General features: G+C 73.0%; 56 protein-coding genes and 1 pseudogene (2 of these 57 running past the window's edge). 17 read left to right on the top strand and 40 right to left on the bottom strand.

What is annotated here, in order from left to right; translation table 11 throughout:
• The 4 genes from QP089_RS36215 to QP089_RS36200 form a co-directional block, all read right to left on the bottom strand.
• Positions 1–633 carry the 5' portion of a transglutaminase-like domain-containing protein gene (locus QP089_RS36215; protein WP_285918045.1) on the bottom strand. Its footprint begins 291 nt before the window's first position, so only the first 633 of its 924 coding nucleotides appear in the window; it begins with the start codon at positions 631–633; the stop codon falls past the left edge of the window.
• A gap of 73 nt (positions 634–706) precedes the next feature.
• Positions 707–1,126 (bottom strand): nitroreductase family deazaflavin-dependent oxidoreductase, encoded by a 420-nt coding sequence (locus QP089_RS36210; protein ID WP_285918043.1) that lies wholly within the window; start codon positions 1,124–1,126, stop codon positions 707–709.
• Between the two features lie 97 nt (positions 1,127–1,223).
• Entirely contained in the window at positions 1,224–2,420 is a 1,197-nt protein-coding gene (locus QP089_RS36205; protein WP_285918041.1) for an MFS transporter, read from the bottom strand.
• 163 nt (positions 2,421–2,583) lie between these two features.
• The gene (locus tag QP089_RS36200; RefSeq protein WP_285918039.1) at positions 2,584–3,969 is read right to left on the bottom strand and encodes a coiled-coil domain-containing protein; all 1,386 of its coding nucleotides are present in this window, start codon (positions 3,967–3,969) and stop codon (positions 2,584–2,586) included.
• A 118-nt stretch (positions 3,970–4,087) separates the two neighbouring features.
• Here QP089_RS36200 and QP089_RS36195 point away from each other — a divergent pair, with 118 nt between their 5' ends.
• On the top strand, positions 4,088–4,420 hold the full coding sequence (locus QP089_RS36195) for a zinc-binding dehydrogenase (protein ID WP_285918037.1): 333 nt from the start codon (positions 4,088–4,090) through the stop codon (positions 4,418–4,420).
• On the opposite strand, the gene QP089_RS36190 is transcribed toward QP089_RS36195, so the two are convergent.
• Complete coding sequence (locus QP089_RS36190) at positions 4,407–5,270, bottom strand: LysR family transcriptional regulator (RefSeq protein ID WP_285918036.1); 864 nt, start codon at positions 5,268–5,270, stop codon at positions 4,407–4,409. The two genes, QP089_RS36195 and QP089_RS36190, sit on opposite strands and share 14 nt — an antisense overlap.
• A 113-nt stretch (positions 5,271–5,383) precedes the next feature.
• Here QP089_RS36190 and QP089_RS36185 point away from each other — a divergent pair, with 113 nt between their 5' ends.
• Positions 5,384–6,313 carry an MBL fold metallo-hydrolase gene (locus tag QP089_RS36185; RefSeq protein ID WP_285918035.1) on the top strand — a complete coding sequence of 310 codons (930 nt, stop codon included), beginning with the start codon at positions 5,384–5,386 and terminating at the stop codon, positions 6,311–6,313.
• Here QP089_RS36185 and QP089_RS36180 read toward each other — a convergent pair.
• From QP089_RS36180 to QP089_RS36140, 9 genes are all read right to left on the bottom strand, one after another.
• Complete coding sequence (locus tag QP089_RS36180) at positions 6,280–7,890, bottom strand: AMP-binding protein (protein WP_285918033.1); 1,611 nt, start codon at positions 7,888–7,890, stop codon at positions 6,280–6,282. The two genes, QP089_RS36185 and QP089_RS36180, sit on opposite strands and share 34 nt — an antisense overlap.
• 139 nt (positions 7,891–8,029) lie before the next feature.
• On the bottom strand, positions 8,030–8,260 hold the full coding sequence (locus QP089_RS36175) for a hypothetical protein (protein WP_285918032.1): 231 nt from the start codon (positions 8,258–8,260) through the stop codon (positions 8,030–8,032).
• A complete protein-coding gene (locus QP089_RS36170; protein ID WP_285918030.1) occupies positions 8,257–8,766 on the bottom strand; it encodes an LLM class flavin-dependent oxidoreductase in 510 nt (169 codons plus the stop codon). Before QP089_RS36170 ends, QP089_RS36175 begins: the two co-directional genes overlap by 4 nt.
• 154 nt (positions 8,767–8,920) lie before the next feature.
• Positions 8,921–10,405: an FAD-dependent oxidoreductase gene (locus QP089_RS36165; protein ID WP_285918027.1), complete on the bottom strand. Its 1,485-nt coding sequence runs from the start codon at positions 10,403–10,405 to the stop codon at positions 8,921–8,923.
• A 4-nt stretch (positions 10,406–10,409) separates the two neighbouring features.
• Positions 10,410–11,315 (bottom strand): VOC family protein, encoded by a 906-nt coding sequence (locus QP089_RS36160; RefSeq protein WP_285918026.1) that lies wholly within the window; start codon positions 11,313–11,315, stop codon positions 10,410–10,412.
• A gap of 148 nt (positions 11,316–11,463) precedes the next feature.
• A complete protein-coding gene (locus QP089_RS36155; protein ID WP_285918023.1) occupies positions 11,464–12,648 on the bottom strand; it encodes an acyl-CoA dehydrogenase family protein in 1,185 nt (394 codons plus the stop codon).
• Positions 12,649–12,668: 20 nt separating this feature from the next.
• Entirely contained in the window at positions 12,669–13,694 is a 1,026-nt protein-coding gene (locus QP089_RS36150) for a ferredoxin--NADP reductase (RefSeq protein ID WP_285918021.1), read from the bottom strand.
• Positions 13,691–15,502: an FAD-binding protein gene (locus QP089_RS36145; RefSeq protein ID WP_285918018.1), complete on the bottom strand. Its 1,812-nt coding sequence runs from the start codon at positions 15,500–15,502 to the stop codon at positions 13,691–13,693. The genes QP089_RS36150 and QP089_RS36145 overlap by 4 nt, the downstream gene beginning before the upstream one ends.
• Positions 15,499–16,368, bottom strand: coding sequence for an alpha/beta fold hydrolase (locus QP089_RS36140; RefSeq protein WP_285918016.1), 870 nt, complete (start codon positions 16,366–16,368; stop codon positions 15,499–15,501). The genes QP089_RS36145 and QP089_RS36140 overlap by 4 nt, the downstream gene beginning before the upstream one ends.
• A 236-nt stretch (positions 16,369–16,604) precedes the next feature.
• On the opposite strand from QP089_RS36140, the gene QP089_RS36135 reads away from it, so the two are divergent.
• On the top strand, positions 16,605–17,195 hold the full coding sequence (locus QP089_RS36135; protein ID WP_285918014.1) for a flavin reductase family protein: 591 nt from the start codon (positions 16,605–16,607) through the stop codon (positions 17,193–17,195).
• A 32-nt stretch (positions 17,196–17,227) separates the two neighbouring features.
• Here QP089_RS36135 and QP089_RS36130 read toward each other — a convergent pair whose 3' ends face one another.
• Positions 17,228–18,124, bottom strand: coding sequence for an IclR family transcriptional regulator (locus tag QP089_RS36130; protein WP_285918013.1), 897 nt, complete (start codon positions 18,122–18,124; stop codon positions 17,228–17,230).
• A gap of 176 nt (positions 18,125–18,300) precedes the next feature.
• On the opposite strand from QP089_RS36130, the gene QP089_RS36125 reads away from it, so the two are divergent.
• Both QP089_RS36125 and QP089_RS36120 read left to right on the top strand, forming a co-directional pair.
• Positions 18,301–19,176: a TIGR03619 family F420-dependent LLM class oxidoreductase gene (locus QP089_RS36125; protein WP_285918011.1), complete on the top strand. Its 876-nt coding sequence runs from the start codon at positions 18,301–18,303 to the stop codon at positions 19,174–19,176.
• Positions 19,173–19,667 (top strand): nuclear transport factor 2 family protein, encoded by a 495-nt coding sequence (locus QP089_RS36120; protein WP_285918009.1) that lies wholly within the window; start codon positions 19,173–19,175, stop codon positions 19,665–19,667. The genes QP089_RS36125 and QP089_RS36120 overlap by 4 nt, the downstream gene beginning before the upstream one ends.
• A gap of 51 nt (positions 19,668–19,718) precedes the next feature.
• Here QP089_RS36120 and QP089_RS36115 read toward each other — a convergent pair whose 3' ends face one another.
• The 4 genes from QP089_RS36115 to QP089_RS36100 all read right to left on the bottom strand — a co-directional run bounded on the left by QP089_RS36115 (position 19,719) and on the right by QP089_RS36100 (position 23,713).
• Positions 19,719–20,771: a phosphotransferase gene (locus QP089_RS36115; RefSeq protein ID WP_285918008.1), complete on the bottom strand. Its 1,053-nt coding sequence runs from the start codon at positions 20,769–20,771 to the stop codon at positions 19,719–19,721.
• On the bottom strand, positions 20,768–21,748 hold the full coding sequence (locus tag QP089_RS36110) for a DUF7064 domain-containing protein (RefSeq protein ID WP_285918005.1): 981 nt from the start codon (positions 21,746–21,748) through the stop codon (positions 20,768–20,770). The genes QP089_RS36115 and QP089_RS36110 overlap by 4 nt, the downstream gene beginning before the upstream one ends.
• 170 nt (positions 21,749–21,918) lie before the next feature.
• Complete coding sequence (locus QP089_RS36105) at positions 21,919–22,722, bottom strand: maleylpyruvate isomerase family mycothiol-dependent enzyme (protein ID WP_285918004.1); 804 nt, start codon at positions 22,720–22,722, stop codon at positions 21,919–21,921.
• Between the two features lie 139 nt (positions 22,723–22,861).
• Positions 22,862–23,713 carry an SGNH/GDSL hydrolase family protein gene (locus QP089_RS36100; protein WP_285918002.1) on the bottom strand — a complete coding sequence of 284 codons (852 nt, stop codon included), beginning with the start codon at positions 23,711–23,713 and terminating at the stop codon, positions 22,862–22,864.
• 100 nt (positions 23,714–23,813) lie between these two features.
• On the opposite strand from QP089_RS36100, the gene QP089_RS36095 reads away from it, so the two are divergent.
• The gene (locus QP089_RS36095) at positions 23,814–25,067 is read left to right on the top strand and encodes a PucR family transcriptional regulator (protein ID WP_285918000.1); all 1,254 of its coding nucleotides are present in this window, start codon (positions 23,814–23,816) and stop codon (positions 25,065–25,067) included.
• Positions 25,068–25,107: 40 nt separating this feature from the next.
• Here QP089_RS36095 and fusA read toward each other — a convergent pair whose 3' ends face one another.
• Both fusA and QP089_RS36085 read right to left on the bottom strand, forming a co-directional pair.
• Entirely contained in the window at positions 25,108–27,138 is a 2,031-nt protein-coding gene (gene fusA, locus QP089_RS36090) for an elongation factor G (RefSeq protein ID WP_285917999.1), read from the bottom strand.
• Positions 27,139–27,266: 128 nt separating this feature from the next.
• Positions 27,267–28,090 (bottom strand): annotated as a pseudogene (locus tag QP089_RS36085) (SCO6745 family protein).
• A 185-nt stretch (positions 28,091–28,275) separates the two neighbouring features.
• On the opposite strand from QP089_RS36085, the gene QP089_RS36080 reads away from it, so the two are divergent.
• Positions 28,276–29,559: a phosphodiester glycosidase family protein gene (locus QP089_RS36080; protein WP_285917996.1), complete on the top strand. Its 1,284-nt coding sequence runs from the start codon at positions 28,276–28,278 to the stop codon at positions 29,557–29,559.
• Positions 29,560–29,590: 31 nt separating this feature from the next.
• Here the strand turns inward: QP089_RS36080 and QP089_RS36075 are convergent, their stop codons facing one another.
• The 8 genes from QP089_RS36075 to QP089_RS36040 all read right to left on the bottom strand — a co-directional run bounded on the left by QP089_RS36075 (position 29,591) and on the right by QP089_RS36040 (position 35,309).
• On the bottom strand, positions 29,591–30,673 hold the full coding sequence (locus QP089_RS36075) for an FUSC family protein (RefSeq protein ID WP_285917994.1): 1,083 nt from the start codon (positions 30,671–30,673) through the stop codon (positions 29,591–29,593).
• Between the two features lie 122 nt (positions 30,674–30,795).
• Positions 30,796–31,623: a VOC family protein gene (locus QP089_RS36070; protein WP_285917992.1), complete on the bottom strand. Its 828-nt coding sequence runs from the start codon at positions 31,621–31,623 to the stop codon at positions 30,796–30,798.
• Positions 31,620–32,426 carry a VOC family protein gene (locus QP089_RS36065; RefSeq protein ID WP_285917990.1) on the bottom strand — a complete coding sequence of 269 codons (807 nt, stop codon included), beginning with the start codon at positions 32,424–32,426 and terminating at the stop codon, positions 31,620–31,622. Before QP089_RS36065 ends, QP089_RS36070 begins: the two co-directional genes overlap by 4 nt.
• Before the next feature lie 118 nt (positions 32,427–32,544).
• Positions 32,545–33,099, bottom strand: coding sequence for a hypothetical protein (locus QP089_RS36060; protein ID WP_285917988.1), 555 nt, complete (start codon positions 33,097–33,099; stop codon positions 32,545–32,547).
• A 35-nt stretch (positions 33,100–33,134) separates the two neighbouring features.
• Complete coding sequence (locus QP089_RS36055; RefSeq protein WP_285917986.1) at positions 33,135–34,403, bottom strand: alpha/beta hydrolase; 1,269 nt, start codon at positions 34,401–34,403, stop codon at positions 33,135–33,137.
• Positions 34,404–34,573: 170 nt separating this feature from the next.
• Positions 34,574–34,765 carry a hypothetical protein gene (locus QP089_RS36050; protein WP_285917984.1) on the bottom strand — a complete coding sequence of 64 codons (192 nt, stop codon included), beginning with the start codon at positions 34,763–34,765 and terminating at the stop codon, positions 34,574–34,576.
• Positions 34,762–35,076, bottom strand: a complete 315-nt coding sequence (locus tag QP089_RS36045; RefSeq protein WP_285917982.1) for a hypothetical protein — start codon at positions 35,074–35,076, stop codon at positions 34,762–34,764. The genes QP089_RS36050 and QP089_RS36045 overlap by 4 nt, the downstream gene beginning before the upstream one ends.
• Entirely contained in the window at positions 35,073–35,309 is a 237-nt protein-coding gene (locus tag QP089_RS36040) for a hypothetical protein (protein WP_285917980.1), read from the bottom strand. The genes QP089_RS36045 and QP089_RS36040 overlap by 4 nt, the downstream gene beginning before the upstream one ends.
• A 166-nt stretch (positions 35,310–35,475) precedes the next feature.
• Here QP089_RS36040 and QP089_RS36035 point away from each other — a divergent pair, with 166 nt between their 5' ends.
• From QP089_RS36035 to QP089_RS36025, 3 genes are all read left to right on the top strand, one after another.
• Positions 35,476–36,273 carry a helix-turn-helix domain-containing protein gene (locus tag QP089_RS36035; RefSeq protein ID WP_285917978.1) on the top strand — a complete coding sequence of 266 codons (798 nt, stop codon included), beginning with the start codon at positions 35,476–35,478 and terminating at the stop codon, positions 36,271–36,273.
• Complete coding sequence (locus QP089_RS36030) at positions 36,270–36,533, top strand: DUF397 domain-containing protein (protein WP_285917977.1); 264 nt, start codon at positions 36,270–36,272, stop codon at positions 36,531–36,533. Before QP089_RS36035 ends, QP089_RS36030 begins: the two co-directional genes overlap by 4 nt.
• 118 nt (positions 36,534–36,651) lie before the next feature.
• Positions 36,652–37,554: an NADP-dependent oxidoreductase gene (locus QP089_RS36025; protein WP_353070667.1), complete on the top strand. Its 903-nt coding sequence runs from the start codon at positions 36,652–36,654 to the stop codon at positions 37,552–37,554.
• A gap of 61 nt (positions 37,555–37,615) precedes the next feature.
• On the opposite strand, the gene QP089_RS36020 is transcribed toward QP089_RS36025, so the two are convergent.
• From QP089_RS36020 to QP089_RS36010, 3 genes are all read right to left on the bottom strand, one after another.
• Positions 37,616–38,098 carry a PraA/PraB family alkane oxidation protein activator gene (locus tag QP089_RS36020; RefSeq protein WP_285917972.1) on the bottom strand — a complete coding sequence of 161 codons (483 nt, stop codon included), beginning with the start codon at positions 38,096–38,098 and terminating at the stop codon, positions 37,616–37,618.
• A 468-nt stretch (positions 38,099–38,566) separates the two neighbouring features.
• Positions 38,567–39,535: a TIGR03557 family F420-dependent LLM class oxidoreductase gene (locus QP089_RS36015; RefSeq protein WP_285917970.1), complete on the bottom strand. Its 969-nt coding sequence runs from the start codon at positions 39,533–39,535 to the stop codon at positions 38,567–38,569.
• Between the two features lie 51 nt (positions 39,536–39,586).
• Positions 39,587–40,123 (bottom strand): ferritin-like domain-containing protein, encoded by a 537-nt coding sequence (locus tag QP089_RS36010; RefSeq protein WP_285917969.1) that lies wholly within the window; start codon positions 40,121–40,123, stop codon positions 39,587–39,589.
• A 228-nt stretch (positions 40,124–40,351) separates the two neighbouring features.
• On the opposite strand from QP089_RS36010, the gene QP089_RS36005 reads away from it, so the two are divergent.
• The 4 genes from QP089_RS36005 to QP089_RS35990 all read left to right on the top strand — a co-directional run bounded on the left by QP089_RS36005 (position 40,352) and on the right by QP089_RS35990 (position 43,924).
• Positions 40,352–40,639, top strand: coding sequence for a hypothetical protein (locus tag QP089_RS36005; protein WP_285917967.1), 288 nt, complete (start codon positions 40,352–40,354; stop codon positions 40,637–40,639).
• 102 nt (positions 40,640–40,741) lie between these two features.
• The gene (locus tag QP089_RS36000; RefSeq protein ID WP_285917966.1) at positions 40,742–41,035 is read left to right on the top strand and encodes a hypothetical protein; all 294 of its coding nucleotides are present in this window, start codon (positions 40,742–40,744) and stop codon (positions 41,033–41,035) included.
• Complete coding sequence (locus QP089_RS35995) at positions 41,032–42,546, top strand: hypothetical protein (protein ID WP_285917964.1); 1,515 nt, start codon at positions 41,032–41,034, stop codon at positions 42,544–42,546. The genes QP089_RS36000 and QP089_RS35995 overlap by 4 nt, the downstream gene beginning before the upstream one ends.
• A 376-nt stretch (positions 42,547–42,922) precedes the next feature.
• On the top strand, positions 42,923–43,924 hold the full coding sequence (locus tag QP089_RS35990; protein WP_285917962.1) for an alpha/beta hydrolase: 1,002 nt from the start codon (positions 42,923–42,925) through the stop codon (positions 43,922–43,924).
• Between the two features lie 54 nt (positions 43,925–43,978).
• Here QP089_RS35990 and QP089_RS35985 read toward each other — a convergent pair whose 3' ends face one another.
• Genes QP089_RS35985 through QP089_RS35975 form a run of 3 tightly spaced genes read right to left on the bottom strand, consistent with a single transcriptional unit; the run spans position 43,979 to position 47,621 of the window.
• A complete protein-coding gene (locus QP089_RS35985) occupies positions 43,979–45,238 on the bottom strand; it encodes a PP2C family protein-serine/threonine phosphatase (protein WP_285917960.1) in 1,260 nt (419 codons plus the stop codon).
• A gap of 21 nt (positions 45,239–45,259) precedes the next feature.
• Positions 45,260–45,766 (bottom strand): MSMEG_6728 family protein, encoded by a 507-nt coding sequence (locus tag QP089_RS35980; protein WP_285917959.1) that lies wholly within the window; start codon positions 45,764–45,766, stop codon positions 45,260–45,262.
• Between the two features lie 28 nt (positions 45,767–45,794).
• Positions 45,795–47,621 carry a serine/threonine-protein kinase gene (locus QP089_RS35975; protein ID WP_285917957.1) on the bottom strand — a complete coding sequence of 609 codons (1,827 nt, stop codon included), beginning with the start codon at positions 47,619–47,621 and terminating at the stop codon, positions 45,795–45,797.
• A gap of 263 nt (positions 47,622–47,884) precedes the next feature.
• On the opposite strand from QP089_RS35975, the gene QP089_RS35970 reads away from it, so the two are divergent.
• The 3 genes from QP089_RS35970 to QP089_RS35960 all read left to right on the top strand — a co-directional run bounded on the left by QP089_RS35970 (position 47,885) and on the right by QP089_RS35960 (position 51,533).
• Positions 47,885–48,769 (top strand): HalD/BesD family halogenase, encoded by an 885-nt coding sequence (locus QP089_RS35970; RefSeq protein ID WP_285917956.1) that lies wholly within the window; start codon positions 47,885–47,887, stop codon positions 48,767–48,769.
• A 65-nt stretch (positions 48,770–48,834) separates the two neighbouring features.
• Positions 48,835–49,647, top strand: a complete 813-nt coding sequence (locus tag QP089_RS35965; RefSeq protein WP_285917954.1) for a class I SAM-dependent methyltransferase — start codon at positions 48,835–48,837, stop codon at positions 49,645–49,647.
• Between the two features lie 83 nt (positions 49,648–49,730).
• A complete protein-coding gene (locus QP089_RS35960; RefSeq protein ID WP_285917952.1) occupies positions 49,731–51,533 on the top strand; it encodes a choline/carnitine O-acyltransferase in 1,803 nt (600 codons plus the stop codon).
• Here the strand turns inward: QP089_RS35960 and QP089_RS35955 are convergent, their stop codons facing one another.
• The 5 genes in view from QP089_RS35955 to QP089_RS35935 are tightly spaced (at most 44 nt apart) and all read right to left on the bottom strand, a layout consistent with a single transcriptional unit that may run on beyond the window.
• Positions 51,534–51,935 (bottom strand): hypothetical protein, encoded by a 402-nt coding sequence (locus tag QP089_RS35955; RefSeq protein WP_285917951.1) that lies wholly within the window; start codon positions 51,933–51,935, stop codon positions 51,534–51,536.
• 29 nt (positions 51,936–51,964) lie between these two features.
• Positions 51,965–52,633, bottom strand: coding sequence for a TetR/AcrR family transcriptional regulator (locus QP089_RS35950; RefSeq protein WP_285917949.1), 669 nt, complete (start codon positions 52,631–52,633; stop codon positions 51,965–51,967).
• Positions 52,634–52,677: 44 nt separating this feature from the next.
• A complete protein-coding gene (locus QP089_RS35945; RefSeq protein ID WP_285918229.1) occupies positions 52,678–53,853 on the bottom strand; it encodes an ABC transporter permease in 1,176 nt (391 codons plus the stop codon).
• Between the two features lie 26 nt (positions 53,854–53,879).
• Entirely contained in the window at positions 53,880–54,575 is a 696-nt protein-coding gene (locus tag QP089_RS35940) for an ABC transporter ATP-binding protein (RefSeq protein WP_285917947.1), read from the bottom strand.
• Positions 54,572–55,056, bottom strand: the 3' portion of a protein-coding gene (locus QP089_RS35935; RefSeq protein ID WP_285917945.1) for a peptidoglycan-binding protein. The gene runs 631 nt beyond the window's last position; only the last 485 of its 1,116 coding nucleotides appear in the window; its start codon lies off the right edge, out of view — the gene reads right to left on this strand; it ends in the stop codon at positions 54,572–54,574. Before QP089_RS35935 ends, QP089_RS35940 begins: the two co-directional genes overlap by 4 nt.

Genomic DNA, 55,056 nt, shown 5'->3' with positions numbered 1-55,056 from the left:
CCCCGCCAGCAGCCGGTCCGGAACGGGCACGCCGAACGACGCGGGCGCCGCGTCGCCCGAGCGGATGAGATCCAAGGCGGCGCCGGCGACCAGGAACCGATCGCGCGGCACGTCCATGGGATCGAAGTCGACGCCGTACAGAGACGGGTCGGCCAGTTGCGCGTCCGCGAGCCGCCATCCGTGCCAGTCGTCCCAGTACTCGGTGACCACGTGGTCCATGTGGAAGCCGTCGGTGGTGAAGTAGTCGGCGAAGCCCGTGCGCAGGCGTGCGGGGACGCCGGAGTGGCGCAGCAGCGAGCAGTGCAGCAGCGCGAAGTCGCGGCACACGCCGACGAACCGGTCACCGGGTGCGCGCGGGCTGGTCAGGGGCGCGTCGTCCCGTCCGGCGATCACGGCCAGGATGTCGTCGAGGTATCGGGTCTCGGCGTCGCCGTGGAGCCGGTCCGGCGCGATGCGGTGACGGAACAGGTCGCCTTCGACGCGGTGGATCATCAAGCCGCGGGTGATCTCGGCCAGGCGCGCCGGGTCCGCCGGAAGCTCCGCGTAGAGGCCGGCCATGCGGCCCGGCGAGGAGAAGTCGCTCTGCCGCGTGTAGAAGGCGGCGACTTCGGGGGCGAGGGCTTGCGCTGGCATAGGTCGGCTCCCGAGACGTCGGTGGACGATCGACGCTGCCAAAAAATCGCTGTGCATGTCGAGAGCGGAAGGGTTACGCGTTCTTCGGGGGTTCGGCGAGGAAGACGGGGTGGTTCGTGTTCTCGTCGGCGGCGAAGGCGTCGCGGACGAACGGGACGATGCCGAATTTGCGCCGGTAGGCGCGCAGGACGTCCGCTTTGCGGTCGTCGTCGATCTCGGTGAGGCGCACCGGGCGGAGGCGGCGCCCGCGCCCGAGGCTCGCCCGTCCGTCGGCGCGGGCGTTGCGCACCCAGTGCGTTTCACCGAACGGTGAGACGAGCCATTGCCGGCCGTCGAGCTTCAGCAGGGCGACCGGGGCGGTGCGCGGCAGGCCGCTGCGCCTGCCGCGGGTGCGCAGCAGGACCAGCGGCCCCATCGGCACGCCCCAGGTGAGCAGCCGGTACGGGACGCGGCTCATCCGCGCCAGCCGCGGCGGGAGGTCAACGGAGGCCATGAGCCCTCCTTCACAGTTAAGTGGGGAAACTATCTCCACTTCAGCGTGACACGCGCCCTGCCATCCGGCAACCCTAACCGGCGAAATATCCCCCGCTTCAGCATTCGCCGCCAGTGACGCGGCCGAGAAGGGCGGTCGTGACGACCATGGCGGCCGCGGTCGCGCCACCGAGCAGCATCACCGTCCGCGGGGACGTGTGGTCCAGGACGACGCCTCCGGCCAGGGCGCCGCTCGACAGGGTCGCCTGGAACGACGCCGTGAACAGGACCGAGGCGGCCTCCGGACTCCGCGGGGCCGATCGGGCGAAGCACGCCTGCGAGCAGACCGGGACGGCGCCGTAGCCGATCCCCCAGACGACGAGCAACCCGAGGGCGCCCGGTTCCGCGCGTCCGAGGAACGGCAGCGCCAGGACGGCGAGGGCGATCAGGGCTCCGGCGGCCCCGAACGCGGCGTAGGGGCGGCGGGCGGCGGCCGTGCCCGCCAGGAAGGTGCCCGCGATCCCCGCGGCGCCGTAGACGAGGAGGAAGAGCGAGATCCGTGCCGGCGCCACCTTCGTGACGTCTTCGAGGAACGGTGTCACATACGTGTAAGCGCCGAAGTGCGCTAGGACGATGAGGAAGGTCAGCAGCAGGGCGGACCGGGTGCCGGTGCCGCGGAGCATGCCGCGCAGCACCTCGAGGCGCGCGGCCCGCTCGGCGGGAAGCGGGGGCAGCAGCAACGCCAGCGCGACCAGCACCGCCGCCGACAGCGCGCCCGGCATGAGGAACCCGGCCCGCCACCCCGCGAGGTCACCGATCAGCGTGCCCAGCGGCACGCCGAGGACCGAGCCCAGCGGGACGGCCGAGAACACGACCGCGGTGGCCCGCCGCGCCGACCGCGCGGGGACGAGCCGGCCGGCCAGTCCGGCGCCGATCGACCAGAAGCCGCCGATGACGATCCCGACCAGGACCCGGGACAGCAGCACCGCCCAGTACGCCGGTGCCCCGGCGGCGAGGACGTTCGCGCAGGTCAGCAGGAGCATGAAGGCGCACAGCATCCGTCGGCGGTCGACGCCCGCGGTCGCGACGGTGACGGTGGGGGCGGAGGCGGCCGCGACGTAGCCGGGCAGCGCCATCGTCAGCCCGGCCGTGCCGTCGGAGACGGTGAAATCCGTCCCGATCGAGGTCAGCAGCCCGATCGGCAGGATCTCGGTGGTGGTGATCGCGAAGATGCCCGTCGTCAACGCGAGCACTGCGGGCCAGCCGGACGAGGGAGGGGCGATCCGGCCGGTGGCCGGAGTGATGGCCGTGCGCATCGGTTCCGTCCTGGAGGTTGGGGGGCGGAGGACGCCTCACAGCCAACAGGCGCGGACGGAACCGGGCTGGCGGATTCCCGACGCCGACATGGGTGACGTCGGTTTCCCGCCATGAACCGCGCTCAGGGATGGACGCCGTGCGCTCGTCGGCGGGCGCGCGGGGTCACTCGTCGGCGCCGCCCTGCACAGCGGTGTCCTGCACAGCGGTGTCCTGCACGGCGGTGTCCTGCACGGCGACGTCCTGGACGGCGCGTTGGGTGGCCTGGTGGACGCGGACGGCCAGGACGGCGCGGGCGAACCGGGCGGCGAGCTCGCCGTCCAGGACGTCCGGGACCTGCTCGACGCCGATCAGCCCGCCCGGCCGGGCGATGATCACGCCGGACTCGCCGACGCGGACGCCCTGGCCCTCGTCCAGCTTCTCGACGGCGGGCAGGTCGAGCGCGGCGCGCAGGGTGTCCTGGAGGGAGCGGACGGTGGCGGCGTCGCGGTCGGCGCGCTCGGCGGCGGTCTCGGCGCGCTGCTCGGCGCGCTCGATGCGGGCGTCGGCGCCCTCGGCGCGGGCCGCGGTCTCGTCGGCGAGCCGCTCGGCGCGCTCGGCGCGGGCGGCCTGCTCGTCGGCGCGGGCGACGGCGGACTCGCGCTCGGCGTCGAGCCGGGCGGCCTCGGCCTGCGCGGCGGTCAGTTCGTCGCGCAGCCGCCGCTCGGTCTCGGCGGCGGCGTCGAGCCGTGCGCGGGACTCGTCGAGTTCCGCGCGGGCCTCCTTCAGCTCGGCGTGCGCGGTGGCGAGCGCGGTCTGCTCGCCGGTGAGGCGTCCGGCGAGGGCGTCGCGCTCGTTCTCGGCCTCGGTGCGGGCCTGGTGCTCGGTGCGCCAGGCCGCCTCGGCGTGCTTGCGGAGCCCGTCGGCGTGTGCGGCCTCGTTGGCGGCGGTGGCGCGGGCCTGCTGGGAGGCGCCGGCCTCCTTCCAGGCGTTGGCCTCGCTCTCCTGCGCGGCGGCGACGCTGGTCTTCGCGGCGGCCAGGCCCTCGCGCAGCTCCTCCAGCGCGGCGGCGGCCTCGGCCCGGGCGGCCTCGGCGCGGGCCTCGGCCTCGCGGGTGCGGGCGTCGGCCTCGGCGGCGGCGCGGCGGGCGGCGCGGGCCTCGGCGAGGGCCTGCGTGCCGCCGTCGATGGCGCCGCGGACCTCGCCGTCCAGCCGCTCGCCGAGCGCGGCGGCGGCCTTGACCAGCTGGACGACCAGATCGCCGAGCCGCTCGACGTCGTCGCCGAAGGTCTGCAGGGCGGCGGTCCCGGCGGCGTCGCGGCGGTCGGCCTCCTGCTCGTGGGCGGCGCGGTGCGCGTCGCTGCAGAACCGGTGCGCGCCGGGCGGGAGGGGGCGGGCGCAGTGCTCGCAGTACGCGGGGGCCGGTTCGGGTTCCGCGGCGGCCGGTTCGCCGGCCGGCTCCGGCGCCGGATCGTCGCCGCCCGCGGGGTCGTCGGGCAGCGGCCGCAGCGGCGCGGTCGCCAGTTCGACGGCCTCGGCGCCGGTGGCCCGCTCGTCTTGATCTTCGCGCACGGAAAGCATCCTAGTGAACTGGGAGAAATCCGTACGTGAGGCACAAAAATCGGTTCGCGTTGACCTCGAGTTTGGTCGAGGTTCTACGGTCTTCCTTGAACGGCTCAAGGGAGGGGTCATGCGGGTTGCGGGATTCGACGCGCCGGGCGGCCCGGACGTGCTGCGGGTGATGGAGGTCCCGGCGCCGGAGGCCGGGCCCGGACAGGTGCGGGTCCGCGTGAGGGCGGCCGGGGTGCAGCCGTTCGACCTTGCCCGGGCCGCGGAACTGGGCGTCCGGACGCCGCCGGACAAGCGGTCGGCGGCGCGCGTCGCCGAGGCCGCCCGGTTCCACGCCGAAGGGCGGCTGCGGCTGCACGTCCGCGCGACGTTCCCGCTCGACCGCGCGGCGGACGCGCACCGCCTGGTCGCGACCGGCCACGGCCGCGGCAAGGTCGTCCTCACGCTGGGCTGACGGCCGCCAGTGCGATCCGGGCGAAGGAGCGGACGAGGGGGCCGGGCTCCGTGCCGGTCCAGGCGACGACCAGCCGGCTCGGCGGCATGTCGGTCACGGGCACCGAGGTGAGGCCCTCGGGCAGCGCGTCGGCGAGCGGGCCCAGGCCGATCGTCCCGCTCCAAAGGACGGCCTGGAGGCATTCGTTGACGGTGCGCACCACGGGCCCGTCGGCGGCGGAGCCGGCCGCGGGGCCGGTCCAGTAGGCGGACCACAGCGGGTCGGTCCCGTCCGGGAACCGGAACCAGCGGCGGCCGGCGAGGTCGCCCAGCCGCACGGATGCGCGCCCGGCGAGCGGGTCGTCGGTGCGCAGGACGACCCCGACGGGGTCGGCGCGCAGCTCGTGGACGGTGATCCCGGTGGTGTCGAACGGGGTCCGGGTGAGCGCGACGTCGACCAGCCCGGCGCGCAGCCCGGTGGTCGGGTCGGTGAGGTCGGCCTCCCGGACGCGGACCTCGACGCCGGGGTGGCGGCGGCGGAAGGCCGCCGCCAGCCGGGTGCCCGCCTGCTGCGCGCTGTCGGCGAGCGTGCCGATCGTGAGGGTGGCGGCGCCGGTCGCGGCGGCGACGCGGACGCGCAGCTGCTCGGCCTGCTCCAGCAGCAGCCGCGCCTCGTCGTAGAGGGCCGTCCCGGCGGCGGTCAGCGTGACCCCGGCGGGCGAGCGGTGCAGCAGGACGGCCCCGAGCTCGGTCTCCAGCTGCTTGACGGCCCGGCTCAGCGGCGGCTGGGTCATGTGCAGGCGCGCGGCGGCGCGTCCGAAGTGGCGTTCTTCGGCGACGGCCACGAAGTAGCGCAGGGAGCGTAGGTCCATCACCGGTGACGATACGCGGACGGTATCGGGTGAACGGAACCGGTGTTGGACGCCCGGGACGTCCCGGCGCTGCACTGGGACCGTCACTGACCTGCGATCGAGGAGTCCACGCAATGGCCGAGTACACGGCGCCCGACCCGATCGTCGACGTCGGCGGAGCGCAGGAGGTCGCCGACGATCTCGTGGTGATCCCCAACCGCGGAGTGCAGCTGGTGCCGAACATCGGCGTGATCGGCGGCTCCCATTCGGTGCTGGTCGTGGAGACCGGGATGGGCCGGCGCAACGCCGAGAGCGTGCTGAAGTTCGCGGCCGAGTACGCCGGGGGCCGCAAGTTGTATCTGACCACGACGCATTTCCACCCCGAGCACTCGTTCGGCGCGCAGGTGTTTGCCGACGAGGCGACCTACCTGGTCAACGGCGCGCAGGCCGACGAGCGCGCCGCGAAGGGCGCCGGCTACCTGGCCATGTTCCGGGGCCTCGGCACGCCGGTCGCCCGGGAGCTCGAAGGCGTCGAGCTGGTTGCGCCCGACGCCGTCTACGACCGTTCGCACGACCTCGACCTGGGCGGACGGGTGGTGCGGCTGCGGGCCACCGGCCGGGCGCACAGCCGGGGCGACCAGGTGGTGACGGTCCCGGACGCCGGGGTGATGTTCACCGGCGACCTCGCGGAGACCGGGCAGTTCGCGATCTTCCCGTGGTTCCCGCCGCACGACGCCGACGTCTCCGGGATCCGGTGGATCGAGGTGATGGGGCGGCTGGCGGCCGAGCGTCCCCGCGTGGTGGTCCCGGGCCACGGGGACGTCGGCGGCGCGCGGCTGCTCGGGGACGTCCGCGCCTATCTCGAACTGCTGCGCGACGAGACCTGGGCGCGCCGCGACTCCGCCGTGAGCGAGGAGACGATCGTCGAGGAGGTCCGGGTGCTGATGATCGAGCGGCACCCGGACTGGGCCGGACGGGAGTGGATCGAGCGGGGCGTCGGCTGCCTCTGCGCCGAGCACCCCGACGGCTCTCAGTCCGGAACGTCCGGCGACCGCCTGACATAGGAGCCGCCGCGGCGCTCGTAGACGGGGTCGGTGGTGTGCCACGCCGCGTCCCGCAGCGGACGCTTGATCACCTTGTTGGTCGGGGTGCGCGGGAGTTCCGCGACGATCCGGACATAGCGTGGCGCCCATTTGGTGCCGAGGTCGGGCTGGGCGGCCAGGAAGGCGGCGAAGGCGCCGGGGTCGAACGCGCATCCCGGGGCCATCGCGACCGCCGCCATCACCTGGTCGCCGACGTGCTCGTCCGGCACCGCGTAGACGGCGACGTCCGCGAACGCCTCGAAGCGCGCGAGCAGCCGCTCGACGGGCGCGGCGGCGAAGTTCTCGCCGTCCACCCGCAGCCAGTCGCTGTCGCGTCCGGCGAAGTACCAGTAGCCGTCGGCGTCGCGGTAGGCGAGGTCGCCGGACCACGTCCAGCCGTTGCGGACGCGCTTCGCCGTCGCCTCGGGGTTGTTGTAGTAGCCCTCGAACTTGGCGGCGCCCTTCGTGTCGACGATCTCGCCGATCGCCTCGTCGGCGTTCAGCAGCTCGCCGTGCGCGCCGAACTTCGCGGGCGGGCATTCCCGCAGCGTGGCGGGGTCCATGACCACGGTGCCGTCCTCGGCGACGCCGAGCGAGCCCGGCGGCGTCCCCGGCACGCGGGTGAGGCGGATCTCCCCCTCGCTCGACCCGTAGGAGTCGATGACGGTGCAGCCGAAGCGGCGCGCGAACTCCTCGATGTCGCGCTGGGCCGCCTCGTTGCCGAAGGCGATCCGCAGCGGGTTGTCGGCGTCGTCCTGCTTCTCGGGGACGGCGAGGATGTAGTTCAGCGGCTTGCCGACGTAGTTGAAGAACGTGACGCCGTAGCGGCGGACGTCCGGCAGGAAATTCGACGCCGAGAACTTCCGCCGCAGCACGACGCACCCGCCGGTCGCGACCGCAGGGGCGATCCCGGCCATCAGCGCGTTGGAGTGGAACATCGGCATCACGACGTAGAACACGTCGTCGCGGGTGAGCCCGCGCCGGTCGCGCTGCTGGACGGCGATCCGGCCGAGCCGGCCCTGGGTGCAGATGACCGCCTTCGGCGCCGCCGTCGTCCCCGACGTGAACACCAGCGAGAAGATCGTCTCCGGCGTGACCGGCTCGCCGGCGGCGGGACGGGCCGCGCCGAGCGCCTCGGCGTTCGCGCCGGCGTCCACGGTCAGCATCGGGATCTGCGGGACGAGCCCGTCGACCAGCGGTGCCCGCGAAGTCTCGGTGACCAGCAGCCCGCAGTCGGTGTGCGTGATGTCCCGGGCCAGCTCGGCGCCGCGCCGGGTCGGGTTCAGCTCGACCACCGGGATGCCCGCGAGGGCGGCGCCGAGCAGCCAGAACAGATGCTCGGGGCCGTTCTCCAGGAACAGCCCGAGATGCCCCGGCCCGGGCTGCCGCGCGTCCCGGGCGAGCCCGGCGCGCAGCCGCGCCTCCGCGACGACCTCGCGCCACGTCCACGCGCGGTCCTCGAACCACAGGCCCGTCCGGTCGTCGTCCGCGCGGGCCGCGACCAGCTCCCCGAACGTGATCTCCTCGGCCGGCCGGTCGTCCCCCAGCACCTCTGCCATCCGTCCCTCCCGCCCCCACGGTCGGCCACCGCCCGCCCTGCCCACGCCCCGCGTCCCACTCACCGAGACCCGCCACTTCCACGTTGAGTTGCGGCGAGTCGTTGTTATGGAGCGCTCCATAACAACGACTCGCCGCAACTCAACGAAGGGGGTGGGGGCGGTGGCGGTGGACGGGGCGGGTCTCGATCGCATCGATGCGCTGCTCGCGGCGGGCGATCCGCCACGTCCCGGCGTCGAGCCGGTAGGCGTCGGTGTAGCGGCAGTGCCATACGAGGTCGGACGTGCGGCCGTCGTCGCAGTGGTCGGCGTAGAGCGCGTAGCGGGAGACCAGATCGCTCAGGGCGATCCGGTCGTCGGTTGCGAGCGTCATGACAGGCCGAGGCGCTGGGCGCACGCCGACAGTTCGTCCTTCGCCTCGTCGAGCGACTTCGTCGCGGTTCCGCGCAGGACGAGCCGTCCGGCACCGAGGCCCGCGAGCTTCTCCGCCTTCTCCGTGGTGACCGCCGACAGCGAATGGCCGAGCGTGAGTTCCAGCGCGTCGGGGTCGCGGCCGTTCTTCTCGGCCTCTTCGCGCATGAGCGCGACCAGCCCGCGCAGCTCGTCACCCGCGACGCCGAGCGGCTGGAGGCCGTCACCGTAGCGGCCGGCGCGGCGCGCGGCGGCCTTGGTGTGGCCGCCGACGTGGATCGGCACGCCGCCCTCCTGCACCGGCTTCGGGTAGCTCATCGCGCCCGTGAACCGGAAGAACTCACCGTCGTGCGACGCGCCCTGCGGCCCGGTCTCCGCCCACAGCTTCCGCAGCACCTGGAGCTGCTCGTCACCGCGCCGTCCGCGCGACTCGAAGTCGGTGCCGCACGCCTCGATCTCCTCGCGCATCCACCCCATGCCGACGACCAGCCGCTCGCCACCACCGCGTGCTCGACCGCGCCGACGGACTCGAAACCGCAGTCCTCGGCGTGCCGGACGTAGTCGCCGATCCACGCGGGATCGGCGGTGACGCCCGCCGCGACCGGCAGCAGGACGGCGTACTTCACGCGTTCTCCTTCACCGACGCGGCGGCGGCGCGTCCGGCGCGGCGGCCGAAGAACGTGCCGTCGCCCAGGGACGTCCCGCTGACGTAGCCCTCGCCGTGCATGCCGGACGCGGCGCGGCCCGCCGCGTACAGCCCGGGCATCGGTTCGCCGGAGTTGTTCAGGACCTCGCCGTCGACGGTGGTGTGCAGCCCGCCGAGCGTGAACCCGGACGCGCCGCTCGCCGGGCCGCCGGTGCCGCCGAAGAAGCCCGCGCCGGGGTCGATCGCCGCGAACGGCGGCTTCAGCGGCCGCAGCCACTTCGGATCCTTGTGGAAGTAGGGGTCCTCGCCCCGCTCGGCGTGCCGGTTGTACGTCTCGACCGTGGCCTCCAGCGAGCCGGCCGGCATGCCGAGCGACTCCTCCAGTTCGGCGAGGGTCTCGGCGGCGTACTTGGGCAGGACGCCCCACCGGTCCGCCTCGGGGACGGACTCGTACCCTTCCTCGTCGATGATCGTCCAGTACGGGCCCGGCTGGTTGCGGACGGCGTGCACGCTCCAGTGCCCCGGGTAGACGTCCTCGTTGAGGAAGCGGCGGCCCAGCCCGTCCACCAGCATGCCGCGGCAGACCATCGCGGGCAGCGCGGTCAGCGCGATCTCGACCACGCCCATCCGCCGGGTCGCGGCGCCGATCGCCGCCGCCATCCGGATGCCGGAGCCGTCGTCCAGGCCGTCGCTGACCTTGCCGTGCCCGAGCAGCACCGGCGCGTGGTCGGCCAGCATCTCCTCGTTGTCCACGAACCCGCCGGTGGTGAGCACCACTCCGCGGCGGGCGCGGTAGGTGACCCGCTCGCCGTACTTGCGCGCCACCACACCGGCGACGCGGCCGTCCCCGTCCAGGACGAGGTTGGACGCGACGGTGTCGACGTGCGTGACGGCACCGGCCCCGGTCGCCGCCGCCGACAGCTTCTCCATCAGCACGGCGCCGCCGAACCCGCTCGCCGGCGGCCGGTGCCCGCGCGGGACGGGACGGGCGACGGTGTTGTACGGCCAGGAGTTCTCCCCCAGCCACATCAGCCCGTCCTCCGACATGGGCATCCACGTCGGCTGGTCGTAGAAGCTGTGGTTGAACGGGACCCCGCAGGCGCGGAACCACTCGAAGTGCTCGACGCTGCCGTCGCAGTACAGCCGGACCTTCTCGACATCGGCGTTCGGGCCGAGCGCCTTCACCAGGTAGGCGTACATGTTGTCGGGGTCGTCGTCGAAGCCGCACGCCTTCTGCACCTCGGTGCCGCCGCCGAGGTACAACTCCCCGCCGGACTGCGCCGACGACCCGCCGGGCCCGCTCGCCCGCTCCAGCACCAGCACGTCCGCGCCGGCGCGGGCCGCCTCGTACGCCGCCGCCGCGCCCGCACAGCCGAACCCGGCGACGAGCACGTCGCACTCGTGGTCGAACGCGCCGATCTCCGCGAGCGGGACGGGTTCGACCGAGGAACGAGGGCTCACCCGGTCACTTCCCGGGCGGGACGAACGCGGCCAGCGGCTCCGAGCCCGACCAGTCGTGGCCCCAGTAGCTGTCCTTGGTGATCTCCTCGGCGGTGTAGTACGACTCGTCGACGAGCACGCCCTCGCAGCCGTACTCGATGTCCCAGCCGCCGGGGGCGCGCACGTAGAACGACACCATCTTGTCGTTGGTGTGCCGGCCGAGCGTGGAGGAGATCGAGAAGCCGCGCTCCTTCACTGCGTCCAGCGCCATGCCGACCGCGTCGAGGGTGTCGACCTCCACCATCAGGTGCACCAGGCCGGGCGCGCCGTCGTGCGGGGCCGGGCAGATCGCCGCGCTGTGGTGGCGCTGGTTGACGCCCATGAAGCGGATCCGCACCGGGCCGCCGACCTTCATCGCGCCGCGCGGCAGGAAGCCGAGCACCTCGTTGTAGAACGTGACGGTCTCGGCGAAGTTCGGGGTGGGCAGCACCACGTGGCCCATGCCCATGGCGCCGGTGACGAACGTCTGGGTGAAGCGGGTCCGCACCGGGCTGTGGTCCAGGACGGGCCCGAAGAACACCTCGACGGGCGTGCCGCCGGGGTCGGTGAACGCGATGACCTCCTCGGCGTCGCGCTCGGCGGCCTCCTTCGCCGACAGCGCCGTCACGGCCGTGCCGGACTTCTCGACGGCCTCGCGGACGGCGGCCAGCGCGTACTGGTCGCGGACCTCCCAGCCGACGGCCAGCACCTTGTCGGTGTCGCCGGGCACCAGCCGCAGCCGCGACCGGCGCTCGTCCATGCGCAGGTACAGGCCGTCGGGATCGGGGCCGCCGCCCTCGGCGAACCCGAGCCCCTCGAGGGCGAACTCGCGCCAGCGTTCGATGTGCTGGGTCTGGACCTTCAGATAGCCCAGCCCTCGGATCTGCGTCACAGTCCTGGTCCCTTCGGTGTTGCGGCCCGTGCGGCGCCACGGCCAGCGTCATGGCCGACGCGGCGGCCGTTCCCGTCAACCTGCCAAATCCGGTGCGGCGCCGCGGAGACCTTCCCGCTCAGTGAGAGGCTTTCGCGGCCCCTCGACGTCAGATCATGGAGCGCATCGGGCCCTGCGGGGGCTCGATGTCCAGGTCGGTCAGCGCCGAGACGTGGTACACCGAGCCGGGCACGTGGATGGCGTGCGCGAGGCCGACGTGCGCGTCCCGCCAGAACCGCTGGATCGGGTTGTCGGTGCGCATCGCGTTGCCGCCGGACCGCACCACGATCTCGTTCATCGCGTGCACGGCCCGCCACGCGGCGCGGACCTGCGTGCGGCGGCCGGCCGCCCGGTCGGCGAAGCTGATCTCCTCGCCGGCCGCGACCCGGTCGTACATCCGCGAGCAGTTGTCCAGCAGCGCGGTCCGGGACGCCTTGATCTCCTCGGCGGCCTCGCTGATCGCGTACAGCACGTACGGGTCGTCCTTGATCTTCGTGCCGGTGATCTGGACGCGGTTGCGCTGGTAGGCCAGGTGGTGGTGGAGCGCGCCCTCGGCGATGCCGATCACGGCGGCGGTGATGCCGAGCGGGAACACGCAGGAGAACGGCATCAGGTAGGACGGGTTGGTCAGCCCCGCCTCGCGCGGCGCGGACCCGTCGACGACCTTGTCGTACCAGAGCGTCCGGTAGGACGGGACGAACGCGTCCTTGACGATGATGTCCTTGCTGCCGGTGCCCTTGAGCCCGGCGACGTCCCAGGAGTCGGCGACGATCTCGTAGTCCGAGCGCGGCAGGATCAGGTGCAGCGACCGCGGCGGCTGCGCCATCTTGCCCTCGTCGTCGCCGAGCATCCCGCCGAGGAAGATCCAGTCGCAGTGGTCGGTGCCGGAGGAGAACTGCCAGCGGCCGTTGAAGACGTAGCCGCCGTCGACCGGGCGGGCGATGCCCATCGGCGCGTACGGGGAGGCGATCCACGTGTCGGGGTCCTGGCCCCAGATCTCCTCGCGGACCTTCGGGTCGGCGTAGGCCATCTCCCACGGGTGGACGCCGACGATCCCGGCGACCCAGCCGGTGGAGCCGTCGAGGGAGGCGATCCCCATCACCGTCTCGGCGAACTCGCGGGGGTGCGCCTCGAGCCCGCCGTGCGCGCGGGGCTGCAGCTGGCGGATCGCACCGGAGTCGCGCAGCGCCTTGGCGGCCTGGTCGTCGAGCCGGCCGAGCGACTCGTTCGACGGGCCGAGCGCGCGGATCTCCTCGGCCCGCTCCATCATCGCGTCGAGCACGGGGTTGGTCATCAAGTCCTCCGATGTGTCCGTCAGCCGTCGTAGCTGATCCTGAGCCGGTCGCTGACCGGCCTCGCCTGGCAGGCGAGGATGAGGCCGTCGGCGAGATCCTGCTCGTCGAGGACCGAGTTGGCGTCGAGCGCGACCTCGCCTTCCAGGGCCACGCAGGCGCAGGCGGAGCAGTTGCCCTCCCGGCAGGAGAACGGGGCGTCGACGCCGGCGCGCAGCAGCGCGTCCAGCAGCAGCTGCGACTTCGGCCACGGCACCGTCTGGGTCTCGCCGTCGATCTCGACCTCGATCTCGGCGACGCCCGCCTCGTCGGCCTCGGTCGGCGGGTCCCCGTCCGGTTCCTCGAACGGGTCGCCGGCGAGGGAGAAGAAGCGCTCGACGTTCACCCGCACGCCGAGGCCGGTCAGCGCGGCCTCCGCCATGTCCATGAACACGCCGGGCCCGCACACGAACGCCTCGCGGCCGGTGAAGTGCCGGGCGAGCGAGTGGAACGCGGCGGGCGTCGGCAGGCCCTGCACCGACTCCAGCCAGTGGACGACCGTGAGCCGCTCGCCGTGCTCCTCGGTGAGGGCGCGCAGCTCCCCGGCGAAGATCACCGACCGTTCGTCGCGGTTGGCGTACAGGAGCGTGACGGTGCCGGTGCCGCCCGCGAGGACCGACTTCAGGATCGACATCACCGGGGTGATGCCGCTGCCGCCCGCGACGAGCAGCAGGTCCTCGTCCAGCGAGCGCGGGGTGAACGCGCCGGCGGGCCGCAGCACCTCCAGCACGTCGCCGGCGGAGACGTTGTCGCAGATCCAGTTGGACCCGATCCCCTCGGCGACCCGCTTCACCGTGACCTTGAGCCGCTCGTCGCAGACCGGCGAGCTGCACAGCGAGTACGAGCGCGCGACCCAGCCGTCCCCGGCGGGCACCCGGACCGTGAGGAACTGGCCGGGCCGGTAGGCGAACCGGTCCCCGTCCCCTTCCATCGGTTCCAGGACGAGCGAGTTCGCGTCGGGCGTCTCCCGGACGACCTCGACGACGCGCGCCTTGAGCGATGCGGTCATGCCCTTCCCGAAGCCTTGTCCGCCGTGTCCCCCGTACCTGCCGTGTCCCCCGTACCTGCCGTGTCCCCCGTACCTGCCGTGTCCCCCGTACCTGCCGTGTCCGCCGTACCTGCCGTGTCCGCCGTACCTGCCGTGTCCGCCGTCTCCAGGCCGGCGGCGTGCCGTGCCGCGATGTAGCCGAACACGATGGACGGGCCGATCGTGGCGCCCGGGCCCGCGTACTCGTTGCCCATCACCGACGCGGACGTGTTGCCCGTCGCGTACAGGCCGTCGATGGCCGAGCCGTCCTCGCGCAGCACGCGCGAGTGCTCGTCGCAGACCAGCCCGCCCTTGGTGCCGAGGTCGCCGACCTCCAGCCGGAACGCGTAGTACGGCGCGGTGTCCAGCACGTCCAGGTTCGGATTCTTCAGGTTCGGGTCGCCGTAGTAGCGGTCGTAGGCGGAGTCGCCGCGGCCGAAGTCGGGGTCCTTGCCGTCGCGGGCGTAGCCGTTGAACGTGCGGACGGTCTCCTCCAGCGCGTCCGCCGGGACGCCGATCTTCTCCGCCAGCTCCGTGAGGGTGTCGGCCTTGAAGGCGATGCCCTTGTCGTAGAACGCCTTCGGGATGGGCGCGCCGGGCAGGATCTGCGCGAACGGGTAGCGGGCGCGGGACCTGGCGTCCATCACGAACCACGCCGGGACGTGCCCGCCCTCGAGCTGGTCGTGGACGAAGTTGACGTACGGGGCGGCCTCGTTGGTGAACCGCCTGCCGTCCGCGTTCACGATGACCTGCCGCGGGATGGCGCGCTCGGACACCAGCGGGATCACCGCGCCGAGCGGGTGCCGGACGGCCGGCATCCACCACGCGTCGTCCATCAGGTCGATCGCGGCGCCGAGGCCCTCGCCGGCGCGGATGCCGTCGCCGGTGTTCTCGCGGGCGCCCATCGCGAAGTCCTCCTGCCCTCCCTCGGGCAGGTACTTGTCGCGCATCTCCTGGTTGTGGTCGAAGCCGCCGGTCGCCAGGAGCACGCCCTTGCGGCCGCGGATCCGCAGCGTCTCGCCCTCGCGGGTCCGCGCGACGATCCCGATGACGCGGCCGCCCTCGTCGGTGACCAGCTCGGTCATCGCGGTCTTGAGCCGCAGCGGGATGCCGGCGTCCTTGAGCGCCATCCGCATCCGCGCGACGAGCGCGCGCCCGCCGGTCGCCATGTGCCGGCGGCGGACCAGGTTGGACGACACGCGCCACGCCGCGACCAGCGACGCGCGGCGGCCCGCCCACGTGCGCTTGGCCATCGCGAGGTCGTGGTAGTCCTTCGCGGTCACCCAGAGCCCGAGCGGGCCCTTCATGTTGTTCGGGCGCTGGTACTGCTCGTCGTCGCCGAGCTTGCGGGTGTCGAACGGCTTGGCCTCGATGGACCGGCCGAGCGGGCGGCCGCCCTCCAGCTCGGGGTGGTAGTCGGCGTAGCCCTTGGTCCAGAAGAACTGCATCCACTTGCTCTTGCAGATCAGTTCCATGGCGGCGGGCCCGTTGTCGACGTAGGCGTCGAGCCGGGCCGGCGGGACCTTCCCCTGGGTGAGCAGGTCGAGGTAGCGGCGGACCGACTCGCGGCTGTCGTCGTGGCCGCGCGCCTTGAGCGTCGGATTGTTCGGGATCCAGATCCCGCCGCCCGACAGCGCGGTCGAGCCGCCGAACTTCTTGCCCTTCTCGATGATCAGTGGCTTCAGCCCGGCGTCGTGCGCGGTGAGCGCGGCGGCCATGCCGCCTCCCCCGCTGCCGACGATGACGAGGTCGTACTCCTCGTCCCAGGCGGCCTCCCCGCTGACGCTCATGCCTCGTCCTTCCTGGTCAGGAACGCCAGCACGGCGCTCTCCCAGGCCGCCTTCTGCTCGATCATCACCCAGTGCCCGCAGTTCGGGAAGATGGTGACCTGCACGTTCGGGATCGTCCGCATCGGGACGAGCATCATGTCGACGGGGCTGACCCGGTCGTCGCGTCCCCAGGTGATGAGGGTCTCGGCCCGCAGCGTGTGGAGCATCGCCCAGTAGGGCGGCTCGGGCGAGCGGGCCTGCGCCTTGAAGTTCGCGGTCATCGCCGCCGTGGAGTACATCCGGCGCGCGGCGGCGAGGGTGTCGGGGTCGGTGGCCTGCTGCCAGCGCTCCTCGATCAGCTCCTCGGTGACGACCTTCGGGTTGAAGACCATCGAGTGCAGCCACCGGATCAGGCCCTCGCGGGTCGGGTTGTCGGTGAACTCCATCAGCAGCTTGATGCCCTCGCCGGGCCCCGGGCTGAAGATGTTGCGGCCGATCCCGCCGATGGTGACCAGCCGCCGCACCCGCTCGGGGTGCGCGAGGGCGGTCTGGGTGCCGACGATGCCGCCCATGGAGTTGCCGATCACGTCGACCTGCTCCAGGCCGAGGCCGTCCAGGAAGCGGACCACCGCGCCGGACGCGGCGGCCATCGGGTGCTCGTCGGTCGGGTCGCTCACACCGAAGCCGGGGAACTCCAGCACCAGGCAGCGGAAGTGCTCGGCGAACCGCGCGAGGTTGCCGCGGAAGTTGCGCCAGCCCGTCACGCCGGGGCCCGAGCCGTGCAGCAGCAGCAGCGGCGGACCGTCGCCGGCCTCGTGGTAGCGCAGGACGCCCTGGTCCGTGGCGAGTTCGCGCAGCGTCGACTCGTGGGTCAGCTCCGTGGGCATGTTCTCAGTCCTTCTGGGTGGCTTGCCGGAAACCTAACGGTCGTTTGGTCGGCATCGTCCAGTGGATTCCCGATCAGCGGGACGTTCGCCGGAGGGGCCCCGCGACCGCCCTCTTGACGGCCCGGCCGGCGAGGGCTTCCACTCATTGGGATACGGGGGCCCGCGCGGCGCGGCGCGTGCCTAGGTTCCGGTGCATCGAGACCGGCGACAGCGTCCGAGAGCCGCGAGGTGACTTCATGCCAGCAGAGCCAGCGCTCACCGCGGAGCCCCAAGAGCCCGCGGACTCCCCCGACCCCCTGGAGTTCCGGCGGGCGATGGCGGAGTTCGCCACCGGCGTCACGGTGGTGACCGCCGTCGACGGCGACGAGCCCGTCGGGTTCGCCTGCCAGTCGTTCGCGTCGGTGTCGCTGGAGCCGCCGCTGATCCTGTTCTGCGCGGACCGGCGGGGCCGGTCGTGGCCGCGGATCCGCTCGGCCGGACGGTTCTGCGTGAACGTCCTGGCCGAGGACCAGGCCGACCTGTGCGCGCGGTTCGGATCGAGCCGCGGCCTGAAGTACGAGGGGCTCGACTGGGACCTGTCACCGCACGGCACCCCGCAGTTGCGGGACGTGCTGCTGAACGTGCACGCGACCGTGCACGCCGTCCACGAGGCCGGCGACCACGACGTGGTCATCGGCCGGGTGCTGTCGGTCCGGGTGCACGAGGCGCCCGGCAACGTGTGGCGCCGCCCGATGCTGTTCTTCCGCAGCCGGTTCGGCGTGCACCCGCCGGAGGTGCCGTTCGCCCCCGACCCCTGGGGCGAGGGCGACCGCTGGGGCTGGGGCTGAGGCCGCGGGGCGGCCGCTGCCGGAAGTCGGCGTCACATCCAGTCGCCGCGGCCGTCCACGGCGAGCAGCCGGTTCATCGTCGCCGGGGACCAGGTGTGCTCGGGGACGGGGCGGTCGGCGTGCGGGCGCCGGGCGCGGCCGCCGGGGCGCCCGGACGACGCGGCGCCGGGGAACAGCACCTGTGAGGTCTCGCGGGCGGCGGTGACCACCAGCGGCGCGACGTTCTCCAGCGGCGTGTGGATGTCGCCGACCAGCGAGATCCCGGCGACCGGGCCCTCGGCGCCGCGGACCGCGGCGGCGACGCAGGCGATGCCGGGGAACGACTCGCCGCGCTCGAACGCCAGGCCGCGGCGCTGCCGGACGCGGTGCAGTTCCTGGTGCAGGGTGCCGAGCTCGCCGATGGTGCGGCTGGTCAGCCGGGTGATCGCGGTGCCGAGCAGCGCGTCGACCTGCTCGGGCTCCAGCCAGGCGAGCATCGCCTTGCCGAGCGCGGTGGAGTGCGCGGGGGCGCGCCCGCCGACCCGGGACGGCACGGACGCGGCCAGCCGCCCGCCGAGCTTGTCGAGGTAGAAGACCTCGGGGCCGTCCAGCACGGCCAGGTGCGCGACGAGCCCGGTGGTGACCTGGAGGTCGTGCAGGTACGGCGCGGCGGCCTCGCGGATCTTGCCGTGCCCGCCGTCCTGCCCGCCGAGACCGAGCGCCCGCTGGCCGAGCCCGTAGCCGAAGGAGTGGTGGGCGAGCCAGCGCTGCCGGACGAGCTGGTCGAGGATCCGGTGCGCGGTGGAGCGCGGCAGCCCGGTGCGGCGGGCGACGTCCTCCAGGGTCAGCCGGGCGGACGGCCCGGTGAAGGCGTCCAGGATCAGCGTCATCCGCTCGATCATCGAGGGCGGCGCATCGCGCCGCACGGGCGGGGCCAGGGTCTCGGTCATCGCACCTCCCGGAACACGACTGAAATGAATTCTTGTTGAGTGGAATCTAGCAAGTCCCGGCCCGGACCGGAAGGGGTAGCGTCAGGCCAGGTCACGCCCGGCCATCAGGCACGCCCCCGGAATCCGGGCGGTCCTCGGGCGGCGAGTAGAACGTTTTTCTGTCGAGAGGGGACGCGATGCGTGTCGGCATCGTCACGCCGGTGGTGGCCCAGCCACCGCCCGGGCACGCGGGCTGGGAGCGGGACGCCGGCGTCGGCGAGATCGGGCGGATCGCCGAGACCGCCGACCGCCTCGGCTACCACCACCTGACCTGCAGCGAGCACGTCGCGGTGCCGGTCGGGGCGGCCGAGCGGCGCGGCGGGGTGTACTGGGATCCGCTCGCCACGTTCGGCTACCTCGCCGCCCGCACCGCGCGCATCCGGCTGGCCACGCAGGTGCTCGTCCTCGGCTACCACCACCCGCTCGCGATCGCCAAGCGGTACGGCACGCTCGACCGGATCAGCGGCGGACGGCTCACGCTCGGCCTCGGCGTCGGCAGCCTGGAGGAGGAGTTCGACCTGCTCGGCGCCCGGTTCGCGGGGCGCGGCGCGCGCGCCGACGACGCCCTCGCCGCGCTGCGGGCGTCGCTGTCGCGGCGGGTGCCGGAGTACCACGGCGAGCACTACGACTTCTCCGGCATGGTCGTCGAGCCGCACGCCGTGCAGGAGCACGTCCCGTTCTGGATCGGCGGCCGGACGGCGCGCTCGTTGCGCCGCGCCCTCACCGCCGACGGGTGGGTGCCGTTCGGGTTGCCGCTCACCGAACTCGCCGCGATGCTCGCCGACGCGGACGTCCCGGACGGTTTCGACGTGGTGCTCGGCCCGTCCCGTCCGCTGGACCCGATCGGCGACGCCGAGGGCGCGGGCAAGGCGCTCGTCCGGCTGCGGGAGGCCGGCGCGACGATCGCGGGCGTCCGCATCGCGGCGGAGTCGGCCGCGCACTACTGCGAGCAGCTCGCCGCGCTCCGCGACCTCGCCGGCCCCTACGGCCTGACCTTTGGAGACACGCTGTGACCGACGTCGAGACCCGCCTGGCGGCCCTGGAGGACCGCGTCCGCGTCCTGGAGGACGAGCAGGAGATCACCCGGCTGATCCTGTCGTACGGGCCGCTGGTCGACAGCGGCTGCGCCGAGGCCGTCGCCGGGTTGTGGGACGAGGACGGCGTGTACGACGTGGACGAGCTGATGATGGACGGCCGTCCCGCGATCGACGCGATGGTCCGCTCCGCCAACCACCAGCGGTGGATCGCGGGCGGTTGCGCGCATTTCGTCGGCCCGCCGCACGTCACCGTGTCCGGCGACGAGGCGACCGCCGTCGGCTACACGCTGATGATCGTGAAGCGGGAGAACGGGTTCGCGCCGCGCCGCGCCACCGCCAACCACTGGACGCTGCACCGCACGTCCGCCGGCTGGAGCGTCACCAACCGGACGAACCGGGTGCTCGACGGCCGTCCCGAGTCCCCCGACCTGCTCGCCTCGCACTTCCCCGGGGCCGAGCGGGTCTGAGCTTCGAGCCCGCCGTGGCGCCCCCCGGACGCGGGGCGCCACGGCGGACGGTCACAGCAGCGACGCGGCGTCGAGGTCGAGGGCGTGGTGGGCGTGCCGCGTGGTCATCGTGCAGAACATCGCGTCGCCCCGGTCGGTGCGCTCGACCAGCATCGACGCGCCGATGGCCATGACGATGCCCTGGAAGGCGTGCCGCCGATAGCCGTCCCAGCACTCGTCCCAGGACACCTGCACGCCGCGTCCGGTGAGGGCCGAGTGGTAGCGGCGGACGAGCGCGCGCTCGTGCTCGCGGCGGGCCTCGACGGGCAGGCTGGAGCCGAGGAAGTACGCCAGGTCGGCGGCGCCCGGTCCGTAGGCGCAGGTCTGCCAGTCCAGGACGACCGGGCGCGGCCCGCCGAACAGCAGGTTGTCGGCGCGGAAGTCGCCGTGCATGAGCGTGGACGCGCCGTCCCGCGCGGCGAGGTAGCCGCCCATCGACGGCAGGAAGTCCTCGATCAGGCCGAGGACCTCGGGTTCCAGCCGTGCCGCGTACCGCTCCTTGAAGCCCGCGTACAGGCCGGTCACCATCGCGGTGGTGAACTCGGCGGCCTCCGCGCCGTGCCGGTTCAGCCAGGGCAGCGCGGCGAGCTCCGGATCGTTCCACCCGGCGGCGTGCAGCGCGGCCATCTCGTCGACCGCGGCGGCGGCCTCGTCCGGCGAGACGCCCGCGAGCTGGTCGCCCGGCCGCGCGGGCGCGAGGTCCTGAAGCAGGACAACATAGTCGTCCTTCTCGGCCTCGTAGGCGGAGAAGTAGCAGGCGGGCACGCTGGCGTCGAGGCCGCCCGCGATGCCCGCGTAGAAGCTCGCCTCCACCTCGTAGGTGCGGATCGCGCGGGCCGCGGCGCGGCTCGCCTCGTCCGCCGCGGGCACCTTCGCGATCATCGTGGCGGGCAGCCCGACCGGCCCGTCGTAGGTGAGGCGCAGGCGCAGGCTGTCGGAGACCTGGCCGGTGCCGACGGGCTCGGCGCCGACGGCGGTGACCGACGCGCCGTCCAGGTCGCGCGCGAGCGCCTCGGTCAGCCAGCCGGCCGTGAGCCCGGCGCCGCCGGCGACCGCGCCGGTCACTGCGCGTCCCCTTCGGCGAGGTAGGACCAGCCGTGGTCCTGCCAGCCGGGCGGCTGGTGCCATTCGGTCCAGCCGTGGCCGGTCCGGCCGTCCTCGGCGTCGAAGCGGCACAGGGCGCGCGGGAAGTGCGCCGTCCGCCCGTCCGGCGAGACGACGGCGACGGGCGCGAACGCGATCGGCGTCGCGGTCATCGGGGCGCCCGGCACCCGCAGGTGCGACGACTCGGGCAGGTCGCCGGCGCCGAAGCGGGTCTCGGCGGAGAAGCCGTCGCGGTGCTCGATCTCGCCGCCGGGCGGCACCGCGAACGACGGCCACGGGATCGCGAACCCGATGTTGGCCTGCATGCAGTGGAAGAACGTGCCGTCGCCGAGCCGCCCGGACGACCAGAGCCACGAGGTCTTCCACCAGTCGCGCTCGCCCCAGCTGTGGTCGCGCTCGCCGGGCGCGTCGACGGCGATCGTCTCGCCGCCGACCGTCACCGTCCCGGAGACCGTGCAGGGGATCTCGTAGCGCGGGATGTCCTTGTAGGGGTAGACGCCGCTGACGGTGTCCCACTGCAGGTCGAAGGCCAGGCGCGTGGTGTCCGCACCGGACGTGTCGCCGTAGGCGGCGGTGGGGTCGGGCAGGATCACGGCCTCGCCGTCCAGCCCGATCCTCGCGGGCCCGAACGGGTCGGCGATGCGCTGCGTCGCGTCGTAGGTGCCGGTGTGGACGTCGGTGGTGCCCGGCTTGGGCAGCGGCGCGTCGTTGTCGGCGATCAGGACGAGCGGGCGGTCCTTGCCGGTGACGCACGCCCAGTACCAGGCCCGGTCCCAGTTCGGGTACAGGCCGAGCCGGACGTACCCGGCGACCGACCCGTCCGGCGCGGCGAAGTCGAAGTAGTAGGACTCGTTCCACAGCACCTCGGGCCCGGGCTCGTGCAGCCGCTCGTCCTCGGGCGCCAGCCGCCAGGTACCGTGCTCGATGATCTTCGCCATGGGGGTGCTCCTCCGGGGTGGGACGGCGCGCGGTCCCGCGGAACCGCCGGTACCCGAGTTTTCACGAGCACCGAACGCCGTTCAAGAGCGGTCGGCGGAACCGGTCGATCACGCCCCGCCCCGGGTCGTCGGCGGAGACGGCCGTCCCCGCCCCCCGCGCGTTGGGCGGGTCAGGGGGTGAGGGCCATGTTCGCCAGGACCCGGCCGGCCAGTTCCTCGTCGCCCTTGACCTGCGCCTTCACGGCGTCCGGGCCGCACCGTCCGGCGGCCAGGCGCACGTAGCCCTCCCAGCCCAGCTCCAGTTCGGCGGACGCGGCGTCCGGCATCTCGCCCGCCCACGCGCCGCGCCCGTCGCCGTCCACCACCACGGCCACCCGGTGCTCGACCGGCCCGGTGATCCGGAACACCACCGACTGCCCCGGCCCCGCACCGGCGCGGCGCGCCACGATGAGCGGCAGCCCGCCGCGCAGCAGCTCCCAGAAGCAGCCGGCGGCGGGCGCGTCGAGGTTGCCCGGACGGCCCACCGCGCGCCGCACGTCCTGCTCGTGCGTCCAGCAGTCCATCGCGCGGAACTTCATGAACAGCGAGTACGTGCCCTCCTTGCCGTTCGGCAGCATGGTCCGCTGGTCGGGGTCGAGGCCGGGCAGCTGGGCGAGGCGGCGCTCCAGCACGTCCGCCAGCTCGGCGGCGACCTGCGGCCCGGGCACCGGCCGCCGCGCGTGCACCCCGGCCTCCATGATCCGCCCGAAGTCGTTGCGGACGTGCTCGAACTCGGGGACCTCGACCTCGGGTGGCGGGTCGCCGAGCAGCGACGCCTCCACCGAGACCAGGTGGGCGAACTGGTCCTTCACCGTCCATCCCGGGCAGTCGGTGGGACGGTCCCACTCGGCGGCGCCCAGCGTCGCCGCCAGGGCGAGCGAGGAGCGGACCGTCTGCTCGAACGCGGCGACATGGGCGCGCATCTCGTCGTTCATCCCGGCGTCCTTCGTCAGGGGGAGTGAGGCGCCCTCAATGTACCGATGACGGGAATACGCGCCCGGGCGCCGTCCTGGGGGAAGGACGGCGCCCGGGCAGGAGGCGGCGCCGCGTCGCCGAACACGGCGCCACCGGGTCCTATGCCGCGTCGATCGTGCTGCGGATGACGGTGGCGTAGGCGGCCTCGCCCGTCGCGTTCGGATGCAGCGGAGCGGCGGCGTGCACGGGAACGTAACCTTCGAGCCAGCGTTGGGACGCCGACTGGCACGCGTCGTGCCCGGCGCTCGGCGTGACGAGGTCGATGTAGGTGTCGCCGTGCGCGACCGTCTGCCGCTTGATGACCGCGTTCATGTCGTTGACGGCGCCCTGCAGGAAGTTCGCGTCGGTCGGCAGGACGGGCTGGACCGGCCAGCACCCGTTCGGCTTGATGTAGAGGCCGTAACCGGTGACGACGATCCGCGCCTTCGGGGAGCGGCTCCGGATACCGTCCAGCACGGCCGACAGTTTCGGCTCGAAGTCGGCGGTGCGCTGCGCGACCTGCGCCTGGTACTCGCCCTTGCACGGCGTCGCGGTCGGGTCGAGCGTGGCGCAGTTCTGCGCGACGCCGACGAGCCCGACGTCGTTGCCGCCGATGGTCAGCGTGACCAGGGTCGTGTCCGCGGTCAGCGCGTCGAACTGCGGCGGGACGGTCCCGGTGTCGACGCCCGCGACGCTGGTGCTCTGCGACTGCGTCATGTGCTTGGTGGACGCGCCGCTGCATGTCACGTCCTTCAGGTTCAGGCTCATCGCCGAGGCCAGGTCGTGCGCGTAGTTGCGGGTGGACCGGCCGCACCCGATGTTGCCGGTGATGTCCGGGATGAGCGGCCCGGAGGCCATCGAGTCGCCGAGCGCGACGTACTCCCCCGTGGCCGCGTGCGCGGGCGCCGCCACCGCCAGGGCCGCGCCCGCCATGAGGATCGAGCCGAAAACGCCACCGAGCAGACGCTTCATCAGAACTCTCCCTGGCCGTCATGGACGATGTCGCCGTGATCGTCCAGACTTTCGACACACCGTTCAATTGGCGCGTGCGCAGAGTTTCCCGGGAGCCGTTGTGCCGGAGGACAACAAGCGGCCGCTGAGCACGGCAGGGCCCGTCGCGCGGGCGTTGCGCATGGGCGGGCGGCCGGTTGCGGCCCACCTGCGGGCGCGGGCGCCGGAGCTGACCCGGCGCGTCCTGGCCCGGCTGCTGGACGAGCTGCCCGCCTACGCCGAGCTGCCGCAGGAGGAGATCGCCGGCGACATCGCCGGGATCGTCCAGCACAGCCTCCGCCAGTTCGCGGACGTGCTGGAGCGCCGCCGCCCCGCCCGCGCCGGCGAGTTCGGCCGGCAGCGCGACTCGGCGGCCCAGCGCGCCGAGGAGGGCGTGCCGCTGGAGGCGATCCTCACCGCGTACCGGATCGGCGCGGCGATGGCCTGGGACGAGCTGGCCGCCGGCGCCCGGCCGTCCGACCTGCCCGACCTGCAGGAGGCGCTCGGTTACTTCGTCGACTTCCAGGCGCGGCTGGCCACCGCCGTCAGCGGCTCCTACCTGGAGGTCCGGCAGGTCCTCGACAGCCAGGAGCAGGGCGGGCGGCACGCGCTGATGGCGGCGCTGCTCGCCGGGGAGCCGCTGGAGAGCATCGTCCGCCGCACCGGCCTGCGTCCCGCCGCCCGGTACGCCGTGCTGACCCTCGCGTTCGCGCCGACGCCCGACGAGCGCGGCACGGGCCAGCGCGCCCGCGTCGCCGCCCGCCGCAAGATCCGCCGCGTCCGGACGGTGCTGGACCGGTTCGCCGGCGAGCCCGCGCTCACCGCGCTGGACGCCTCCGGCGGGACGGCGCTGCTGCCGTTCGCGGCACCGCCGTCCTGGGACCTGGTGCACGACCTCGTCGCGCAGGCCGGCAAGGCCGCCGACACCCGGGTCACCGCTGCGGCGGAGATCACCGGGCCGTCCGGCATCCCCGCCGCCGTCACCCAGACCGCCGAGATCATCGACCTCGTGCGCGGGTCGGGCCGGCCGCCGGGCCTGTACCGGCTCGCCGACGTCCTGCTGGACTACCAGCTCAGCCGGCCGAGCGGCGCGCTCGCCCTGCTGGCCGCGCTGCTGGAGCCGCTCGACCGCAAGCCGGAGCTGCTGCACACGCTGCGCCGCTACCTCGCGGACGACCTGGACCGCCGCGCCACCGCGGCGGCCCTGCACGTCCACCCGAACACCGTCGCCTACCGCGTCCGCCGGATCTGCGAGCTGACCGGCCTCGACCCGGCCCGCCCCACCGACCTGCAACTCCTCAACGCCGCCCTCGTAGCCCGCCGCTCACTCGGCTAGAGCCGGCCGCACCCGGGCAGGGTGCGGCCGGCCGCGGGGGTCAGGTGGTCGCCGTCAGTTCGGCGGCCACGGTGGGCGGGGCCTCGGCGTACGAGTGGAACTGCATGGTGTGCACCGCGCGGCCCGAGGTGGCGCCGCGGAGGTGGCCGACGTAGCCGAACATCTCCGCGAGCGGCACCAGGGCGCTGACGACCTCGGCGCCGCCCTGGGGGCGGGTGCCCTCGACGCGGCCGCGGCGGGCGTTGAGGTCGCCGATGACCGCGCCCATGTGCTCGGCGGGCGTGGTGACCTCGACGGCCGCCACGGGTTCGAGCAGGGCGGGCGACGCGCGGCGGACCGCCTCCCGGACCGCCAGCGAGCCGGCGATCGTGAAGGCGAGCTCGGACGAGTCGACCGGGTGGTGGTCGCCGTCCAGCAGGGTGACGCGCACGCCCGTCATCTCGAAGCCGGCGAGCGGGCCGGTCCGCAGGGCGTCCTGGCAGCCGGCGTCCACGGACGGCACGAAATGCCGCGGGACGCGCCCGCCGGTCACCCGGTTGACGAACTCATAATGCTCCTCGATCGGCTCGACGGAGATCCGGACCTTCGCGAACTGTCCCTTTCCGCCGTTCTGTTTCCTGTACGTCACCTCGACGTCCGAGACGGCCCGGCGAATGGTCTCCCGATAGGCGACGCGGGGGCGGCCGACATTGGCGTCGACGCCGTGGTCGTCCTTCAGCCGGGTGGTGAGGATCTCCAGGTGGAGTTCTCCCATTCCGCCGATGACGGTCTGGCCGGTCTCCGGGTCGGCGCGCACCTGGAAGGACGGGTCCTCCTCGGCGAGCCGCTGGATCGCGGCGGCCAGTTTCTCCTGGTCGTCCTGGGAGCGCGGTTCGATCGCGACCTCGATGACCGGGGACGGGAAGTCCATGGACTCGAGCACGACGGGGTGGGCGGGGTCGCAGAGCGTCTCACCGGTCGCGGTCTGCTTGAGGCCCATGACCGCGACGATGTCGCCCGCGCCCGCCGACGCGATCTCCTCGCGGCTGGCGGCGTGCACGCGGTAGATCTTGCCGATCCGCTCCCTCCCGTTCCGGACGCTGTTCAGCACCGGCATGCCGGTCTCCAGGCGGCCGGAGTAGATCCGGACGAAGGTGAGCCGGCCGAGGTGCCGGTCGGTCATGATCTTGAAGGCGAGGGCGGACAGCGGGGCGCCGTCGGACGCGGCGCGCGGCCCGTCCTCGACGTCCAGCGGCGAGGGCAGGTATCGCGCGACCGCGTCCAGCAACGGCTGGACGCCCTTGTTCTTGTACGCGCTGCCGCACAGCACCGGCGTGGCGGCGGACGCGACGGTGAGCCGCCGGATCGCCTCGTGCAGCCGCTCGGCGGCCGGTTCGGCGCCGTCCACGTACAGCTGCATGATCGCGTCGTCGTGCTCGGCGAGCGTCTCGACGAGCCGGGCCCGCCAGCGCCGCGCGTCGGCCGCGAGGCCGGGCGGGACGGGCCGGACGTCCGGTTCGCCGCCGTCCGTCCAGACGAGCGCGCGCTCCTCCACCAGGTCGACGACGCCGGTGAAGCCGGACTCGGCGCCGATCGGCAGTTGCAGGACGAGCGGGACCGCGCCGAGCCGGTCGGCGATCATGTCGACGCAGCGGCCGAAGTCGGCGCCCGCGCGGTCGAGCTTGTTGACGAAGCAGACGCGCGGGACGCCGTACCGGTCGGCCTGCCGCCACACGGTCTCCGACTGCGGCTCGACCCCGGCGACGCCGTCGAAGACGGCGACGGCGCCGTCGAGGACGCGCAGGCAGCGTTCGACCTCGATGGTGAAGTCGACGTGGCCGGGCGTGTCGATCAGGTTGATCGTGTGCCCGCGCCAATGGCAGGTCGTCGCGGCGGAGGTGATGGTGATTCCGCGTTTGCGTTCCTGGTCGGTCCAATCGAGGGCGGTATTGCCGTCGTGCACTTCGCCGATGCGGTGCGAGACGCCGGTGAAGTAGAGAATGCGTTCGGCGGTGGTGGTCTTGCCGGCGTCGATGTGCGCCATGATCCCGATGTTGCGAACGGTCGTCAGGTCCAGGAAGGTCGCGGTCATCGGGAATCACTCCTTTTCTGGCTCTCGCCGGCGTGGCCGCGGAGATCTTCCGCGGCCTCGCGACGATATCCGCGGGCCCGGAATCGGCGCCAAGGGTTTTTCCGGCTCCGGGCCCGTTCAGGGAGTGTTCAGCGAGCGGGGTTCAGCAGTCCCGCGTCGACCACGGCGCGGCCGAAGGGGCGGGCCAGTTCGGCGAGGCGCTCGCAGCCGGCCTCGCCGAGGGCGGTGTAGGCGGGGAGGGCGAGTTCGTCGGTGCGGTCTCGATGCGCTGCCGGAACGCCTTGCCCTCGGCGGTCAGCTCGTCGCCTTCGAGCAGGCCGCGGCCGCGGAGGGCGTCCTCGGCGGCGGCCCATTCGTCGGCGGGCCAGGCGCGGGTGGCCTTGAGGAACGGCGTCGGGACGGTGCCGGTGCCGGCGTGCAGGACGAGGGCTTCGAGCGGGGTGACGCCCGCGTCGGTCAGCGCGGCCACGTGCCCGTCGCCGCGGAACTCGCGCAGCAGCGTCTGGGCGTGCCAGAGCCGGTCGATCGGCTCGTCGGGCCAGGGCAGGGCGGCGTGCGCGGCGAACAGGGGCCGGCCGTGCAGGTGCCCGGCGGCGGCCTCGGCGGCGCGGGTGGCGAGGTCGAGGGTCTCCTCCAGGCCGTGGACGCGGTCGACGCGGCCGCGGCGCAGGGCGGCGCCGGCCGCGTCCAGCCGCGCGGCGAGCATCCGTTCCGGTGTCGTCCTCTCCCAGGCGGCGGGCAGGTGGCGGCGGACGAGGCGGGGGTCGAAGTTGTAGAACGTGGCGATCACGAGCTCGGCGGACGCCCGGCCGAAGGCGGCGGAGCGGGAGGCGAAGTAGCCGGCCGCCGCGTCGAGGCCGAGCGCGGCGTAGCGCTCGGGTCCCTCCGGCACGAAGTAGATCATCGCGTGCACCGGTTCCAGCCGGCGCCATGCCTCGCGCGCTGCCCGCATCTCGTCGCTCCCTCATTACCGACCAGTAGGTATCCGAACGTAATTCGGTGCAGGTCCGCCCGTCAATCCCCCGCCGCGGGCGGGCCCAGGGAGATCGTTGGCCAAACTTCGCGCCGCCGGCACCACCGGTTCACCCGCGCCGCGCCATGATCATCAGGCTGTCACCGCAGAGAAGGGTGTGACCGGTGGGGAGAAAGTGGACGGCCGCGATCGCGGCGGCGAGCGCGCTGGCCGTGCTCGCGGGAACGCTTCCGGCGGGCGCCGCGCCGGTGCCCCCGGCCGCGGACGGCGCCGGCTCCGGCGAGGGGTCCGGCGCGCGCGCGATGGCGCAGCGCTCGGCGGCGGTCGCGGGGCTGCGCTACACGTCCGTGGCGCGGCTTTCGCCCGGGATCGTGGCGCGCACGTTCGAGACGTCCGGGATCGGGGGGAAGGCGGTCGGCGACCTGCTCGACATCGACCTGCGCGCCCCGCACGTGCGGGTCGGCCTGCTGCACCCGGACGCGATCGCGCAGCGCGCGACGGTGTCGGACATGGCGAACGCCCAGCACGCCGTCGCCGGGATCAACGGCGACTTCTTCAACATCAGCGAGACGCACCCCGGCGTGCAGCCGACCGGTTCGTCGTCCGGGCCGGAGGTGGACGGCGGCCGGGCGCTGAAGGCGGCGGTGCCGGACGGGCAGCGGTTCGGGCCCGCGCTGCCGCCCGGGACGTCCACGCGCGACGTCATCGGGGTCGGCACCGACAAGCGCGGGCACGTCGCGAGCCTGCGGCTGGCCGGGACGGTCCGGTCCCGGCTCGGGACGCTCAAGCTGCGCGGGCTCAACCAGTACGCGCTGCCGGTCGGCGGCGTCGGCGCGTTCACCGGCGAGTGGGGCACGGTGTCGCGGCAGCGCGCGGTCTGCGGGACGGACGAGGTCCGCAACGCCCCGTGCAGCACCGACACGGCGGAGGTGACGGTGCGGCGCGGCGTCGTCACGGGCGTGTCGGACGCGGTGGGCGGCGGCGCGATCCCCGAGGACACGACGGTGCTGGTGGGCCGCGACGGGGGCGCGGACGCGCTGCGGAAGCTGCGCAAGGGTGACCGGCTGAAGCTCCGCTACCGGCTGGCCGGGAAGGTGCGGTTCCGGTTCGCGGTCGGCGGGTTCCCGATCCTGCGCCGCGGCGAGCCGCTGGACGGCCTGGACGCGGCGGGCCCCGCGCCGCGCACCGCCGCCGGGGTGAGCCGCGACGGCCGCCACCTGTACCTGGCCGTGGTGGACGGGCGCTCGGAGGCCAGCGGCGGGCTCACGGTCGCGGAACTGGCGTCGCTGCTCGAGCGGGCCGGCGCGTCCGACGGGGTGAACCTCGACGGCGGCGGCTCGTCCACGTTCGTCGCGCGCGGGCCCGGCGAACCGGCGGCGACCGTGCGCAACGCCCCGTCCGACGGGACCGAGCGCGCCGTCGCGAACGGCATCGGCGTCTTCTCCTGACACGGCGCCCTCTTCTAAGGCGCCGACACTTTCACCGCGGCGGGCGCGGGCACAGGTCGTCCAGCACGAGGCGGCTGAGCCGCAGGACCTCCTTGCGCGGGTCCCACAGGCCGGGCCCGTCCGTGCCCGCCCCGTGGTGGGGGCGTTCCAGCCGCTCCTGGAGGCGCTCGGCGTCCGAGATCTCCCGGTCGCCGGGCGCCTCGGGCAGCGGCCGGACGAGGGCGGCGAGCTTGCCGAGCATGCGCGCGTAGTCCTGCCGGAACGCCTCCGAGAACCGCAGTTCCCGCGTCTCGGCGCCCATCGCCTCGTCGTGGGTGGCGGCGATCGACCGCAGGTACGTCGTCACCTGCTCCAGGGTGTTCATCAGGCGGGTCGCGGGCCAGCGCTCCGGCTCGTCCCGCCACCGCAGCTTGTAGCCGCGCAGCTTCGCGCGCGGGTTGGCGCGCATGCTGTCGCGGCCCTGCTCGTAGGCGTGCCGGGCCTGCTCCTGGACGCCGCGCAGCCGCTCTTCGGCCTCCTCCCAGGCCGGGCGGCCCTCCTCCGGGTCGGTGACGGCGCCGGCGAGCGCGTCCATCGCCTCCGCGAGGGCGTCCCGCAGCCCGTTCGCGGCGTACTCGGCGCGGCGCAGGTAGAGCGGCGGGAACACCAGCGCGTTCACGGCGAGCCCGACCGTGAGGCCGACCGCGACGTCGGCGAGGCGCGGCAGCGTGTACCCGACGGCCTGGTGGCCGCCGAGCAGCAGGGCGAACAGCGCGGCGAAGGCGACCTGCGACGCCTGCCCGCCGAGCCGCCGCCACCCGGACGCCATCATGGCGAAGACGAGTACGACCGCGATCCCGACCGCGTTCGGACCGATCCAAATGCCGACCGGTATCGCCAGCGCGGCGCCGATGACGAACCCGGCGGCGTAGCCGAGGCTCTCCCGGACGGACCGGACGACCGACGGGTACACCCCCAGCAGCGCGGCGAGCGGCGCGAAGTACGGCGCGGAATGTCCGACGAGATACCGGGCGACCAGCCAGGCGATGACCGCCGCGACGACGGCCTTCGCGGTGAGCTTCAGCCGCTCCTGCCAGTACCGCCGGCCGGCCCAGGGCAGGAGGTAACGGCGCATTCCGGTGATCAGCACCGGTCTGCGATTCCCGATGATCGCCGCTCGAACCGCCAGCCGCCCGCCGCCGCGCAGTGGCGCCGCCCACACCTCCCGGCGCGCCCCCGAGGGGCCGGACGCGGGGTCTAGGGCGCGCCGTCCGGGGACGCCAGGGAGAGGCCGGGGCCTCCGGCGATCCGCGGCGTGATGATCGCGAGCCGGGCGCCGGTGGGGTCGGTCATCATCGCGTAGCGGCCGGGCTGGATGTCGGCGGGCTTGATGCGGATCTGCGCGCCGAGCTCGGCGGCCCTGGCCGCGGCGGCGTCGCAGTCCTCGACCCAGAAGTACGGCATCCAGTGCGGCGGGTAGTGCGGCGGCCACGTGTGGTCCATGGAGATCATGCCGCCGACGGACCAGTCGCCGATCTTCCAGTTGGTGTAGACGGAGCCGTAGTAGTCGCGGTCGACGGCCTTCCAGCCCAACACGCCGCCGTAGAAGCGGCGGGCCTCCTCGGTGTCGCGGCACGCCAGCTCCGCCCAGCACATGGTGAACGGCTGGTTGACGGTGCCGAACTCGATGGTGGCGCCGGGCGTGGCGACGCCGAAGTCGGCGCCCTCGGGGTCCATGCAGAGCGCCATGGAGCCCATCCCGGCGTAGTCGGACGGCGGGATCAGCTCCCGCCCGCCCTCGGCCTTGACGGCGTCGACCGTCTCCTGGAGGTCTTCGACCTTGAAGTAGCAGGTCCAGGACGGCGGCTGCGCGTCGTCGGCGAGCGACTGCATCCCCGCCACCTCCGCCCCCTGGACGTCCCCGAGGGTGAACATCGTGTAGTCGCCGTAGTCGGGGACGGTCAGCGTGTAGGAGTACCAGCCGAACAGCTCGCAGTAGAACGTCCGGGCCTCGTCCGGGCGCGGGCTGGCGAGGTCGATCCAGCCGGGCCAGCCCGGGGCCGGCCGCGTCGGCTCCTCCGTCATCGGGCCTCCCCTGGTCCGTCGTCGCGGGCCGGGGTGATGACGGCCAGCCGGGCGCCGGCCGGGTCGGCCAGCACCGCGTACCGGCCCGGCCCGATGTCGGTGGGCGGGAGCAGGACGCGCCCGCCGAGCTCGGCGGTCAGGGCGGCGGTCGCGTCGCAGTCCCCGACCCAGAAGTACGGGATCCAGTGCGGCTCGGCCTCGTAGTCGTAGCGCCTCAGCTGGTCGATGGAGACCATGCCGCCCACCGACCAGTCGCCGACCTTGAAGTTGGTGTACGGGGTGTAGTACTCGCGCTCGACGGTCTGCCAGCCGAAGACCTTGCCGTAGAAGCGGCGGGCCTCCTCGGTGTCGTGGCACGCCAGCTCCACCCAGCACATGGTGTTCGGCTCGTCCACGACGCCGGCCCCCTTCAGGTTCCCGGCCGTCCACAGCGCGAAGTCGGCGCCCTCGGGGTCGGTGCACAGCGCCATCCGGCCGAGGTCGGAGACGTCGGTCGGGGGCACCAGTTCCGCCCCGCCCGCGGCCTTGATCGTGTCGAGGGTGGCGTCGATGTCGTCGGTGCGGAAGTAGCAGGTCCAGGACGGCGGCTGGGCGTCGTCGGCGAGCGACTGCATCCCCGCCACCTCCGGCCCCTGGACGTCGCCGAGGGTGAAGACGTCGTAGTCGCCGAGCTCGGGGACCGTGAGCGTGTAGACGTACCAGCCGAACAGGCGGCAGTAGAACGCCCCGGACGCCTTGACGTCGGGACTCGCCAGCTCGGCCCAGGACGGCCGTCCCGGGGCGTGTCCGGTCACTTCGGGCATGATCCCGCCTTCCGAGCGCGCATGAACACCACGTTATGGGCGGATGTGCCATCACGGCGGACACGGCGATGCCGGAATACCCCAAAGACCAGCCAAAGTTTGACCAAAGCGGGCGAGCCTAGACGCTCACCACGTCCTGCAGCAGACCCCATACAAAGTGGGCGACGTAGGACGATCCGTCGGGCGCGGAGAACCCGACGTGCCAGCGGCTCGGCGCGTCGCCGTCCTGGTGCGCGAGGCCGTCCCACCGCGCGGCCAGGTCGCCGACCACGCACGTCCACGGGGCGAGGTCGTCGACGGTGCGCAGCTCCGGCACCGGCGAGCCCTCCTCGCGGACGAGCCACTCCTGCGCGACCGACCCGTCCGGCGCCATCGTGATCTCGAACCGCAGGCCGGGCCACAGCGGGAACGGCGGCCAGGAGGCCACCTCGCACACGACGTCGCCGACGCGGCGCTCCCCGGCGTCGGCCGGTCCGAGGACCGCCTCGTAGCGGCGCCGGCCGCGCGGGAACGTCCGGGACCGCAGGATCCGCTGCCAGCGGGCGTTGACCTCGCGCATCTCGGTGCGGGAGGCGTCCAGCGCGCGCATCGCGTCCTCGACGAGGCCGGGCTGGTAGTCGGCCATCCGGCGCAGCAGCACGAGCTGGAACTCGCGCCGCGCCAAGCCCTTCACGCGGCCACGCTACCGCGCGCCCCGGACCGTGCGGCTCAGACCTTCTTGGCGCCGATCGCCGCCATGATGGACGGCCAGCTGAGGTTCACCTCGCGGCGCCAGTACTTCCAGTTGTGCATGCCCGGCCCGTACAGGTGCGAGGTGACGGAGACGCCGGCCCGCTTGGCGGCGTCGACGAAGTTGACGTTCATCTGCCCGGCGAGGTTCTCGCCGACGCGGCCCGCGTCCCCGGGGGCGGCGTTGGGGTTGTCGTAGGGGCCGGGCTGGCCGTTGCCGGAGGAGACGTAGACGCCCGTGCCCTTGAGCTTGCCGACGTTGACCGCGGCGTCGTGCGCCGCCCAGTTCGACCGGTTGAAGATGGGGTCGCCCCAGATCTTCGTACCGGCGTCCTTGTTCATCATCGTCAGCACTGCCGGCATGCCCGGCGCGGTGATGTTGAGCGCGCCGCTGTAGGACGCGGCGTACTTGAAGTAGCCCGGGTGGCGCTCGGCGTAGGTGATCGATCCCTGGCCGCCGGACGACAGGCCCATCGCGGCGCGCGTCGACCCGGCGTGGAAGTTGGCCTCCATCAGCGGGATGACCTCGGAGATGTGGAAGCTCTCCCACTCGGGGATGCCGCCCTTGCCGCCGTTCCACCAGTTGGCGTACGAGCCGTTCGAGCCGCCCTCGGGCATGACGACCATGGCGTTGTAGTTCTTCGCCACGTTCTCGATGTGCCCGTCGTGGCTCCACGACGTGTACTTGTTGTTGCCGCCGTGGAAGGCGTACACGACCGGGTAGGTCTTGGTGTCGCTCGCCTTCCAGCCCTGGGGGACGAACACCCGCGTCTGCACGACCGCGCCCAGCGCCGGGGAGGCGATGCTGACGTCGAACTCCTGCGCGTGCACCTTCTTGATCGCGGTGATCGTGGCGCCGTCGGGGGCCTTGCGGTACTTGCCGTCGCCGACGCCGGGCGGCAGGTGCGGCTTCTTGCCGTGCGAGCCGTTGTTGCTGTCGGGGTCGTTCCTGGCGGGCGAGCCGCCGGTCCCGAACGGGTTGCCGCCGTGCGTCAGCGGCACGTTCGGCACCGTGATCGGCTTGGACGTGGTGGACGGCGACGCCTTCGGCGAGGCCGACCCGGAGACCTGCGCCGGCTGGGTCGGCGGACCGAACGAGGGGATCGGCTCGGCGTTGCCGGCGGCCTGGGGCTTGCCCTTGGGCACCCCCACCCCCGCCTGGGCGAGCCCCACCATGACGGCGGGCAGGATCACGGCCGCCGCCGCCGTCCCGGCGATGGCGATCTTCCTGTCGGTACGCTTCTTCATTGACTCCCCAGCCGATCGGACCGAGCCGGACCGCGCGCCAACCCCGGCCTTGCGCTCGCTCGCCCGAAGAAACTACTGTCCCGGCAGTCACTTCCGCAAGTATTGACAAGAAATACAATAAAAGTGACCGATCCCGGTTCAGTGGATGACGCGCCGGCGCGCCTTTCGGATTACCGGCGCCGGCCGGACAGTTCCCGGAGGCGCCGGCGCAGGACGGGGCCGTCGGACGCCCGGACGAGCAGGGTGCGGCCCCGGACGGCCATCCAGATCGGACGCTCCGGGTCGGCGACGATCCCCCACTCCGGGAACTCCGCCCTCAGCGCGGCCAGGTAGGCGGCCGGGTCGGGACCGGGGGCCTTCAATCGGGGGCTCCCAGGTATCCCTTGATCATCACGAGCGCGTCGGTGATGCGGTCGGACTCGGCGATCGGCTGCCGCCAGGACGTGAAGAACCAGTAGCGCCCGCCGTCCCCGTCGTGCGGGCGGCACGCGATCGTGTCCCCGGCCGCCTTCTGCGCGTCGCAGCACCCGGCCCTGGACGCGTTCCGGACGACCAGCCCCCCGGCCACGCCCTCGACCGCGTACCCGTGCGCCTTGAGATGCATGGCGAGCGCCTGGAGCCGCACGTACGACTCGACGCCCGCGTTGTCCTCGTGGAGCCCGGAGCCGCTCACGGCCGCCTCCGCACCGACTCCGCCAGCGCGACCCGCTCAGCGAGACGCGTCTGGGCGTCACAGAGAACCCAGAGCTCCCCCTCGTCCCGAGCCTGCACCTCCGGCAGGCAGCCGTTGAGGAGCTGGTAGTCGGTCAGCCCGTCGAGACGCCGCGCCACGAACCCGTCGCCGATGATTTCGCCGTACCAGCCGGACGCGAGCCCCATGTGCCCGTTTTTCGGTGAATCGATCACTATCGTCCTGCAACTCATCCAAGGAACCTCGTGTCGGAGTTGACGAACCACCGTGACCACGTTCACACCGTGAGTTATGGTCGGCCAGTAACCGCAGGCCACCCCCGGTCAAGCAGAAAACAAGATCAACTCAACCACGTCGCCTGGTTAACCCCCGGAGGTCGCCATGGCTGAGAACCAAGCCCGCATCTTCTTCGGTGAAGAACTTCGCCGCATGCGCGACAAGGCCAATCTCACGGGTAGAGAACTCGCCGATGCACTCGGCTGCACACCGCAGTGGATCAGCACCATGGAGAGCGGCCGCAAGGTATCCGAGCAGAGCGCCAAGGACCTGGATACGTACTTCGAGACGGACGGCCACTTCTACCGGCTGTGGAAGCACGCCGACAACTTTGAAGTGCAGACCACACTACCGCCCGGGTTTACCGAGTTCCTGGAATGCGAGAAAGAAGCGAGTTCCGTTCGCAACTGTTCAGGCTTCCTCGTCAACGGGCTCTTTCAGACCGAAGGGTACGCGACAGCGCTGATGAGCACGCTATTCGGCGACCGCGCGATGGACTTGGTCGCCAAGCGCATGGCGCGAAAGGCGCTGTTTCATCGCGACAACCCGCCGCTGGTGTGGCTCACCCTCGACGAAGTGATCTTGCATCGCGTGATCGGCAGCCACGAGATCATGCGAGAGCAGTTCGAGGCCTTGCTCCGCCTCTCGGAGCAACCGGGGACGGTGGTACAGGTGGTGCCCTTCCGGGCGGGCTACCATTCCGGACTAGGTGGCGACTTCACGATCCTCGGATTCACGGATGGAAGCAATGCCGCCTATACGGAATCGGCGGGCATCGGGACACTGATTCATCAGCCCGACAAGTTGGCGGACTTCGTCGTACGCTGGGACTCACTCCGAGGCCGCGCGCTCCCCATCGACGAGTCGCGCGCCATGATAAGGGCAGCGATGGAGAGACTATGAGCAGCGTACGGCCTGTCCGTTGGCGTAAGAGCAGCTACAGCGACCACCAGGGCGGTGCGTGCGTCGAGGTGGCAGGGCTGTGGCGGAAGAGCAGCCACAGTGGTCATAGCGGCGGCGACTGTGTCGAGGTGGCGGACCTTGCAATCGCCGTCGGGGTGCGGGACAGCAAGGATCCGGAGGGGCCGAAGCTGATGTTCAGTGCGGCGGCCTGGCGGGCGTTCACGTGCGAGGTCAGGGGCAGCGAGCACGACCTGGCCTGACGCCGGGCGGCCGGTCGACGCCTGCTGACCGTCGGCAGGGGATCATGGCGTGGTGTGGCATGGGCGCGTCCAGCGCGCATGAGCAGGCAGACGCCGTGAGCAGAGACCGGAGCGCATGATGAAGGCAGTCCGCTTCACGCGGTTCGGGGGTCCGGAGGTCCTCGAGATCGCGGATCTCCCCGATCCGCGTCCGGGGCCCGGGCAGGTGCGGATCGCCGTGCGCGCGGCCGGCGTCAACGCGAGCGACTGGAAGAAGCGCGCCGGCCTGATGGACGAGGGGCTCCCGCAGACCCTGGGCCATGAGGCGGCGGGCGTCGTCGACGAGCTCGGCGAGGGGGTCGCGGACGTGGCGGTCGGCGACCGCGTGTTCGGCTTCTCCGCCGAGGGGGCGGCGCAGGCCGAGCTGGCGGTGCTGTCCCACTACGCCCCGGTCCCGCCGTCGCTCGATTTCGCCGGCGCCGCCGCGCTCCCGGCTGCCGTCGAGACGGCCACGCGCGCCCTCGACCAGCTCGGCGTCGGCAGCGGCGTCACCTTGCTGGTCAATGGGGCCTCCGGAAGTGTCGGGAGTGCGGCGGTGCAGCTCGCCGTGGTTCGTGGTGCGCACGTGATCGGCACGGCGAGTCCGGCGAACCACGCGTACCTGCGCGAGCTGGGAGTCGAGGCCGTCGCCTACGGCGAGGGGCTCGTCGAGCGGGTCCGCGCGCTCGCTCCCGGCGGAGTGGACCGGGCGCTCGACGTGGCCGGGAGCGGCGTGCTGCCCGAGCTCGTCGAGCTGGCCGGAGGTGCCGGGCACGTCGTGACGATCGCCGATTTCCTGGGCGCCCGGGAGAACGGGGTGAGATTCAGCCGCGGCGAGGACGGGCGCGCCGTCCATGCGCTCGGGGAGGTCGGTGAGCTGATCGAGGCCGGGCGCTTCTCGCTCCCGGTCGCGCGCACCTTCCCGCTCGCCGAGGTCGCCGAGGCGCACCGCGTGGGCGAGCAGGGCCGCACACGCGGGAAGCTCGTGCTGCTGGTCGGCTGAGGCGCCACCGGCGGCCCGGGCGGCGCGCGCCGCCCGGGCCGGGGGTGTCAGCTCTCAGCGGTCACTGGGAGAAGACGTACTTGGCGGTGAGGGTGGCCGAGGACGGGCAGAGGAAGCCGCTCGTCTTCGGGACGGTCTGGTTGGTGAAGGACACGGTCACCGGGAAGGTGCTGCCGCTGTAGGTGCCGTGGATGGTGCCGCCGTAGGTGCAGCCGACGGCGCTCACCGAGAAGCCGCTGAGGGTGGCGTTGCCACCGCTCAGGCTGCCGCTCCACGGCAGGTTCTGCGGGGTCACGGTCACGCCGCAGCCGGTGATGGACGCGGAGGTCACCGAGAGCGCTCCGGCGGTGGTGATGGTGCCGCCGAGCGTGGAGCCGGTGCACGACGCGGGGATGCCCGCGTTGATCGTCATGGTCCCGGACAGCTTGGCGGTGAAGGGGCCGGCCGTCCAGGCCAGGGCGGGGGCGGCGGTCGCGGCGACGGCCACGGCGGTGGCGGCTGCCGAGGTCGAGGCGATGGCGGCGAGTTTCTTGATGCGGGACAAGGCGGTCCTCATTTCGGGACGGCGGGCGTCGCGCCTGCACCCGGCGAACGGGGTGGGGGATTCCGCGACCCGGGACGCTCCGATCCGCCCATGTCGGGTGGGCGGCGTGAAGCACCGCGGCGTCGAGGAACGGTGTCCGGAACCGTCGCGCCACTCGACATCGGTTTCCGGTCACCTGGGGTAGAACGCGTTCTAGTGAGAACGTAGGCAGCGCCCGGTACCCCGTCAATACCCCTCCCTGAATGCTCTGGTCATGAGGGAGTCCACCTGAGGTCAGGGGAAACTAGAACTGAATTCTGTTCGTATTCGGACGGCAAGATCCCACTTCTTGGGGCGAGCCGGATCGCATTTCCCCACCTCCGTCCTGTCACGGCACCGATCACGTGAGGACTGCCGGGAAACCACTCAGGGTCAGCGGATATCCAAGTTCTCGACATCTTCCGCCCTGCGGGGCGGTGGAAAGGCGGGTCAGCCGAAGCGCTCGCGCAGGGCCGGGAGGAGGTCGGCCTCCGCCCAGGTGCGGAAGTCCTTCTGGTGCTCCGGCCCGCTCTGGCAGAACGAGATGTGGGTGAACCCCGCGTCCTTCCACTGCTCGACGGCCTCGAGGTAGTCCTCCACGTTGTCGCCGCACGGCACCGACTCGACGACGTCCTCCGGGCGGACGGTCTTCGTCGCCGCCTCGAAGTTCACCGTCCCGGGAAGCTCGGCCATCACCTTCCAGGCGGGCGCCGAGAACTTCCAGTACCGGTGCGCCCGCTGCTCGCACTCCTCGCGGTCCTGCCCGTAGGCGACGGGGATCTGCCCGTAGACGGGCTTGCCGCCGCCGCCCTCGCGGTGGAAGAGGCTCACCACGTCGCCGACGGGCTGGTCGGAGATGAGCAGGTCCGCGTGGCGCGCGGCCAGCCGCCCGGCGCGCGGCCCGAAGGCCGCCATGCCGATCCGGACGGGCTCGTCCGGCAGGTCCCACAGCTTCGCGGAGTCGACGCGGAAGTGCTTGCCCTCGTAGTTGACGTAGTCGCCGCCGAACAGCGCCCGGATGATCTCCACGGCCTCGGCGAACATCTCGTGCCGGACGTCCACCGACGGCCAGCCGCGCCCGACGACGTGCTCGTTCAGGTTCTCGCCCGCGCCCAGGCCGAGCGTGAACCGCCCGTCCGAGAGCACCCCGACGGTGGCGGCCTTCTGGGCCACCACCGCCGGGTGGTACCGCATCGTGGGGCAGGTCACGAACGTCATCAGCGGGATGCGGTGCGTGGCCTGGGCGAGGGCGCCGAGCACCGACCACGCGTAGGCGGAGTGGCCCTGGTCCTCCAGCCACGGGAAGTAGTGGTCGGAGATGACGGAGTAGTCGAAGCCGGCCTCCTCCGCCTCGACGAGGTCGGTGACGAGCTGCTTGGGCGGTGTCTGCTCGCAGAGCAGGGTGTATCCGAATTCCATGACGGCTCGGATACCCCCGGGAACGCGCCCAATCGTCAAGACACTCCTGATTCAGTTACCGAGGAGGTCCATGATGTCGTCGGCGTGGTCCTCCTCCTCGGCGAGGATGTCCTCCATGAGGCGGCGCGTGGTGACGTCCCCGTCCCCGAGCCACCGGATGATCTCCTGGTAGGACTCGATGACGATCCGCTCGGCGACCAGGTTCTCCTCGAGCATGCCCTTGAGGTCGGTGTCCTGGAAGGTCGCGTAGGCGGTGTGCGAGCGCCGCGCCAGCGTCTCGGGGTCGAAGTCGGGGTCGCCGCCCAGCTGGCTGATCTGCTCGGCGGCGCGCATCGCGTGGTCGCGCTCCTCGTCGGCGTGCTCGGTGAACTCGGCCGCGACCTGGGCGCGGTCGATGCCGGACGCGCTGATCGCGTGCTGCGAGTAGCGCATCCAGCAGACGATCTCGGTCGCGAGCACGTCGTTGAGGACCCCGACGACCTCCTCCGGGCTGCGCTTGTAGCCGCTGGTCACCGGCCCGTCGGCCATCTTCTGCCGGGCGCGTTCCCGGATCGCCGCGACGTCGATGCTGAAGCTGTTGTCGGCCATGCCTCTCCTCCTGGTCAGCGCGGAATCGTGCCTGTCCTACCCAGCACGCGATCTCCATGCCCGGGGTGGCTGAGGGGCTACATATCGTGACGGCACGACCACCCCCTGCTTGGCCACCATCCGTCACACGTGCTATACGTAGAGCTATCTCGCCTCGACCTGGGGCGGGAAAGGGACATCCGGGCTCCACCTTGAGATCCGGGCGTGACAAGGAAGAAAAGGAACCACATGAAGTCCTTCAGCTACACCGAGCTGGACAAGCTGGCCGGCGAGGTTCTGCCGGAGCGCGCCGTGCTGTCCACCCTTCTCGTCGGTGGCGGCAGCGACAACGACAACGAGAACCTCAACTTCAACCACGGCGGCGGCCACGACGGCGGCACCACCGCGGTCGTCCCGAACTGCCAGAGCAACATCAACCACTCGCAGGGCGGCCTCATCGGCGCGCTGGGCCTCAGCTCCGAGAACCCCAACACGTCCTTCACCTGCGCCGGCAGCTCGGTGGTCTCGGGTCACTGATCCGATCCGACGTGCTCGCGGGCCTCGGCCCGCATGGGAAGGGCCGGCGTTCTCCCGCCGGCCCTTCCCCCCTTTTTCCCTGACGATCTGTTAAGGCAACCGATGAGCCAGACGAACCCTCATGCCTTCAGCTACGCCGAACTCGACCGGCTGTCGGGCGAGGTGCTGCCGGAGCGGGCCGTGCTGTCGACCCTGCTCGCCGGCGGCGGCGACAACGGCAACAAGAACATCAACATCAACGACGGCGGGTCCGGCGGCTCCGACACCGAGGTCACCTACGCCTGCCAGTACACCCAGTCGACCGGCACGCCCGGCCTGCTCGGCACCGGCCTGTTCGCCGAACCCGGATACACGACGATGACCTGCGTCCCGGTCGTGGTCCACCACGGCTCATGAGCGGAGCGCACCGCAAGTCCGGCTCCCCGCGCGGCGCGGGCGCGAACTCTCCGGCGCGCCCGCCCCGGCCCGCGGCGATGGCGCAGGCCGCCGCGCAGCCGGCCCAGGCCGCCGCGCCGCCCGCCCAGGCCGCCGGAGCGGCCCAGGGCACCGGCACGGGGCAGGCCGCCGGCACGGCCGGGCCCGCGGACGCGGGACGCCCGGTCGCGCCCCTCACCCTGCCCGTGCTGGCCGACGGCGTCGAGCTCGTCGGCGAGTTCAAGAACTCCGGCTATCGGGAGCCGCCCCAGCTCGTCTGCCTGCCGAACCGGCAGCTCGTCCGGCTCCCGCCGCTGCTGTTCCTGGTCGCCAAGGCCCTGCACGAGCACCGCGGCCTCGCCCGCACCGCCGACATCGAGACGGCGCTGGACCGGGTGGCCGAGGCGGTCTCGCAGGAGGCCGGCGCCCGGCTCACCGGCGAGCAGGTCATCTACCTCGCCGACCGCAAGCTCGCCCCGCTCGGCGTCACCACCTACAGCGACGGCACCGCGCCGCCGGTGGTCAAGGCCGACCCGTTCCTCGGGCTGCGGTTCCGGCTCGCGGTGTTCCCCGAGTCGGCCACCTGGTTCGTCGCCGGGCTGTTCGCGTGGCTGTTCCGGCCGTTCGTGCTGGTCCCCGTGCTGCTCGCGGTCGTGTCCGCCGAGGCCTGGGTGCTGAGCACCCGGTCGATGAGCGTGGCGCTGCAGCACGCCATCCTCGCCCCGGTGAGCATCCTGCTGATCATGGGGCTCGGGGTCGCGTCGTGCGCGTTCCACGAGATCGGGCACGCCGCCGCCTGCCGGTACGGGGGCGTCCGGCCCGGCGTGATGGGATGCGGCATCTACCTGGTCTGGCCGGCGTTCTACACCGACATCACCGAGTCCTACCGGCTCGGCCGCGCCGGGCGGCTGCGCGCCGACCTCGCCGGCGTCTACTTCAACGGCATCTTCGTGGTCGCGCTGACGCTGGCGTACCTGCAGACGGGGTTCGAGCCGCTGCTGGTCGCGGTGCTGTACGTCAACCTGGAGATCCTCCAGCAGCTGCTGCCGACGCTGCGCTTCGACGGCTACTACATCATGTCCGACCTGATCGGCGTCCCCGACCTGTTCAAGTACATCGGGCCGATCCTGCGGCGGGCGCTGCTGCGCCGCCGCGCCGACACCCGGCTGAACGACCTCAAGCGCTGGCCGCAGGTCTTCGTCACGGCGTGGGTGCTGGTCATCGTGCCGGTGATGGTGTTCCAGCTCGCGCTGATCTCCACGCAGGTCCCGGGCCTGATCCGGATGGACTGGCACAAGATCCAGGGGCTGGCCGCCGAGGCCGCGCGCGGCGCGGGCGCGCTGCAGCTAGTCGCCTCCGGGCTGCAGATCGTGCTGCTCGTCCTGCCGCTGCTCGGGCTGGCGCTGATCGCGTTCCGCGCGCTGCGCGGGGCGGTGCGGATGGCCGTCCGGTACGTCAACGGGCCGTCCGCCGCTCCGGTGCCGGACGCCTGACCCCGCGCACCGCACACCGCACATACCGGGCACACCGCGCGGACCAAGGACACCCCGCAAATCACGAACACGGCGGAGAACAGGAACACCGAACGCGCCGGGCGCCCTCAGGGGCGTCCGGCGCGACGCTTGTACGGGAACATTTTTCTGCCTTTTCCGGCATGACGCTTGGAACGTGAAGGAAACGGGAACCTACTCCGAGTAGGTAGCACAATCCTCCGACTCTCCACCGCACTTCACCGCCGGGCCGGACAACGGCCCGAAGGCACCGGGCAAGGGCGAGACCCGCCCTTCGCTTGGCTGCGCGCATTCGCCGAACAACGGCGCCCCCTTTCCTCGGCCGGCCCATCCCGCCGGCGTCCCCGGAAGGCCCGCATTGCTCCGACGCCCCACCCCCGGTGCAGGGCCGGGGTTCCTCGCCCTGCTGCTCCCCCTCGTCCTGGCCGCCGCGCTCGTTTCGGCCGTGCCCGCCCTCGGCGGCACCGCCGCGGCCGCCGCCACCGGCGCGAAGGTCGTCGCCGAGACGACCGTCGCCCCCCGCACCCTCGATCTCACCGTCCGGTCCCCCGCCATGGACGGCCAGGAGAAGGTGCGCCTTCTCGTGCCGTCCGGATGGTCGAAGGACGCCGACCGCACCTGGCCGACGCTGTGGCTGCTGCACGGCGGCGTCGATGACTACACCGCCTGGACGCGCGGCACCGACGTCGCGGCCCTCACCGCCGACACCCCCGTCATCGTCGTCATGCCGGAAGGCGGAAGCTGCGGCAATTACTCCGACTGGTGGAACTACGGGAACGGCGGATCACCCGAATGGGAGACCTTCCACATGAAGGAGCTCCGCACGATCCTGGAGAACGGCTACCGGGCGAACTCCCGCCGCGTCGTCGCCGGCAATTCGATGGGCGGCCTCGGCGCGATGCTGTACGCGGCCCGGTTCCCCGGAATGTTCCGGGCGGCCGCGGCATTCAGCGGATACGTCGACACCATGTACGGCTACGAGCCGGGCGACGACTCGATCGGCTGGGGCCCGTCGTTCTCCTGCCCCGGCACCGACTGGCGGCGCGTCTGGGGCGAGCCCGACGCGCAGGCCGCGATCTGGCACGCGCACAACCCGACCGACATCGCCGGCCGCCTCGCGGGCGTGAAGCTGTACGTGGCCTGCGGGAACGGCACGGCCGGATCGCTCGGCGGGCTCCCGTTCACCGACCCCGTCGAGGCCGCCGCGAACGACGTCTCGCACGCCTTCGCCGACCGGCTCGACGCCCTCGGCATCCCCGTCACCACCCGCTTCTTCGACGGCCAGCACTCCTGGCCGTACTGGCAGCGCGACCTGCACGACGCCTACCCGATGCTGATGAGCGCCCTCGGCCTCTCCTGAACCGTTCGCGCGGGACGAGCCGCCGCCCTGCTCGGGGCGGCGGCTCGTCGCGGGTCAGCGCAGGGAGGGCTCGGCGCGCCTGATGCCCGCGGAGCCGCGCCATTCCAGCAGCAGGACGGTCGCGTCGTCGTCGAGCCGGCCCGCGTGGTGCTGGAGGATGCTGTGGACGAGCCGGCGCAGCGTCTCCGGGACCGGCAGGCCGTCGGCGTTGCGGCGGATGATGAAGTCGACGAACCGGACGAGCCCGAACTCCTCCTTGTTCGGGTCGCGCGCCTCCACGATCCCGTCGGTGTAGAGCAGGAGCCGGTCGCCGGGCTCCAGCTGCTCGCGGCACACGGCGGGCTCGACGCCGAGGTCGGTGCCCAGCGGATGGCCCGGCTCGCACTCCAGCGTCGCCACCCAGCGGCCGCCGCGGATCACGACGGGCGGCGGATGCCCGTGCGAGATCCACGACAGGATGCCCGTGCTCGTGTCCAACTCGGCCAGCACCGCCGTGACGAACCGGCCCGACTCGTCCTGCTCGATCAGCACCTCCTCGATGGCGCGCCCGCTCTCCACCAGGCCCGCACCCTGCAGCCTGCTGTTGCGGTGCGCCGCCACCGCGAGGTTCGCGGTGATGCCGGCCGAGGTGTCGTGGCCCATCGCGTCGAGGACGGCGAGGTGCACGATGTCGCCGGCCAGTCCGTAGTCGAAGGTGTCGCCGCCCAGCTTGTACGCCGGCTCCAGCGCGGCGCCGATCACCATCGCGTCGTTGGAGAACGTCATCGGCGGCAGCAGCCGCCACTGCATCTCCGCCGACACGCTCATGTCCCGGGTGCGCACCAGCCGGGCGAGCGAGTCGCTCGACGGCCCCTTGCTGACGATCAGCAGCGCGACCAGGCCGGCGAGGCACTCGGCGGTCGCCGCGGCCGCCGCGTCGCCGGGCTCGACGGTGACCCGCATGACGCCGATCCGCTCCGTGCCGTCCAGGATCGGCACCCAGAGGTGCTCGGCCTCGCCCTTCTCCTCGGGGTGGGCCGTCACCAGCTCGACGCTCTGGTACGCCCGGCCGGCGAGGGTGCCCTCGACGCGCAGCTCCTCCGGCTCGTCCCCGGAACCGCGCCCCGCGTCGCCGCCCTTGCCGGTCAGCAGGCGCAGCACCTGCTGCTGGAGGTCCACCACGTAGATCAGCACGTCCGCGAGGCCGGCCAGGGCGGCGTGCCCGGCGACCATGCCGGGCATCTGCTCCAGCGAGATCGTGTGGCTGTCGGTCAGCACGTCGCGCAGCAGCCGCTCGTCCCGGGGCCGCCCGTCCGGCGCTCCATCGGTGCTCATCGCATACCTCCGGGTGGGGATCTACCCGGCATCGTCCCTGGTATGACGTGCCGCGCGGGCGGTCCGCTCGCGGTCGGAGCGGGGCCAGACGTAGGGAAGATCGTCCGGGGCGTCCGGGAACAGCGGCCCGTAGTGGCCCGGGTCCTTGCGGACGAGCGCGGAGCGGTGGCTCAGGTGGAACGCGGGCTCGCCGAGCCACGGCGGCACCTCGCCGGCGCGGGCCAGGGCCTCCTGGCCGCGCACCCGCGCGGGGCCTCCGGCGGCGGCGAGGTCGGCGCCCATCGTCGCGGCGCAGGTGTCGGCGCGCCCGAGCGCGCACCAGGCCGCGCAGATGTCCAGGCCGTAGCGGACGAGCGCCTCCTCGTACCCGGTCCACATCAGCACCGCGGGATGGCGCTGCCAGCCGTATCCGGGGACGGTGAGGGCCCGCAGCACCTGGAGCGCCTCGACGCGCTGCTTGCCGAGCCGCCGCGGGTCCAGGACGCGGGCGGTGGCGGCGAAGCCCGGGTAGGGCAGGAACGTCTGCACGTCCCTCCCCTACCCGCCGTCTCCGGCCTCACTTGGGCAGCAGCGCGGCGAACTCGGGTTTCAGCAGGTCGCGGACCTTGGCGTAGGGGGCGCCGAAGTCGAGGTTGCCGCAGCCGTCGCTGCCGGAGGCGAAATAGGCGAGCTGGAAGTCCGACGGGGTGAGGAATGCGCTCAGGTGCGGCGGGGTGTGCGCGGCGCCCTTGTACAGGCCCTCGGGCGGGGCGGCCTGGAAGTCGGCGGGCTTCCAGCCCTTGCCCCCGGAGCAGTCGGTGTCCCACGGGCGCCCGTCCCGCTGGACGAGCCGGGACTTCAGCGTGCGCACCCCGGCGGCGGTCAGCGTCCCGGGACGGAAAACGTCGGACGCGGTGACGCGGCGGCCGGTGCGCAGGTCGATGGTGACGACCTCGCCGCCGGGCGCCCCGTCGGCCTTCTGGCACCAGTCGGAGAGCTGGAAGTACCGGACCGACACCAGGCGCGGCCCCTGGAGCCCCAGGCGCGTCTGCAAGCTCACGGTGGTCGGGGTGCCGCCGCACTGGACCTCCTTGCGGCTCTCCTTCGCCAGCGCGATCAGCTCGTCGAGCGGGGCGCGCAGTTCGGCGTTGATGCGCCGCTGCAGGGCCGCGTCGTGCAGCCCGGTGACGGTCGCGTACTTCGCGCCGCTCACCTTGACGGACGTGCCGGGGATCGTCTCGGTCTGGGCGGCGAGGGTCAGGGCGGGATGGTCCTGCGGGGGCCGCTGGGTGTGCTTGGTCGAGTCCTTCGTCGCGTACACGGCGCCTCCGGCCGCGGCGGCGACCACGACGGCGCCGGCCGCCGCCAGCGCGCCCTTGCCCGCGGCGGTGGCGAGGAAGCCCTGGCTCACGGCCGAGCCGGTGGCGCCCGCTCCGGCGGACGCGCCCCCGCCCGCCCCCGCGGCACCGGCGGCACCGGCGCCTCCCGCCGCTCCGGCGCCGCCCGCGGCACCGGCGGCACCTGCGGCGCCCGGGGCGAGCGCGAGCGCGGCGAGCGGGAAGAGCGCCGCCAGCGCCACCGCGGCGGCGGCGAGCGCCCGGACGCCCCGCTGCTCCCAGTCCGGCCCGTACGCGGCGACCGCCGCCGACTCCAGCTCCCCGACGAACGCGGCGGCGCCCGGCGGCCGGTCCCCCGCCCGCTTCGCCAGCCCCTTCACCACGAGCGGGCGCAGCGCGTCCGGGACGTCCGCGACGTCGGCCTCGGCGGTCAGGTGCCGGTTCATCAGCGCGACCCGGTCCTCAGCCGAGAACGGCCGCCGCCCGGTCACGCACTCCACGAACACGCAGGTCGCGGCGTACACGTCGGTCGCGGGGGTGGCGGGCTCGCCGCGCCACTGCTCCGGCGCCATGTAGGCGGGCGTCCCGGCGGCCGAGCCCTCCCCGGCCAGCACGGCGACGCCGAAGTCGACGAGCTTGCTCAGCCCGTCCGGCCGGACGACGACGTTCGCGGGCTTGTAGTCGCGGTGCACGACGCCGACCGCGTGCGCGGCGGCGAGGCCGAGCAGCGACCCCTTCAGCACCAGCAGCGCCGCCTCCGGCTCCAGCCGGCCGTGCTCGGCCAGCACCGCCTTGAGCGAGGCCCCGTTGACCGCCTCCATCACGATCGCCGAGCCCTGCGCGCTCTCCACGAAGCGGTACAGCCGCGCGACGTACGGGCTGGTCAGCCGCCCGAGCATCTGCGCCTCGGCGCGCAGCCCGGCGACCGCCGCCGGGTCGCCGCCGGTCAGGTACTTGATCGCGACGTGCGCGCCCGAATCGGCGTGCCGGGCCAGGACGACCCGTCCCTGCGCGCCGCGCCCGAGCTCGCGGTCCTCGACGAACCCCGCGAGCCGCCAGTCCGCCATGCGTCCTCCCCGGCCGTGTGCCGATCAGTGTGCCAACCGTCGTTGACGCCGTCACGGGGGCGAAGGTTCGGAACCGGCCGCGGACGGGGGTGATATAGGCCACACCGGACAGTGGGCGGGGGCGGGCGGTGGACCGTTCGAAGCCACAGGTCACCGAACGGGCTTGTCAATTCCCGACAAAGCGTCCGGAAAAAGCACGGCCATGAATGCGCACCGGGAATGTGCTAAAACCCGGATGGGGTTGGCCACGCGGAAGGATCTTCATGGGCGCTGCGGAGGGTCGGGCCGGCGGCACGGCCGCGGGCATGGAAGCGGTCGACACCGATCTCTATCCGCTCGGCGAACCGGGCGGGCCGGGCTGGACCTCCGTCGTTTCCCGGGTCCGGGGCGAGCTGGCGAATTCCGGGTGCTGCGTGCTGCCTGACTTCGTCCGCGGCCCATTGCGGGAGAGGCTGCGCACGGAATGCGCGGCGATCGCGCCGAAGGCCCATTACGACGTCGAAACGGTCAACGCCTACAACATCGACATCGGCACGCCGCTGCCCGAGGACCATCCCGGCCGTATCACGGTCGAGCGCGGGAACGCGTTCGTGGCGCGCGACCTGATCCCGTCCGGCCACATCATCCACCGGCTCTATTCCGACCCGCTTTTCCAGCGGTTCGTCGCCGCCTGCTTCGGCCTGCCCCGGGTGCACGAGCTGGCCGACCCGCTGTCGGGCCTGTGCCTCAACGTGGTCAGCCCCGGCATGGGCCACCCCTGGCACTTCGACACCAACGAGTTCACCGTCAGCCTGCTCACCCAGCGGGCGCTGGACGGCGGCGCCTTCGAGTACTGCCCCAACATCAGGTCCGCCGAGGACGAGAACCTCGCCGACGTCCGCGACGTCCTCACCGGGCGCGCCGGGCACCTGGTGCGGCGCCTGGACCTGCGCCCCGGCGACCTCCAGCTCTTCCGGGGGCGGTACTCGCTGCACCGGGTCGGCGAGGTGCGCGGCGGCACCGCGCGGCACACCGCGATCCTCGCCTACAGCGAGCGGCCCGGGGTGATCGGCAGCGTCGCGCGCACCCGCCAGCTGTTCGGCCGGGTGCTGCCCGAGCACCTGGCGGCGGAGGGACGCGCCGTCCGGGTCGACGCGCTGCTCGACTGACCGGCCCGACCGACCGGCCCGACCGACCGGCCCCGACCGACCGGCTCTGCAGGAAGGACCGCGACGTGCGCGTCGACACCACAGGAAAGATCTCGCTCGACCACATCTACACCGAGCCCGACCCGCGCGCCTACTTCAGCACCCTGCGGGAACTCGACTACAACATCCCGGAGCTGGCCAAGCCGCACTTCTCCCGGCTCATCGCCGAATACCGGGACGCGCGGCAGGTGCCGGTCCCGACCGTTGTGGACATCGGCTGCTCCTACGGCATCAACGCCGCACTCCTGAAATACGGCGTCACCATGGCCGAGCTGTACGATCGCTATGGCGGCCGCGACGCCGGACGGCTCTCCCGCGCCGCACTCCTGTCCCGCGACCGTGAGTTGGTCCATTCCGGTGAACGTGCGAATCGCGTCCGTTTCATCGGTCTCGACGCGTCGGAGAACGCGCTCTCCTATGCGCTCGACGCCGGTTTCCTGGACGGCGCCGTGCACGCCGACCTGGAGGACGGCGACCCGACGCCCGAGCAGGCCGCGCAGCTCGCCGGGGCCGACCTGGTCGTCTCGACCGGCTGCCTCGGCTACGTCACCGAGCGCACGATCGCGCGCGTCGTCGAGGCGGCCGGCGGACGCAGGCCCTGGATGGCGCACTTCGTCCTGCGCATGTTCCCGTTCGACCCGATCGCCGACACCCTCGCGGCGGCGGGGTACGCGACCGTCCGCCACGACGGGCTGTTCCGGCAGCGGCGGTTCGCGACGGCCGAGGAGCAGGCGCTGGTGCTGGACACGCTGGCGGACGCCGGCGTCGACCCGAGCGGCGTCGAGACCGGCGGGTGGCTCTACGCGGGCCTGTACCTGTCGCGCCCGCGCGGCGAGTGAGCGCGCGGACCACCCAGCGAACACAGGCTTCCCAGCGGACCAAGGTTTCCCAGCGAACACAGGCATCGAGAACGAGGAACGCATTGAACGCCAGCCCTGAACCCTCGACCCGCACCTTCGGCAACGAGGACGCCCTGCCCCGGGTGCCGCTGCCGACGCTCGACGAGACCTGCAAGCGGTTCCTGGAGTGGTGCGCGCCGCTGCTCACCGATGCCGAGCTGGCCGCCACGCGCGCCGAGGTGGAGGCGTTCGCCCGCCCGGACGGCCCGGGCCGCAAGCTGCACGCCGCCCTCGAACGCTACGACGCCGAGCCCGGCGTGCGCAGCTGGCTGGACACCTTCTGGCCGTACCGCTACCTCGGGCGGCGCGACCGGATCGCGTTGAACGCGAACTTCTTCTTCCTGTTCCAGGACACCGGGGAGCGGCAGCTGGAGCGCGCGGCGGGGCTGATCGCCGGGGCGCTGGACTACAAGCTGCGGCTCGACGCCGAAGAGATCCCGCCGATCCTGCAGCGCGGCGTCCCGCAGTCGATGGAGCAGAACAAGTTCCTGTTCTCCACTACGCGCATCCCCGGCGCCGAGCAGGACACCGTCCGCGCCCCCTACACCCCCGAGTGGCCGGGGCCATCGCAGGCCAAGCACATCGCGGTGCTCTACCGCGGCAACATCATCCGGATGGACGTGATCGGCCCGGACGGCGTGCCGCACGCGCTGGACGAGCTGGCCGCCGGCCTCGGCACGATCATGAAGGCGGAGCCCGCGCCGGAGCCGTCCGCCGGGCACCTGACCACCAGGGCGCGCGCCGAGTGGGCGGCGAGCCGGGAGGCGCTGATCGCCGCCGGCCCCGCCAACGCCCGCGCGCTCGACGACATCGAGACCGCGCTGTTCTGCCTCTGCCTGGAGGACCTCGCGCCCGGGAGCGACCTGGAGGCGTGCGACGCCCTGCTGCACGGCGACAGCGGCAACCGCTGGTTCGACAAGGCCGTCTCGCTGGTCGTCTTCGCGGACGGGTCGGCCGGGATCAACGTCGAGCACTGCGGCCTCGACGGCACCACGATCCTCGGCTTCGTCGACGCGCTGCTCGGCGCGTCCGGGGAGGCGCACGCGCAGCGGGCCGGCGCCCGGTCGCAGGGCCTGCCGGCGATCGAGGCGATCGAGTTCGCGCTGGACGACGCGCTGCGCGCCGACATCCGGGGCGCGGCCGACGCGTTCGCCGCCTACGCCGCCGCGACCGCAACGACCTGCGTGTCGTTCGACGACTTCGGCTCCGAGCGGGCCAAGCGGCTGAAGACCTCCCCCGACGCGTTCGTGCAGATGGCCTACCAGCTCGCGCACCGGCGGGCGAAGGGGATCACCGGCGCCACCTACGAGTCGATCGCGACCCGGCAGTACCAGAACGGCCGCACCGAGGCGATGCGGGTCGTCACCCCGGAGGTGCTGCGGTTCGTCGAGGCGATGGACGACCCGGACGCCGGCGCCGACACCCGCCGCGCCGCGTTTCGCGCCGCCGCCGAGGCGCACGTCCGGCGCGCCAAGGAGTGCCAGACCGGGCACGCGCCCGAGCAGCACCTGTGGGAGCTCCAGCTGATCCAGAAGCGGCGCGGCGCGGAGCTCGGCGTCACCGAGCACCTCGGGCTGTACGACACGCCGGGCTGGGTGACGATGCGCGACGACTACCTGAGCACCAGTTCGGCGCCGTCGGTGAACATCCGCTACTTCGGTTTCGGGTCGACGAGCGAGCAGTGCATCGGCGTCGCCTACGTCCTGCTCCCGGACCGGTTCAACGTCTACCTGAGCACTCCGGAGCCGGTGGCGGCCGCGATGCACGACTTCGCCGGGCGGCTGCGCGAGGCCGTCCGCGAACTCCAGGACCTGCTGGAGGGGTAGTCAGGCGGCGACGAAGCGGCGGTGCAGCAGCGGTCCGATGCCCGCGATGGCGACGGCCAGGCCGGCCGCCACGTACAGGTCGCCGTGCGGCGTCGAGCGCAGCAGGTAGGAGGCCAGGAGCGCGGCGGCGAGGAGCACGCCCTTGGCGGCGGCCACGCGGACGATCGACACCCGCGGCGCGGCGGCCGGGTGCCGCGCCGCGCGCCGCTTCTGCGCGAGATGCAGCAGGGGCGCGCCGACGAACAGCAGCAGCCCGAGCTTCAGGGCGTGCTCCCACACCGGCTGGCCGGCGTTCCAGGCCCACACGCCGCCCATGACCAGGCCGGCGACCCGGTACGCCCGCGCGGGCACGGCCGGTCCGGTCGCGTGCCGGCGGGGCGCGGGGAGGTCGACTCGGGTCACGGCTGCTCCTCGGTCGGCGACGGTACGGGTCATGACGGCTCCTCCTCGGACGGGCCGGACGGGTCGGGGGTGTTGGCGATGCCGACGAACAGCCACCGCATCGCCTGGCGGAGCAGGTCGTCCGGCACGCTGGACGGGTCGAGGCGGCGCTGCCGCACGAGGCCCTGGAACATCGCGCTCGCGACCGTGGCGACGGTGGACGCGGGGACCGCGCCGGAGGCCCCGACCCGCGCCAGGACCGCCTCCATGACCTCTTCGAGCGCGGCGAGCGGTTCGCGCTGCGCGGCGGCCAGCGCGTCCTTCATCCGCGGGTTGCGCATGGCGTAGAGCCACAGTTCCGCCTGCAGGAGGGGCAGGTCGTCGTCCTTGTCGGCGGACTCCATGAGGAACCGGCCGAGCGCCGACACCGGGTCCTCCGTTCCGGCCTCCACGGCGGCGACGAGCCGGCCGCCGCGCTCGACCCGCGCCCGGGTGCCGCCGGCCAGCAGCTCCAGGAACAGCTCCTCCTTGCCGCCGAAGTTGGAGTACAGGGCGCCGATCGAGAATCCCGCCGCCTCGGCGATCTCCTCGACCGACGCCCCGGCGTAGCCCTTGCGGGCGAACACGTGCGCCGCCGCGTCCAGCAGCCGCCGCCGCGTGCGCGCCTTGGCCTCGGCGCGGGTCAGCCGGCGCGGCTTCCCATCGTCTTCACTATCCACATAGCGGACGATATTCAGATAGTGATCACTATGTCAATCGGCGGTCAGTGGGCGGCCAGCGCCTCGGTCGGCGACAGGCGGGACGCCCGGATCGCCGGGTACAGGCCCGCCACCGCGCCGATGACCAGCGTCGCGGCGATCCCGCCGAGCACCGCCCAGGCCGGGATCACGACCGGCCACCCCTGGTACACCGCGTAGCCGCCGGTGACCAGCGCCCCGATCGCGGCCCCGCCGAGCCCGCCGAGCGCCGACAGCAGCAGCGACTCGGCGAGGAACTGGGTGCGGACCTGGCCGCGCGTCGCGCCGAGCGAGCGCCGCAGCCCGATCTCCGCGCGCCGCTCCAGCACCGAGATGACCATGGTGTTGGCCACCCCCACCCCGCCGACCAGCAGCGCGACCGCGCCGACGCCGAGCAGCAGCCCGGTGAAGGCCTCCCCCGCCGCCTTCTTGGCGGCCAGCGCGTCCGACGGCCGCGACACCTGCACCTCGTTCGGCGCCTGCGGGTTCGCCGTCGGGCCGAGGACCTGGCGGACCTGCTCGACGCTCGCGTCCCGCGACCGGGTGTAGATCGTCGTGGCGTGGCCGTCGAAGCCGAGCCGCTCCTGCGCCGCCGGCCAGCCGACCAGCGCGGCCGCGTCCAGCTCGGGCGCGAGCGGCGCCGGCTCCAGGATCCCGACCACCGTGAACCACTTGCCGCCGACCAGCACCTGGACGTCCGGCCCGGCGTGCCCGATGCCGAGCCGGTCGGCCGCGGACGAGCCGAGCACCACCGCGGGGAAGTCCTGCGTCGCCGCGGTCAGCCAGACGCCGCTGCGCAGCCGCGCGCCCGTCGCGGCGCGCAGGTCGGTGCGGGCGGCGTAGGCCGCGATCCCGCTGGTCTGCTCCTTCGGGATCTTCCCGTTCCGGTAGACCTTCGCGTCGTCCAGCAGCCCGATCGCCGACACCTGGTCGACCGGCCCGATGCCCCCGACCATCCGCTCGGCCTCCAGCGGGAGCTGGGCCTGCCCGCCGGTCAGCGTGTTGCCGGGGGTGACGGTCAGCAGGTTCGTGCCGAGCGAGGCGAGGGTGCGGTCGAGGTCGGCGCGCGAGGACGACGACACGCCGACCACCGCGACCATCGCGGCGATCCCGATCGCGATGCCGAGCGCGGACAGGAACGCCCGCATCGGCCGGGTCCGCAGCCCCACCGCGCCGACCTTCACCACGTCCCCGGGCCCCATCCGGGCCGGGCGCAGCGTCGCGGCGGTCACCGCCCGGCCTCCGCCTTCTCCAGCGACGGCAGCGCCGAGTCCTCGACCACCAGGCCGTCGCGCATCCGGACCCGGCGCGGCAGCCCCGCCGCGATCTCCCGGTCGTGCGTGATGATCACCACGGTGGTGCCGGAGGCGTGCAGCTCGCGCAGCAGCGCCATCACCCCGTCGCCGGACGCCGAGTCCAGCGCGCCCGTCGGCTCGTCGGCCAGCAGCAGCGCGGGCTCGCCGGCGACGGCCCGGGCGATCGCGACGCGCTGCCGCTCGCCGCCCGACAGCTCGTGCGGCTCGTGGTCCAGCCGGTGCGCCAGCCCGACGCGCTCCAGCGCGTCCGCCGCGCGGCGCCGCCGCACCGCCGGCCGCAGCCCCGAGTACAGGAGGCCGTCGGCCACGTTGTCCAGCGCGCGGGTGCCCGAGGCGAGGTGGAACTGCTGGAACACGAACCCGATCCGGTTCGCCCGCAGCGCCGACAGCGCGGCGTCCGACAGCCGGCCGACGTCGTGGCCGTCGATGCGCACGGTCCCCGACGTCGGGCGGTCCAGGGTGCCGAGGACGTTCAGCATCGTCGACTTCCCGGACCCCGACGGCCCGACGATCGCGACCAGCTCGCCGGCCTCGACGTGCAGCGACACCCCGCCGAGCGCCCGCACCCCGCCCGGATACTCCTTGGTCACCTCCCGCAGGTCGATCATTTCGGGATCCCCACGACGGTGCCCTCGGCCACGCCCTGGCCGGACACCTCGACGCGCCCGTCCGCGAACAGCCCGGTCTTCACCGGGACGTACGCCGACGTCGAGCCCTTCACGACCTCCACGCCGAAGCCGCCCTCGGAGAGCGCGACCAGCGCGGTGACCGGCACCGTCAGCACGTTCTTGCGGGAGCCCGCGGTGAACGTGACGTCGACGGCGGCCAGCGCGTACCTCGCGGCGGCCTTGCGGGCCTTCGACGACCGCAGCCAGATCGTGACCTCGACCTTGGTCGTCGGGTCCTCGCCCTGCCCCTCGGCCGGCTGGATCACCGTGGAGACCTCGTCGATCTTGCCGGTGACGGTCGTCTCGTCGGGGAGCGTGACCTCGACCTCGGCGCCCTTGCGGGCCATGCGCTGGTCGGTCGTCTCCAGCTCGACCGTGACGGCCTTGTCGGTGCCGGTGTAGGTGAGGATCTTGCTCCCGG

Origin of the sequence: Actinomadura opuntiae (assembly GCF_030283205.1) — a bacterium.
Lineage (GTDB): Bacteria > Actinomycetota > Actinomycetes > Streptosporangiales > Streptosporangiaceae > Spirillospora.
The sequence above is the reverse complement of the archived record's forward strand: the minus strand, read 5'-3'. Positions and strand labels throughout refer to the sequence as shown.

What these genes read in the sequence shown, in the direction of transcription:
- QP089_RS36210 (WP_285918043.1), bottom strand. Translation starts at nt 1,126, where the DNA reads ATGGCCTCCGTTGACCTCCCGCCGCGGCTGGCGCGGATGAGCCGCGTC.
- QP089_RS36205 (WP_285918041.1), bottom strand. Translation starts at nt 2,420, where the DNA reads ATGCGCACGGCCATCACTCCGGCCACCGGCCGGATCGCCCCTCCCTCG.
- QP089_RS36195 (WP_285918037.1), top strand. Translation starts at nt 4,088, where the DNA reads ATGCGGGTTGCGGGATTCGACGCGCCGGGCGGCCCGGACGTGCTGCGG.
- QP089_RS36190 (WP_285918036.1), bottom strand. Translation starts at nt 5,270, where the DNA reads ATGGACCTACGCTCCCTGCGCTACTTCGTGGCCGTCGCCGAAGAACGC.
- QP089_RS36185 (WP_285918035.1), top strand. Translation starts at nt 5,384, where the DNA reads ATGGCCGAGTACACGGCGCCCGACCCGATCGTCGACGTCGGCGGAGCG.
- QP089_RS36180 (WP_285918033.1), bottom strand. Translation starts at nt 7,890, where the DNA reads ATGGCAGAGGTGCTGGGGGACGACCGGCCGGCCGAGGAGATCACGTTC.
- QP089_RS36175 (WP_285918032.1), bottom strand. Translation starts at nt 8,260, where the DNA reads ATGACGCTCGCAACCGACGACCGGATCGCCCTGAGCGATCTGGTCTCC.
- QP089_RS36170 (WP_285918030.1), bottom strand. Translation starts at nt 8,766, where the DNA reads ATGCGCGAGGAGATCGAGGCGTGCGGCACCGACTTCGAGTCGCGCGGA.
- QP089_RS36155 (WP_285918023.1), bottom strand. Translation starts at nt 12,648, where the DNA reads ATGACCAACCCCGTGCTCGACGCGATGATGGAGCGGGCCGAGGAGATC.
- QP089_RS36150 (WP_285918021.1), bottom strand. Translation starts at nt 13,694, where the DNA reads ATGACCGCATCGCTCAAGGCGCGCGTCGTCGAGGTCGTCCGGGAGACG.
- QP089_RS36145 (WP_285918018.1), bottom strand. Translation starts at nt 15,502, where the DNA reads ATGAGCGTCAGCGGGGAGGCCGCCTGGGACGAGGAGTACGACCTCGTC.
- QP089_RS36140 (WP_285918016.1), bottom strand. Translation starts at nt 16,368, where the DNA reads ATGCCCACGGAGCTGACCCACGAGTCGACGCTGCGCGAACTCGCCACG.
- QP089_RS36135 (WP_285918014.1), top strand. Translation starts at nt 16,605, where the DNA reads ATGCCAGCAGAGCCAGCGCTCACCGCGGAGCCCCAAGAGCCCGCGGAC.
- QP089_RS36130 (WP_285918013.1), bottom strand. Translation starts at nt 18,124, where the DNA reads ATGACCGAGACCCTGGCCCCGCCCGTGCGGCGCGATGCGCCGCCCTCG.
- QP089_RS36125 (WP_285918011.1), top strand. Translation starts at nt 18,301, where the DNA reads ATGCGTGTCGGCATCGTCACGCCGGTGGTGGCCCAGCCACCGCCCGGG.
- QP089_RS36110 (WP_285918005.1), bottom strand. Translation starts at nt 21,748, where the DNA reads ATGGCGAAGATCATCGAGCACGGTACCTGGCGGCTGGCGCCCGAGGAC.
- QP089_RS36105 (WP_285918004.1), bottom strand. Translation starts at nt 22,722, where the DNA reads ATGAACGACGAGATGCGCGCCCATGTCGCCGCGTTCGAGCAGACGGTC.
- QP089_RS36100 (WP_285918002.1), bottom strand. Translation starts at nt 23,713, where the DNA reads ATGAAGCGTCTGCTCGGTGGCGTTTTCGGCTCGATCCTCATGGCGGGC.
- fusA (WP_285917999.1), bottom strand. Translation starts at nt 27,138, where the DNA reads ATGACCGCGACCTTCCTGGACCTGACGACCGTTCGCAACATCGGGATC.
- QP089_RS36075 (WP_285917994.1), bottom strand. Translation starts at nt 30,673, where the DNA reads ATGCGCCGTTACCTCCTGCCCTGGGCCGGCCGGCGGTACTGGCAGGAG.
- QP089_RS36070 (WP_285917992.1), bottom strand. Translation starts at nt 31,623, where the DNA reads ATGACGGAGGAGCCGACGCGGCCGGCCCCGGGCTGGCCCGGCTGGATC.
- QP089_RS36065 (WP_285917990.1), bottom strand. Translation starts at nt 32,426, where the DNA reads ATGCCCGAAGTGACCGGACACGCCCCGGGACGGCCGTCCTGGGCCGAG.
- QP089_RS36055 (WP_285917986.1), bottom strand. Translation starts at nt 34,403, where the DNA reads ATGAAGAAGCGTACCGACAGGAAGATCGCCATCGCCGGGACGGCGGCG.
- QP089_RS36035 (WP_285917978.1), top strand. Translation starts at nt 35,476, where the DNA reads ATGGCTGAGAACCAAGCCCGCATCTTCTTCGGTGAAGAACTTCGCCGC.
- QP089_RS36030 (WP_285917977.1), top strand. Translation starts at nt 36,270, where the DNA reads ATGAGCAGCGTACGGCCTGTCCGTTGGCGTAAGAGCAGCTACAGCGAC.
- QP089_RS36025 (WP_353070667.1), top strand. Translation starts at nt 36,652, where the DNA reads ATGAAGGCAGTCCGCTTCACGCGGTTCGGGGGTCCGGAGGTCCTCGAG.
- QP089_RS36015 (WP_285917970.1), bottom strand. Translation starts at nt 39,535, where the DNA reads ATGGAATTCGGATACACCCTGCTCTGCGAGCAGACACCGCCCAAGCAG.
- QP089_RS36010 (WP_285917969.1), bottom strand. Translation starts at nt 40,123, where the DNA reads ATGGCCGACAACAGCTTCAGCATCGACGTCGCGGCGATCCGGGAACGC.
- QP089_RS36005 (WP_285917967.1), top strand. Translation starts at nt 40,352, where the DNA reads ATGAAGTCCTTCAGCTACACCGAGCTGGACAAGCTGGCCGGCGAGGTT.
- QP089_RS36000 (WP_285917966.1), top strand. Translation starts at nt 40,742, where the DNA reads ATGAGCCAGACGAACCCTCATGCCTTCAGCTACGCCGAACTCGACCGG.
- QP089_RS35995 (WP_285917964.1), top strand. Translation starts at nt 41,032, where the DNA reads ATGAGCGGAGCGCACCGCAAGTCCGGCTCCCCGCGCGGCGCGGGCGCG.
- QP089_RS35985 (WP_285917960.1), bottom strand. Translation starts at nt 45,238, where the DNA reads ATGAGCACCGATGGAGCGCCGGACGGGCGGCCCCGGGACGAGCGGCTG.
- QP089_RS35975 (WP_285917957.1), bottom strand. Translation starts at nt 47,621, where the DNA reads ATGGCGGACTGGCGGCTCGCGGGGTTCGTCGAGGACCGCGAGCTCGGG.
- QP089_RS35970 (WP_285917956.1), top strand. Translation starts at nt 47,885, where the DNA reads ATGGGCGCTGCGGAGGGTCGGGCCGGCGGCACGGCCGCGGGCATGGAA.
- QP089_RS35945 (WP_285918229.1), bottom strand. Translation starts at nt 53,853, where the DNA reads ATGGGGCCCGGGGACGTGGTGAAGGTCGGCGCGGTGGGGCTGCGGACC.
- QP089_RS35940 (WP_285917947.1), bottom strand. Translation starts at nt 54,575, where the DNA reads ATGATCGACCTGCGGGAGGTGACCAAGGAGTATCCGGGCGGGGTGCGG.